Source organism: Rhizobium sp. P32RR-XVIII (genome assembly GCF_012641395.1).
Taxonomy (GTDB): Bacteria; Pseudomonadota; Alphaproteobacteria; order Rhizobiales; family Rhizobiaceae; genus Rhizobium.
Window position 1 is genome coordinate 1 of sequence record NZ_JABAIH010000005.1, and the last position, 56919, is coordinate 56919.

50 protein-coding genes, 7 pseudogenes and 1 other annotated feature (1 of these 58 only partly in view) are annotated in these 56919 nt (G+C 60.0%); of the genes and pseudogenes, 21 read left to right on the plus strand and 36 right to left on the minus strand.

The window, feature by feature from the left end:
• Window positions 1-881 precede the first annotated feature (881 nt).
• The 7 genes and pseudogenes from HGP14_RS15925 to HGP14_RS36220 all read right to left on the minus strand — a co-directional run bounded on the left by HGP14_RS15925 (window position 882) and on the right by HGP14_RS36220 (window position 6562).
• The gene (locus tag HGP14_RS15925; RefSeq protein ID WP_281408097.1) at window positions 882-1991 is read right to left on the minus strand and encodes a sulfite oxidase; all 1110 of its coding nucleotides are present in this window, start codon (window positions 1989-1991) and stop codon (window positions 882-884) included.
• Window positions 1992-2244: 253 nt separating this feature from the next.
• Complete coding sequence (locus HGP14_RS15930) at window positions 2245-3693, minus strand: DUF1254 domain-containing protein (protein ID WP_168831272.1); 1449 nt, start codon at window positions 3691-3693, stop codon at window positions 2245-2247.
• 256 nt (window positions 3694-3949) lie between these two features.
• Window positions 3950-4285 (minus strand): hypothetical protein, encoded by a 336-nt coding sequence (locus HGP14_RS15935; protein WP_205927200.1) that lies wholly within the window; start codon window positions 4283-4285, stop codon window positions 3950-3952.
• Between the two features lie 408 nt (window positions 4286-4693).
• Window positions 4694-4930 (minus strand): annotated as a pseudogene (locus HGP14_RS15940) (transposase); the annotation flags it as partial.
• Between the two features lie 169 nt (window positions 4931-5099).
• Complete coding sequence (locus tag HGP14_RS15945; protein WP_312862138.1) at window positions 5100-5537, minus strand: DUF1003 domain-containing protein; 438 nt, start codon at window positions 5535-5537, stop codon at window positions 5100-5102.
• Window positions 5538-5608: 71 nt separating this feature from the next.
• Window positions 5609-6208, minus strand: coding sequence for an NAD(P)H:quinone oxidoreductase (gene wrbA, locus HGP14_RS15950; RefSeq protein WP_168830858.1), 600 nt, complete (start codon window positions 6206-6208; stop codon window positions 5609-5611).
• 222 nt (window positions 6209-6430) lie between these two features.
• On the minus strand, window positions 6431-6562 hold the full coding sequence (locus tag HGP14_RS36220) for a hypothetical protein (protein ID WP_281408098.1): 132 nt from the start codon (window positions 6560-6562) through the stop codon (window positions 6431-6433).
• On the opposite strand from HGP14_RS36220, the pseudogene HGP14_RS15955 reads away from it, so the two are divergent.
• The 3 pseudogenes from HGP14_RS15955 to HGP14_RS15970 form a co-directional block, all read left to right on the plus strand.
• Window positions 6552-7540 (plus strand): annotated as a pseudogene (locus HGP14_RS15955) (IS5 family transposase). The gene HGP14_RS36220 and the pseudogene HGP14_RS15955 sit on opposite strands and share 11 nt — an antisense overlap.
• A 12-nt stretch (window positions 7541-7552) precedes the next feature.
• A pseudogene (locus tag HGP14_RS15960) lies at window positions 7553-7969 on the plus strand (HNH endonuclease); the annotation flags it as partial.
• 257 nt (window positions 7970-8226) lie between these two features.
• A pseudogene (locus HGP14_RS15970) lies at window positions 8227-9579 on the plus strand (ISKra4 family transposase); the annotation flags it as partial.
• A gap of 87 nt (window positions 9580-9666) precedes the next feature.
• On the opposite strand, the pseudogene HGP14_RS15975 reads toward HGP14_RS15970, so the two are convergent.
• A pseudogene (locus HGP14_RS15975) lies at window positions 9667-10137 on the minus strand (transposase); the annotation flags it as partial.
• Window positions 9703-9817 (minus strand) — a sequence feature (AL1L pseudoknot). (Overlaps the previous pseudogene by 115 nt.)
• 326 nt (window positions 10138-10463) lie before the next feature.
• Here HGP14_RS15975 and HGP14_RS15980 point away from each other — a divergent pair.
• The 4 genes and pseudogenes from HGP14_RS15980 (at window position 10464) to HGP14_RS15995 (ending at window position 14083) form a co-directional block, all read left to right on the plus strand.
• A pseudogene (locus HGP14_RS15980) lies at window positions 10464-10921 on the plus strand (IS6 family transposase).
• Between the two features lie 766 nt (window positions 10922-11687).
• The gene (locus tag HGP14_RS15985) at window positions 11688-12194 is read left to right on the plus strand and encodes a Dps family protein (protein WP_168830859.1); all 507 of its coding nucleotides are present in this window, start codon (window positions 11688-11690) and stop codon (window positions 12192-12194) included.
• A gap of 132 nt (window positions 12195-12326) precedes the next feature.
• The gene (locus HGP14_RS15990; protein ID WP_205927201.1) at window positions 12327-13280 is read left to right on the plus strand and encodes a VPGUxxT family thioredoxin-like (seleno)protein, type 2; all 954 of its coding nucleotides are present in this window, start codon (window positions 12327-12329) and stop codon (window positions 13278-13280) included.
• Window positions 13271-14083 (plus strand): transglutaminase-like domain-containing protein, encoded by an 813-nt coding sequence (locus HGP14_RS15995; RefSeq protein WP_168830860.1) that lies wholly within the window; start codon window positions 13271-13273, stop codon window positions 14081-14083. Before HGP14_RS15990 ends, HGP14_RS15995 begins: the two co-directional genes overlap by 10 nt.
• A gap of 235 nt (window positions 14084-14318) precedes the next feature.
• On the opposite strand, the pseudogene HGP14_RS16000 reads toward HGP14_RS15995, so the two are convergent.
• Window positions 14319-14617: pseudogene (locus HGP14_RS16000) on the minus strand (ATP-dependent DNA ligase); the annotation flags it as partial.
• Window positions 14618-14752: 135 nt separating this feature from the next.
• Here HGP14_RS16000 and HGP14_RS16005 point away from each other — a divergent pair.
• On the plus strand, window positions 14753-15415 hold the full coding sequence (locus HGP14_RS16005; protein WP_168830861.1) for a DUF1684 domain-containing protein: 663 nt from the start codon (window positions 14753-14755) through the stop codon (window positions 15413-15415).
• 737 nt (window positions 15416-16152) lie between these two features.
• Here the strand turns inward: HGP14_RS16005 and HGP14_RS16010 are convergent.
• Window positions 16153-16314 (minus strand): hypothetical protein, encoded by a 162-nt coding sequence (locus HGP14_RS16010; protein ID WP_168830854.1) that lies wholly within the window; start codon window positions 16312-16314, stop codon window positions 16153-16155.
• A 491-nt stretch (window positions 16315-16805) separates the two neighbouring features.
• Window positions 16806-17261, minus strand: coding sequence for a hypothetical protein (locus HGP14_RS16015; RefSeq protein ID WP_168830862.1), 456 nt, complete (start codon window positions 17259-17261; stop codon window positions 16806-16808).
• Window positions 17262-17796: 535 nt separating this feature from the next.
• Here HGP14_RS16015 and HGP14_RS35525 point away from each other — a divergent pair.
• Window positions 17797-18069 carry a hypothetical protein gene (locus HGP14_RS35525; RefSeq protein ID WP_246704483.1) on the plus strand — a complete coding sequence of 91 codons (273 nt, stop codon included), beginning with the start codon at window positions 17797-17799 and terminating at the stop codon, window positions 18067-18069.
• Window positions 18070-18141: 72 nt separating this feature from the next.
• Here HGP14_RS35525 and HGP14_RS16025 read toward each other — a convergent pair whose 3' ends face one another.
• The 3 genes from HGP14_RS16025 to HGP14_RS16035 all read right to left on the minus strand — a co-directional run bounded on the left by HGP14_RS16025 (window position 18142) and on the right by HGP14_RS16035 (window position 21305).
• Window positions 18142-18990 carry a tetratricopeptide repeat protein gene (locus HGP14_RS16025; RefSeq protein ID WP_246704484.1) on the minus strand — a complete coding sequence of 283 codons (849 nt, stop codon included), beginning with the start codon at window positions 18988-18990 and terminating at the stop codon, window positions 18142-18144.
• A 167-nt stretch (window positions 18991-19157) separates the two neighbouring features.
• Complete coding sequence (locus HGP14_RS16030; protein WP_168830863.1) at window positions 19158-19892, minus strand: DUF4102 domain-containing protein; 735 nt, start codon at window positions 19890-19892, stop codon at window positions 19158-19160.
• A 507-nt stretch (window positions 19893-20399) separates the two neighbouring features.
• Window positions 20400-21305 (minus strand): LysR family transcriptional regulator, encoded by a 906-nt coding sequence (locus HGP14_RS16035; protein ID WP_168830864.1) that lies wholly within the window; start codon window positions 21303-21305, stop codon window positions 20400-20402.
• Window positions 21306-21434: 129 nt separating this feature from the next.
• Here HGP14_RS16035 and HGP14_RS16040 point away from each other — a divergent pair, with 129 nt between their 5' ends.
• From HGP14_RS16040 to HGP14_RS16060, 5 genes are all read left to right on the plus strand, one after another.
• Complete coding sequence (locus HGP14_RS16040; protein ID WP_168830865.1) at window positions 21435-21914, plus strand: carboxymuconolactone decarboxylase family protein; 480 nt, start codon at window positions 21435-21437, stop codon at window positions 21912-21914.
• Window positions 21915-21989: 75 nt separating this feature from the next.
• Window positions 21990-22958 (plus strand): MBL fold metallo-hydrolase, encoded by a 969-nt coding sequence (locus HGP14_RS16045; protein WP_168831276.1) that lies wholly within the window; start codon window positions 21990-21992, stop codon window positions 22956-22958.
• Between the two features lie 138 nt (window positions 22959-23096).
• Window positions 23097-23849, plus strand: coding sequence for an SDR family oxidoreductase (locus HGP14_RS16050; protein ID WP_168830866.1), 753 nt, complete (start codon window positions 23097-23099; stop codon window positions 23847-23849).
• Window positions 23850-23920: 71 nt separating this feature from the next.
• Complete coding sequence (locus HGP14_RS16055; protein WP_168830867.1) at window positions 23921-24343, plus strand: cupin domain-containing protein; 423 nt, start codon at window positions 23921-23923, stop codon at window positions 24341-24343.
• Window positions 24344-24412: 69 nt separating this feature from the next.
• A complete protein-coding gene (locus HGP14_RS16060) occupies window positions 24413-25441 on the plus strand; it encodes a mechanosensitive ion channel family protein (protein WP_168830868.1) in 1029 nt (342 codons plus the stop codon).
• On the opposite strand, the gene HGP14_RS16065 is transcribed toward HGP14_RS16060, so the two are convergent.
• Window positions 25424-25912: an RrF2 family transcriptional regulator gene (locus tag HGP14_RS16065; protein ID WP_168830869.1), complete on the minus strand. Its 489-nt coding sequence runs from the start codon at window positions 25910-25912 to the stop codon at window positions 25424-25426. The two genes, HGP14_RS16060 and HGP14_RS16065, sit on opposite strands and share 18 nt — an antisense overlap.
• A 371-nt stretch (window positions 25913-26283) precedes the next feature.
• On the opposite strand from HGP14_RS16065, the gene HGP14_RS16070 reads away from it, so the two are divergent.
• The gene (locus HGP14_RS16070) at window positions 26284-26613 is read left to right on the plus strand and encodes a hypothetical protein (RefSeq protein ID WP_168830870.1); all 330 of its coding nucleotides are present in this window, start codon (window positions 26284-26286) and stop codon (window positions 26611-26613) included.
• A 128-nt stretch (window positions 26614-26741) separates the two neighbouring features.
• On the opposite strand, the gene HGP14_RS16075 is transcribed toward HGP14_RS16070, so the two are convergent.
• A complete protein-coding gene (locus tag HGP14_RS16075; RefSeq protein ID WP_168830871.1) occupies window positions 26742-27179 on the minus strand; it encodes a CBS domain-containing protein in 438 nt (145 codons plus the stop codon).
• A 226-nt stretch (window positions 27180-27405) separates the two neighbouring features.
• Here HGP14_RS16075 and HGP14_RS16080 point away from each other — a divergent pair, with 226 nt between their 5' ends.
• A complete protein-coding gene (locus HGP14_RS16080; RefSeq protein ID WP_168830872.1) occupies window positions 27406-27804 on the plus strand; it encodes a cupin domain-containing protein in 399 nt (132 codons plus the stop codon).
• Window positions 27805-27818: 14 nt separating this feature from the next.
• Here HGP14_RS16080 and HGP14_RS16085 read toward each other — a convergent pair whose 3' ends face one another.
• The 6 genes from HGP14_RS16085 to HGP14_RS16110 form a co-directional block, all read right to left on the minus strand.
• Window positions 27819-28634: an IclR family transcriptional regulator gene (locus HGP14_RS16085; RefSeq protein WP_168830873.1), complete on the minus strand. Its 816-nt coding sequence runs from the start codon at window positions 28632-28634 to the stop codon at window positions 27819-27821.
• A 53-nt stretch (window positions 28635-28687) separates the two neighbouring features.
• A complete protein-coding gene (locus HGP14_RS16090; RefSeq protein ID WP_168830874.1) occupies window positions 28688-29077 on the minus strand; it encodes a RidA family protein in 390 nt (129 codons plus the stop codon).
• Window positions 29078-29152: 75 nt separating this feature from the next.
• Window positions 29153-29923 (minus strand): amino acid ABC transporter ATP-binding protein, encoded by a 771-nt coding sequence (locus HGP14_RS16095; RefSeq protein WP_168830875.1) that lies wholly within the window; start codon window positions 29921-29923, stop codon window positions 29153-29155.
• Window positions 29924-29936: 13 nt separating this feature from the next.
• The gene (locus HGP14_RS16100; protein ID WP_168830876.1) at window positions 29937-30602 is read right to left on the minus strand and encodes an amino acid ABC transporter permease; all 666 of its coding nucleotides are present in this window, start codon (window positions 30600-30602) and stop codon (window positions 29937-29939) included.
• A gap of 4 nt (window positions 30603-30606) precedes the next feature.
• Window positions 30607-31269 (minus strand): amino acid ABC transporter permease, encoded by a 663-nt coding sequence (locus tag HGP14_RS16105; RefSeq protein ID WP_168830877.1) that lies wholly within the window; start codon window positions 31267-31269, stop codon window positions 30607-30609.
• A 76-nt stretch (window positions 31270-31345) separates the two neighbouring features.
• Window positions 31346-32194, minus strand: a complete 849-nt coding sequence (locus HGP14_RS16110) for a transporter substrate-binding domain-containing protein (protein WP_168830878.1) — start codon at window positions 32192-32194, stop codon at window positions 31346-31348.
• Between the two features lie 178 nt (window positions 32195-32372).
• Between HGP14_RS16110 and HGP14_RS16115 the strand changes: the two genes are divergently transcribed.
• Together HGP14_RS16115 and HGP14_RS16120 are read left to right on the plus strand one after the other, a co-directional pair.
• A complete protein-coding gene (locus HGP14_RS16115; RefSeq protein WP_205927202.1) occupies window positions 32373-33449 on the plus strand; it encodes a D-TA family PLP-dependent enzyme in 1077 nt (358 codons plus the stop codon).
• 893 nt (window positions 33450-34342) lie between these two features.
• The gene (locus HGP14_RS16120) at window positions 34343-36604 is read left to right on the plus strand and encodes a glycosyltransferase (protein ID WP_168830879.1); all 2262 of its coding nucleotides are present in this window, start codon (window positions 34343-34345) and stop codon (window positions 36602-36604) included.
• Here HGP14_RS16120 and HGP14_RS16125 read toward each other — a convergent pair.
• Window positions 36491-37078: a hypothetical protein gene (locus tag HGP14_RS16125; RefSeq protein ID WP_246704485.1), complete on the minus strand. Its 588-nt coding sequence runs from the start codon at window positions 37076-37078 to the stop codon at window positions 36491-36493. The genes HGP14_RS16120 and HGP14_RS16125 overlap by 114 nt on opposite strands.
• A 40-nt stretch (window positions 37079-37118) precedes the next feature.
• On the minus strand, window positions 37119-39263 hold the full coding sequence (locus HGP14_RS16130) for a caspase family protein (RefSeq protein ID WP_168830880.1): 2145 nt from the start codon (window positions 39261-39263) through the stop codon (window positions 37119-37121).
• 314 nt (window positions 39264-39577) lie between these two features.
• Here HGP14_RS16130 and HGP14_RS16135 point away from each other — a divergent pair, with 314 nt between their 5' ends.
• Genes HGP14_RS16135 through HGP14_RS16145 form a run of 3 tightly spaced genes read left to right on the plus strand, consistent with a single transcriptional unit; the run spans window position 39578 to window position 42707 of the window.
• Entirely contained in the window at window positions 39578-41884 is a 2307-nt protein-coding gene (locus HGP14_RS16135) for a type VI secretion system Vgr family protein (RefSeq protein WP_168830881.1), read from the plus strand.
• Between the two features lie 11 nt (window positions 41885-41895).
• Entirely contained in the window at window positions 41896-42321 is a 426-nt protein-coding gene (locus HGP14_RS16140; RefSeq protein ID WP_168830882.1) for a DUF6484 domain-containing protein, read from the plus strand.
• Window positions 42321-42707, plus strand: a complete 387-nt coding sequence (locus tag HGP14_RS16145; protein ID WP_168830883.1) for a hypothetical protein — start codon at window positions 42321-42323, stop codon at window positions 42705-42707. The genes HGP14_RS16140 and HGP14_RS16145 overlap by 1 nt, the downstream gene beginning before the upstream one ends.
• On the opposite strand, the gene HGP14_RS16150 is transcribed toward HGP14_RS16145, so the two are convergent.
• The 12 genes in view from HGP14_RS16150 to tssF are tightly spaced (at most 44 nt apart) and all read right to left on the minus strand, a layout consistent with a single transcriptional unit that may run on beyond the window.
• Window positions 42700-43632, minus strand: a complete 933-nt coding sequence (locus tag HGP14_RS16150; protein WP_168830884.1) for a hypothetical protein — start codon at window positions 43630-43632, stop codon at window positions 42700-42702. The genes HGP14_RS16145 and HGP14_RS16150 overlap by 8 nt on opposite strands.
• On the minus strand, window positions 43632-44543 hold the full coding sequence (locus tag HGP14_RS16155) for a DUF4150 domain-containing protein (protein ID WP_312862139.1): 912 nt from the start codon (window positions 44541-44543) through the stop codon (window positions 43632-43634). Before HGP14_RS16155 ends, HGP14_RS16150 begins: the two co-directional genes overlap by 1 nt.
• Before the next feature lie 44 nt (window positions 44544-44587).
• Entirely contained in the window at window positions 44588-45610 is a 1023-nt protein-coding gene (locus tag HGP14_RS16160; RefSeq protein WP_168830886.1) for a 3-oxoacyl-ACP synthase, read from the minus strand.
• Window positions 45607-46707 carry a DUF2169 domain-containing protein gene (locus HGP14_RS16165; RefSeq protein WP_168830887.1) on the minus strand — a complete coding sequence of 367 codons (1101 nt, stop codon included), beginning with the start codon at window positions 46705-46707 and terminating at the stop codon, window positions 45607-45609. The genes HGP14_RS16160 and HGP14_RS16165 overlap by 4 nt, the downstream gene beginning before the upstream one ends.
• Window positions 46707-47252, minus strand: a complete 546-nt coding sequence (gene tagF / locus HGP14_RS16170) for a type VI secretion system-associated protein TagF (RefSeq protein ID WP_168830888.1) — start codon at window positions 47250-47252, stop codon at window positions 46707-46709. The genes HGP14_RS16165 and tagF overlap by 1 nt, the downstream gene beginning before the upstream one ends.
• Window positions 47234-50761, minus strand: a complete 3528-nt coding sequence (tssM, locus tag HGP14_RS16175; RefSeq protein WP_168830889.1) for a type VI secretion system membrane subunit TssM — start codon at window positions 50759-50761, stop codon at window positions 47234-47236. The genes tagF and tssM overlap by 19 nt, the downstream gene beginning before the upstream one ends.
• Window position 50762: 1 nt before the next feature.
• Window positions 50763-52085: a type IVB secretion system protein IcmH/DotU gene (icmH, locus tag HGP14_RS16180; protein ID WP_168830890.1), complete on the minus strand. Its 1323-nt coding sequence runs from the start codon at window positions 52083-52085 to the stop codon at window positions 50763-50765.
• Window positions 52086-52089: 4 nt separating this feature from the next.
• Window positions 52090-53424 carry a type VI secretion system baseplate subunit TssK gene (tssK, locus tag HGP14_RS16185; RefSeq protein WP_168830891.1) on the minus strand — a complete coding sequence of 445 codons (1335 nt, stop codon included), beginning with the start codon at window positions 53422-53424 and terminating at the stop codon, window positions 52090-52092.
• A gap of 17 nt (window positions 53425-53441) precedes the next feature.
• Window positions 53442-53903, minus strand: a complete 462-nt coding sequence (gene tssJ, locus HGP14_RS16190) for a type VI secretion system lipoprotein TssJ (RefSeq protein WP_168830892.1) — start codon at window positions 53901-53903, stop codon at window positions 53442-53444.
• On the minus strand, window positions 53903-55189 hold the full coding sequence (tagH, locus tag HGP14_RS16195; protein ID WP_168830893.1) for a type VI secretion system-associated FHA domain protein TagH: 1287 nt from the start codon (window positions 55187-55189) through the stop codon (window positions 53903-53905). Before tagH ends, tssJ begins: the two co-directional genes overlap by 1 nt.
• On the minus strand, window positions 55186-56250 hold the full coding sequence (gene tssG / locus HGP14_RS16200; protein WP_168830894.1) for a type VI secretion system baseplate subunit TssG: 1065 nt from the start codon (window positions 56248-56250) through the stop codon (window positions 55186-55188). The genes tagH and tssG overlap by 4 nt, the downstream gene beginning before the upstream one ends.
• Window positions 56214-56919, minus strand: partial view of a type VI secretion system baseplate subunit TssF gene (gene tssF, locus HGP14_RS16205; RefSeq protein ID WP_168830895.1) — the end only. Its footprint extends 1169 nt past the window's final position; only the last 706 of its 1875 coding nucleotides appear in the window; the start codon falls outside the window, past its right edge; it ends in the stop codon at window positions 56214-56216. Before tssF ends, tssG begins: the two co-directional genes overlap by 37 nt.

Genomic DNA, 56919 nt, shown 5'->3' on the forward strand with positions numbered 1-56919 from the left:
GCTCCTCAGCAGACCCCATACAGCAGCGACCCCGCGTCGACTGCGGACAGAAGCAAGCACTCGGCGAGGGATTGAGCTCATAAGGGATTGACTCGGGAAAGCCCGTTACAGAAGCGACCTCACTCTGACACGGTGCAGGCCGCTATCCACCCCTGATGGGATCTCAAGACACCCGATACGCTGGCGACGGGCGACGAAGGGTTCGACCAGATCAGGACACGCTGCCTGCAGGATGACGGGTTACGCGTACCGGCGCGGGTGTTTGATGGCGACCGCAAGGACATAGAAGACATCGCTGCAATCTGACCCCCTCTCGTCCCGCATTCGACATAGATGACGCGCCCCGGTGCAAGGCCGGCTTGAGCCAAGGCGGGAGCAAAGAGCTTGGCTGTCGTCACACACCACAGCACCTTGCCCATTGGCGCGCACCAGCTCCGTCGATCAGGAGGAAGTCCAAATCCTCGAGCCGCCGGGTGTTGCGTGCCATTCGGACGTTCAACCTGACGCACATGAACCGGGGGCGGAACGCCTACCAGGCGAGCCATTGCAACAGCGTGGCTGATTACATGCAGGCAGATTGAGGAGGTTCCCTAATGCATGCCATCCTGGCGAACTCACCGTCGCCGATGCAGCCCCATTTCGCAATGTCGAGAACGGCAGTGCCAACCTCGGCCGTTGCGCGCCCCATGCCGACCATTATGCGGAGCCGATCTGAAGCTCCCGAAAGCCGTCCTTCCGCTTCGCTCGGTGGCAAGGTCCGGAACGCGCCCGCAGAATGGTCATCGAGCCACAGGTCGCTGTTGCTGCAAAGCGGACATGACGCAGTCACAACGCGGGTCGCTGTTGCGCCAGAATGCCGCCATTCCGCCCTATGCGGGTGATTAGATCACGAATTCCTCCTCGTACGTCTGTGGCTCGGGAACGACCGTAACCTCCACCGGAACGATCCAATTGGCCGCGTAGCTCTCGCAGTCGGAACGCGGGAGGTCGGGCTGCACGCACCCCGCCCCATCGATCGCGCGACATCGCAGTATATATCGCCCCACTTCTTCAGGGGTCCACATGTACTCCCACAAGCGCCATGCAAAGGGACATTCTGTTTCGAGGAGCCTTCCCTCGCGCCAGCCCCTGCCATCTCCGGTGCAGACCTGCACCTGCCGGATAACAGCCTCTCCGCTCCAGGCGGCTCCGAAAATCCGATACGGTTGGCCGGCGATGAGATGCGCCCCCTGCACGGGACGCGCGATCTGCGCTTTGACCTCCATCTCCGCAAGGGGGACCAGCCTGGGTTCCCCGAGGCTGCGCTCCCAACGGAAATAGTCGCGCGCCTGCCAGTAGCCAAGGAACGGTTGCTCCACAACCGTGATATGCGTGATCCACTTGACCCAAGCCATGCCAAACCAGCCACCCACGACCGCGCGTAGCGGGTAGCCGTGATCGCGCGTCAACGGCTCCTCGTTCATCGAACAGGCAAGGATCGTGCTGTGAGCGATGGCCTTCTCAAGCGGTAAACTGCGCGCAAAAGCGATGGGGCCGGGAGAAGCCGTTTTCTTGTTCGTGTCGACGACGCCGCTGTCGGCGCCTACGAGCAGAACCTCACGTGCGGTTCGCTTAACGCCCGCCATTTCCAAAATCTCGCGCAGAAGAACACCTGTCCACGCGGCATTGCCGACGGCTCCGTTCTGCCACTGCAACCCCTCCTTCGGCGGCACATAGTAGACGCGCCCGTTTCCTGCGCACTCGACGACGGCGGTGAAAGTCGTGCTCCGCATCGCCTTGATGCTGTCGAGGTCAAGTTCGATCGGCCGCTCCACCGCCCCGCCAACGCGCAATCTCCAGTCTCGCGCATCGAGGTCCGGCGACGGGAAATGGTTTCGCACGAAGAACAGCTCGGTTGGGATCAGCCAATCGGAGAGCGACGCAAACGGAAACTCGATGTTCGGTGGGGATTTCTGTCGAACTATTAGACTGGGTTGCTCTGCTGTCGGCATCGTCCTCGTCTCCCCTTCCAAGAGCACAACATCGGCTCTCGGTCGCGCGAATTCCGGTTCGATCACACCGCCCCTCGCAGTGCGTCTGTCGCGTTCCGCCTTCAGCCGCATTCTAGCACATACCGCCCGTTCCTCGGATCGACCTCGAACTGCAGCAAAGGGCCGATAGCGGTCATCTGTCGATGTCGCCTTTGCGCCACAACCGGTCATCCGTGGAGCAAGCACCCTCGGAAGAGTACTGGCAACTTTGGGATCACTTTAGCTTGACTACGTCATCCGGTTTCCACGTCTGGTCGAAGAACTCGACGCCGGTCCCATAGAGGCGCAACGCGGCCAGGAAATTGCGGCCGCTGACCGTTTGTATCCAGTTGGTGTCCGGAGCCTCCGCTGGCTTGCTCGGCCCGAAGTATAAGTCGACCGATCCGTCGCCGTTGGTCTTCACTTTACTGAAGGCGTTGACCGACGGCATGAGCTGTTCCGCTGCCGTCATGGTGCCGTCGGTAATGTTGTAGGCAGTCACCGCCCAGAACAGTGCGGCTGGGGGATGCGGCGGCAGGTGTAGCTTGTAGGATTTTGAGCCATCGAGGAAATCGCGGTCTGCATCGCGGGTCGCGAAGGGATACTTCGATCCGGCGTCAAGCGTGCGCATGACCATGGCCGGGGCTGAAGAATAGGCGATCTGGAAGTAGGAGGCGCGCTGGATGATATCGAGATAGCTGTCCTGCATCCACCCGGCGGTCGCACCTGCCCAAGTGTTCTGGTATCGGCGATCCTTGTAGTACAGGTCGCGTTTGTCCGGACGACCGAGCTGGCGGCCCGCAAGGATCATCTTCGGCGCTTTCTCGACAGCCTTTTGCAAGGCTGCCGTCTGCTTATCCGTTGGTTCGAAAGGAATGCCCTTGATGATGCCAATCGAGGCGAGCACGCCCCGCGTCACCGGATCGATCGAGGCAACCGGTTCGTAGTCGACGTATTCCTTGAGCTTTGTCCAGTAGGTGCTGCCGGTCGGATACATCATGTTGACCTGCTTGCCGCTTCCGTTGGGGAACTCCATCGGCTTGACGTCCTTCTCGACGGCCCACAGCGGGTAGATACGTGTCCGCTCCGCGTTCGCCACCGCTGGTGCTGGGTCCGGCCCGTTCTCGCCCTTCGGCATGATGGTGCGGAAGAAAAGGAATACGTTGTAGGTCGGAGACTTGAAGGCGAAATAGCCCTTCGGCACCTCACCCTCGTAGTCCGGCGGCAACAGAAGGTAGAGACCGCCTCGCGCACCGTCCGGACCGACCGCGCCGACATCGGTTAGCGTTCGCTGATAGAAGTCGGTGAACATGCCAATCACGTTGGGCGGGGCGGCGACGACGAGGGGCCCATCCTTCTTCAGGTCGAGGTAGCTCATGGAATAGATGACGTCGGCATTGGGTGTCGGAACCCACGCCCGGCTATCCATGCGATCCTTCCAGATCGGCAGCACATTATAGCCCCCGCCGAAGGTTGCTTCCGAACCGTCCCGCATACCGATAGTGTTGAGAATGGGCAGTGTCAGGACATAGGCTTGTATGGCGTTCTGATAGTAGAACTCGTCGCGAAGCGTTTCCGCTTCCTGCTGCGGCAGCCAGTTTCCTTTGTTGATTTGCTCCATCAGCGGCGGGATTTTGCCGGTTGCCTCCTGCGCCATGAGATGGGAGACATCGACCGCGAACATCGTGCCGTTGCGAGACACTTGACACGTTTCCCGGCGCGAGGGCGACCTTCTCTTCTACGGAGCGGCGCGCGAGATCGGCGGTATCGTGCCCTACACCTTCCGCTTCGAGGCGATAGTATGCCTCTACGACTGTGGAGGCCGAGACACCCATCGTTTCGGCGAACCGATGGCAAACGATCATCCCGGCGCGAGCACCTGTTTGCGATTTTCGTACGATCGGCTTTCATCAACGCCTGTGTCCGCGTAGGCGGCATGCTTATCCACGGGTGTATCGACCGTCGAACGTCGCCCCTCGTTTCGGGTCGGCGAACCTGATCCCGACAGCCTCTCCGTCCGAGCCGGCGATCCAGGTTATGTCGTAAGTGGTGTATTCCGATGGTGGCCAGAACGACTGGAACCGCCCGTCGTCGTCCACTTTCCACTCTCCGGATGAGGGGTTCCCCTTCTCCGTGTAGACGGTGCTCCCATCGGCGGTGAACACCTGCGTTGCGCCGTCAGCGTAAGTGAATGGTGCTCGCGTCAGCGCACTGGGGATGTCCGCCGGGTCGATGCGGTCGCCATCCTTAACCGTGGATCCTTTAGATGTAGACATGTCCTGCTCCGTTCGAATGGTGTGTCTCTCAAGCGCTTGTGCCGCCACGTTCACGAATCCATGCCGCGGTGGCTTGGGGCTGCGTGCTCTAGCGAACTCGTCTCGGCGCGGGTGGCCGGGCGTCACCTAACGGTGGTTGTCGACCGTCACCACACCATTCTAAACTAGACTAGATCGCCCGCTGAGACATAAGTGCCAGTTTGCCATGATGTCGAGGCCAGTAGTGGTAATCGTTTCGATGCCCATCCGGCATCCTACGCTTGAAGAGCATCGTTTCATTAGAGAATGACGGTGACTGCTTTGTCGCACAGGTCCACCACTGTCAATCGGCGTCCAAAGTTCACCCCCTATCGGCCTGCAAATTTGGCTCTGACGCAGATTTGGTGCATCACTTTCATGTCGCACCGATCAGCGGGCTTGAAGAAGATCGAGCTTTCCGCGTCCGTACATTTGGCGCTTTACCAGCTTGAGCTTGGTGATCTGCCCTTCGGTCTGCCCATTGGACCATGATGAGATGATCGCCGCCCGAACCGCCTGAATGTCTTTAACTACGCCGTTGCCAAAGGAGGCGACCAGACTGTCTCGGGCGCGGTCGATCCACGGCATGAGCTGGCTTTCCATTTTTCGCCGAACCATCAGATGAAAGGGATGTGTTGCAAATTTTTTGGGCATAGAATGGTATTCTTATGCTCGAGGTGTATGAACCGCTGGAACCTATTTTTCGGGAGCTTCATCCCGGTTTGTGATCATGATTCTGGCTACTGCCGGGCTCTGGAACATCGCCGTGAGAATGATTTTCTCCGATTGAGCGCCATCAGGAAAGTTTGCAACAGAGCCGTTCAATCTCCAGTTCAGCCTCTACGTTGATTCTGTAGTCGTTCTCGGCAACCCGGCGGTCTATATCCTGCTGCCGGTTCTGACTCATCATGATCACTGGCGCCGCGTAGGCAGCCTGGAACGAAAGAGCAAGGTTCAGGAGGATGAAGGAGTAGGGGTCCCAGCCCTTCATCGCACCCAGTTGATTGGCCGCAATCCAAGCGATCAGGATCGCACTCCGGACTATGATGAATTTCCACGATCCCATGACACTAGCCACCGCATCGGCGATCCTCTGCCCCAAAGTCAGGCGCTCCGTCGTCAACGGCTCGTCCACGGCCTGGAGGCGGAGCAAGCGGCGCCGACGCCTCAGCGCAGCGAGCATCTCGTGCTCTTCTTGCTCGAGACCGTCTGATTCTCCGCTTGTCTCGTTCACGCTATCAGCACCCGTTTTTCCGAGCGCTGGGCCGGCACACCGCCGACCCCGCCGTTTTTCGCATCACGCCTTCAACCGTGGAGTTTTGCGGCGGTCTCAGCGATGGCTCTGCCCTGATACCGGGCGCCCGAGAGTTCGTTATCACTCGGCTGGCGTTCCGCATTAAGCCCAGCAATGGTGGTGGCGCCGTAGGGCGCGCCGCCGGTGATCTCGTCCAACGTCATCTGGCCCGCGAAGCCGTAGTTCAGTCCCACGACCGTCATGCCGAAGTGCAGGAGGTTGGTGATAATGGTGAACAGGGTCGTCTCCTGGCCGCCGTGCTGCGTCGCCGACGACGCAAAAGCGCCACCCACTTTCCCCTGAAGGGCTCCCTTCGCCCAAAGCCCACCTGCCTGGTCGAGGAAGCTCGCCATTTGCGACGACATCCGGCCGAAGCGTGTGCCGGTGCCTATGACGATGGCGTCGTATTCGGCGAGATCATCAATAATCGCGACCGGAGCGCTTTGATCTTGCTTGTAGTTCGCTGCCTTGGCCGCCTCTGGCGATAGAAGTTCGGGCACACGCTTGACGTCGGCGGTCGCACCCGCTTCCCTTGCGCCGGCCGCAATCTCGTGAGCGAGTTTCTCGATATGTCCGTAGGAGGAGTGGTAGAGCACAAGTATTTTGGCCATTGGGGTCTTCCATTTTGCTCGGGCGTGGACTGGTTTGTATCGGCGAGCGTCTGCTACTCACCACACGCCGGCGGCGCTTAGACACGCCAGATAATCTGGCGTGAGATCGACCGTAAACGTGTGGAGAATCGTTAGGTTTTAGCGGGAGCCGGGTAAAGCTATCGTATCGATAACCTCGGGGAATGCGGTCGAAGTAGGAACCCGCAACAAAGGTTCGACGTGTCAGCTTCGCAGTTCGCCGACGAGGAAGTCGGCGAAGGCCCGGGCCGAGACCTTGGTGCGCGGATCGTTAATCGCGTTGGCATAGGTGATCGGCAAGTGCAATAACTGGTTTTTTGCAACGATGCCTTTCAAACACAATGCCGCTCGCCGCCATCGTATTGGCAAGATGGAGTTCAAGGTGACGAACTGGGCAGAGTACGAGGCAGGCCTTCGCCGGCGTGGCAGCCTGACGCTGTGGATAACCGCGGAAGCTTTGTCGTCGTGGGGGGCGCCGAAGCGGACGACGCGCGGCGGTCAACCGCGCTATTCCGATCTTGCGATCGAGACCGCTCTGACGCTGGGCCTGGTGTTCGGCTTGCGGCTGCGCCGGACGGAGGGTTTGCTGGCATCGGTGCTGAAACTGATGGGACTGGATCTCGCCGTCCCCGATCACACGACGCTGAGCCGACGGGCACGGAGGGGTCGATCATTTGACAGACGGCGAGGCCGCTCCGTTTCAGCAGAAGGGCCCTGTGCACGTCCTCATCGACAGCACCGGGCTTGCAGTCTACGGCGCGGCCAGTGGTTGGAGGAGAAGCACGGTGCCAGATCTCGTCGCAGTTGGCGGAAGTTGCATCTGGCGCTGGATGCCGACAGCGGCGAGATCATCGCCCATGTCATGACCGACCAAGACGCTGGTGATGCCTCGCAGGTGGAGCCGCTACTCGACCAGATCGACGCTCAGATCGGTCAGTTCACGGCCGAGGGAGCCTATGACGGTAACCCGACTTACGACGCCGTCGTCAAGCACAGCGCCGATGCTGCCGTTGTCATTCCGCCCCGCGCCAACGCGGTGGAAAGGCCGGACACCGAGCCGCCTACTCAACGAGACCAACATATCGCGGCGATCACCACGGACGGACGAATGAAGTGGCAGACCGCGACTGGCTACGGCAAGCGTTCGCGGTCGAGGCCGCGATCGGTCGCTACAAGTCGATCATCGGTGGCCGATTGCGCGCACGAACCTTCAGAGCGCAACAGACCGAGGTTGCCATCGGCTGCGCCGTTCTCAATCGGATGCTTGCATGCGCACACCCGAAATCCATCCGTCGCATTGGAACCACCTCGTAAACGACGGCATCAAAGATCAGAGTCCGAAAACTCTCCGATCCCCGCACCAACGCTGTTCGAGACCGGTTGTTTCGTCGCCTGGTGCTGCAGGCCTATGACAAGGGATGCGCGATCACGAGATTGAAGTTGATCAATGGTGGCGGCCGCGCCGAGGTCGATGCGGCTCATATCCGTCCGGTAGACGCAAGCGGTTCTGATATTCTCTCAAATGGCATCGCGCTGTCCGGGACTGCCCATTGGATGTTTGACCGCGGGCTCATCGGCTTGTCGGATGATCTCGGCATCCTGATCTCGCGTCACGCGAACGATCCTGACAGCATTCAAGGCCTTCTTAACAAGACCGGCAAAGCGATTGTGCCGAGCGGAATTTCCGAGCGGCCGCATCCCCAGTTCCTCAAGTGGCATCGGGAGAACTGCTTCAAGCACTGAAGGCGAGGACTGCTGTCAACTTGACCGGATCGTCCGGATCAGTTCAGCGAGGCGATGTTCTGGCGGAGCACCTTTGAAAATTTCTTCAGTCCGGCTTGCTGAAGCGTGTCTACGAATCCTTCAACATATGGCGTCGTCTTGCGCAGATTAAGCCGCGCATGTTTGACACTCGAAATGAGCGCCTCCGGAAAGGGAGCGGGAAAAACGTGGGGGTAAGATTCTTTGGGTAGTCGGGTGCTTTTCTGAAAGGGCAGTCGTTGACAGCGCAATTGAAGATGAGCGTTTGGGTCGAACTTGTAGGGATGGATGGCGTTCCACGGCGTCGAGAAATTACTAACGTTGCACGGATCGTCGATGGGGCCCGTTTCGATAATTTCGGCCTCTCCCTGCAAGAAGGCAAGGAAATACAGCTGCGTCTGCAGCGGGAATTGACGCAGTTTCAGACCGACCAAGCCGGCCAGCAGGATCGGAAATGCCAAGAATGTAATCATCTTCGCGGGGTCCATGATTATAGATCTCGTACGATCCATTCGCTCTTTGGATCTTGTCGCGTGCGCGTGCCGCGGTGGGGAAGCTGCAATTGCGGGAAGGCGCAAGATTCGGGCACATCCCTCCCTACATTGCTGAATGGACGAGCAACGCCCGAATTGGAGCGAATCCAAGCTGAACTGGGCTCCCGGCTATCCTTTCGAGAAGCAGCCCGTGTGCTTGATATCTTTGTGCCGGCCTCGCGACCCCATAATCACCGGTCCCTGAGTAACCGGCTGGCCAAGGTTGCCGATCAGATCGAAAGGTGGGACATCGCGAGCCCCTATCGTATCAGCCGGGCCCGAGAATCCCCCGTTTCCGTTTTCATTGATGGCGCCTACATTCGTGCAGTTCCCGGATATCAACGCTGGCATTTCGAGATCGCCATGGGACGCGTTGTTTCGCAGGGCCGGCCACCACGTCAGTTCGCAGGTGCCCCGAATGTGGTCACTAGTAAACACGATGTCGTTCGAGCTGCGATGCGGGCGCAAGGATGGCTGCCAGGCAGAAATGTTACTGTTTTCAGTGACGGCGAAGTCGGACTGCAAAGCATCGTGCTCAGCGCAACGCGCGAGCCTGTGACGCATATTCTTGACTGGTTCCATCTGTCGATGCGCCTTCGGCACATTGAGCCGGCCTGGGAGGGTATAAGACATGTGCAAGATCTGAACGTCTATCTTCGCGACGTGGCAGTTCATGTGCCGAGGCTTCGGCATCTCCTTTGGAGTGGATATGTTAAGGAAGCAATCAGAGCCGCAAAGCATATGCTCTTTCAATTGGACCAGCATGCCAGGTTGCGCGCCACCACCAGCGAGCTCGGGGGTCTGTATGAACTGGTCAGCAATCTTCGCAGCTATCTGGTCCAGAACAAGCCTTCGATTGTCAACTACTGCCAGCGATATTGATCAGGTCAGCCGATATCGAGTTCTCCAGCTGAGAGTGCCGCCAACAGTCTCGTTAATGCCCGCATGAACAAAAAGCGTCAGATGCGCTGGTCTCCGCTTGGCGCTCATCGAGTCCTGCAGGTCCGAGCAGCCGTTGCAGACGGCCGTCTCAAGCACACACAGCTCACCCTCGCAGCGTGCCCCCAGCTTTTTCCCGCTCTCCTTATGGAAAATGTTGTGGGCAGAATCTTACGTTTAAATGCAAAACGACAACAGGCGATCTCCGTCCAGTCGATTGGCGACGTTCTCGTAGTAGGTTGACGGGGCAATCGGCAGCAGCCTGCAGATCGGCTCGACCCCGAATACGCTACGATGTTCGTCGATGAACGAGATCATCGCTTGAAGGGGCGGTCGAGCTCCCCTTGCCCGACAAGCGAATGCTTGCATTCGCTGAAAGGGACCATGGCGAAATAGGCCGAGGCTTTGCGCAGAATCTCGTTGGCCTGGCGAAGTTCGCGGTTCTCCCGCTCAAGAGCCTTCATCTTCTCGGCCACATCGCTCGGCAGGCCTGCCCGTGCCGCTGTCGACCTCGGTCTTCTTCACCCATTCGTGGAGGGTGGCTGGCGAGCAGCCGATCTTGGCCGCGATAGATGAAACGGCAGCCCACCGCGACGGATGCTCTGCTTCGTGATCCAGAACCATGCGGATCGCACGCTCACCGACTTCAGGTGAAAACTTGTTCGTTGTCTTGCTCATAGTGGCTCCACTTTCTCAGAAGTTGGAGCCTCCGGCAAACCCGGCGCGGTTCAGACCTCATGTCCTCGAGCGACGAATAACCGACCAAGGTGGTGAGCGCCGCAATACACGTTGGCATCTTGCCGACAAACTCAATGGCGTCTGCCGCCGCATCGTTCGGCGGACAATCACCGCGCCTTTGTCGTCAACGCCGACAACGCTGCAGCTATTCTTTCCTATATCGATGCCCAGTATAGAAATCGTCATGGATCGGCTCCTCTTTCTTCAATGACGGGACATCATACTCGATGTCCTCCGAAGGGCGGGCCATCCCATAATCAACAGTGGTGGTTTCCATCGGCGGCCGAAAGCATTGGCTGCGGCGCGCCGTCGATCAGAGCGGCTACGTTCTCGATGAAATCCTCCAGACCCGCCGCGACACCAAGGCCGCCAAGCGATTGCTGATCAGGCTGCTAAAGAAGCAACGTCTGAGACCAAACACATCATCACCGACAAACTGCGATCGTATGGCGCGGCGAAACGGAAAGTCATGCCAGATGTCGAACATCGATCTCGCGAAGGTCTCAACAACCGGGCCGAGAACTCTCACTTACCGCTGCGAAAACCAGAACGAATGATGCTGAGATTTCGATCAGCCGGCGGTTTGCAACGCTTTGTATCTATCTTTTCGGCAGTCAGAAATCTCTTCGTCGCAGACCATCAAAAGCGGTCAGCTCTCGTCACCCACATACATCGAATCCGCGCCATGGCGCACTGGAAGGCCGTGACCGCCGCGCGACCCTGATTTCGCAGATCCACACCCTCATGATCAGCAGTGATGAAACAACGTGACATCGCCCCTGTCGTTATGACGGCATGGCTCGCGGTGGGCATCATTCCCATTGTCCGGCTGCCGGGCGGTTTACGATCCAATGTGGCCCGTTGCGAGTGTTCGTCCAATATACGCCGGGGGCATGCTATTCATAACTATCGGTCATCACCGGACAGCCATTTCCTCCTGTACATTGGGTCGTAGCGCAATCGTCCAAAGCTCTCGCACTTGCATTGCCGTATTGGCCAAGACCTGGCGACCAACTCGACAAAAGAGGGACAACAATGGGGATAATTCATTGCTGTCCCAGAAGCACTCATCGATATTCTCGCGGAAGTCGGTGTGAAGAAGACCTCCGGACTGATCGGGGGCTCCTTAAGCCCATTGGGCGGTGCTCTCCGGAAGACCGACATGGACTGGGTTCGCAACCCGGCACGAAGAGGGTGCGACGCTTGCAGTGGCAACGCAGGCCAAGCTGACTGGCCGGTTTGCCGTTCGCGGTGGAGCACTGGGCCCAACACGGATCTTGCCGCCGGCCTCATGGAGGATGGCGGGGACCATACTCCCGTCCTGCCGGTATCGGGTGAGATGCATCCGGTCTCGGCGGCGAGTGGCGCTGCGCTTCCGACAGTGACGGGCCGATCGCCGTGAGCAACTGCAAATACTACTGGAGTGAACTCAGCCTTTAAGTTGTCGCTCAGAACGACAATGCAATGCACAAACTGAAAGGACTGCCAACATGACGACAAACGTGAAAGAACTTCCGAACGGAGAGCAAGACGCGCCGCCGGTGCGGAATTCGGCCCTAACCCACGCCGGGAAAATCAACCAAGTCCTTGCCGACACTCTGTCGCTTTACCTGAAGACCAAGAACTTCCACTGGCATGTTAGCGGTCCGCACTTCAGAGATTACCATCTCATGCTGGACGAGCAGGCGGGCGATATTCTCGATATAATAGACCCCCTTGCAGAGCGCGTCCGTGCGACCGGAGGCACTACGATCCGTTCGCTCGGGCAAGCCGCGCGGTTGAGCACGATCGCGGACAACGAAGCCGAGGACGTGGCGGCGGAGGCAATGCTCGCCGAGCTCATGGAAGACAACACCGCGCTGGCGACCTCGATGCGGCAGGCCCGCAAGCTCTGCGACGAGCTGGAAGATATTGCCACGGTAAGTCTCCTGGACGGATACATTGACGCTGCCGAGAAGAGATCGTGGTTCCTGCGAGAAACCGCACGGCCGCGCTGACCGTCAACGAAAGCGTTGTGTCGTAAGTCCGAAGCAGGAGGCCGCTGAGGTCAAATCCTGCATTCCGGAAGCAAACATCATGGGGCGGCGAAGAGCTACGTTCATTGTACTGTGGACCGAAGGAGCCATACTATGGGCATGAAAAAAAATGGAATCTCGTTTCTCGAGCATCGTGAGCTCGGCGATGTCATGTGGCTGCGCGATCACGATCGCGCCTTGGCACTCGCGGCCGAGCAAAGCAAACCGGTTCTGCTGTTGTTTCAGGAAGTGCCCGGGTGTTCGACGTGCGTGCGCTTTGGGCAGGATGTCCTGACGCATCCGCTGATGGTGGAATTGATCGCCGATCGGTTTGTGCCGGTGGCGATCTTCAACAACCACCCCGGCTCAGATGCCGAAATCCTGCGCCGTTACGACGAGCCATCCTGGAACAATCCAGTGGTGCGGTTTCTGGGGCCTGATGGAAAAGAGGTCCTACCGAAGCTGGCGGATCGCTACGATGCGTTGGGGCTCCACCAAAAGATCACCGCCGTTCTGGAGATGCGCAGCGAGGATGTTCCTGGCTATTTCCGCCTGCTCGGGCGCGACCTGCTGGTCGCGCATGGGCTCAGTAAATGTGTCACGTACACAACACCGTGCTTCTGGTCTGGCGAAACGAGTCTCGCCCAACATCCAGCGGCGATCACGACCGATGCCGGATGGGTCGATGGCGAGGAGGTGGTGCAGGTGCATTTCGATCCCCGGGAGGGCTCGAGCCCCGATCTGGATGCCTATGCCCGGGCGGAGGGATTCGCTCCGATCGACGGCGGCAGTTTCGAACTTGACCGTGAGCCGCAGTTCTACCTGCGCAAGAATTCGGCCCGCCATTTGCCTCTAACGCCGGCTCAGCGTTCACGGCTCAATCTAGCCGTGCCTTATCGTATTCCGTTTGCCGAGCTGCTCAGCCCGCAGCAATCCGCATGGCTTGCCGATCCGCAATTGCAGCAGTCTAGCGGGGATGAAACCTATCGCCAGGACATTCGGGTGAGTTGGCCGTCTCTGGTGGCGCAGCTTGGTTCTATCGGGAAAGGAATGCGATCATGGATGTAACCTCCATCGGCCTCATCGAGGACGAGGATATCCTGCTCGACCTAGCGTCGCTGGCGCTGAGCAATTTGGATCACGAGAATACGGATATTGCGCCCTATCTCGAAAGGCTCGAAGAGATCGAGGACCGGGTGTGCGACGAAGGGCGGATCGCGGTTCTTTCGAGAGAACGCGCCGCCGTGCTTTCACGCGTGCTCCATGGGGAGTTCGGGTTTGTCGGCGATACCGAAGCCTATGATGCGTCGGTCAACGCCGATTTTAGCCAGGTGCTCGACCGTAAGCGCGGCCTGCCGATTGCGCTGTCGATCCTCTATGTCGCAATGGCTCGCCGGGTAGGATGGAGCGCCTACGTGCTCAATCTGCCGGGCCACGTGCTGGTCCAGATCGGCGAAAGGAGCCCTGTGGTGATCGATCCCTTCGCGGGCGGCAGCTTGGTATCAGAAGGGAAGGTTGCGGCAATACGCCGGGCGTATCTCGGCGAGGAAGGTGGGGGTTCCGCACTTAGCGTCTTGCGGATGAGCAATCGTGACGTGCTGGCTCGGTTGTTGAACAACCAGGCCGTTCGAGCTGCGAGCGAAAACGACCCTCATCGGGCGCTGGACGTGTATCGGCGGATCACGCAAGTCGCGCCGGGTGTGCTTGATGCCTGGCAAAAGCTTGCGCGCCTGCAATTGGGGTTCAACGATGTTGCAGGTGCCAGGGAAAGCCTGTTCGCCATGTCGGAAGTCGCGCCCGATAAGAAAACGCGCGATCGAATCATGGATGCGTTTGAAGCGCTCAGTTCGACCGGACGTGTTGCGCCCTAGCCGGGGTCGCCGTATGTGACGCCAAGGGGCGAGGACGAGGGCCATGCGTCAGTGGAAAAATCTTCTGGGTGGCTTTCGCTACGAATATTCCCACTGATGACGGTAATAGCAAGGGCCCCGAAGGACCCCATGCTTTGGCGACTCATCCCAAGCCGAAAAGGCGCAGCACAATCTGCGCCTTTTCCAATAGCGCAGCGCCCGCAGTTGCGGCTGCGATAGTTTTCTCGGCACGGGTGAGTGTTTCCGATAGCCGAATGGCGCCGTCTTTGCCGTTCAGCGTGTCTTCGAGGAGATGTCGGCGCGATCCGTATTCGACATTGCGCAGATCGTGTCCGTCCAGATAGATGAGATCGAATGCGTATAGGATCGCGTCGGAGGCACGGTTACCCGCATTTTTGCCGGATGCGCCAAGCGATGGTTGCATCGGCCCGAAATCCGGCCGCCCCTCTTCGTCGAGTACAACGGCCTCGCCGTCGATGATCATCGTCGCCGGCCGAGCGCGCGGGCTGCCTGTTAGATGGCCGGAAACCGATGCGGCTTGCCGAAGCTTTTTAGCTGTGGTCATGTCCTCGTTGACATGGCACCCAAATGTGCGTCGCACATGGTGACGTATGCAGAGCAAATCCGGCAAGTATATAGTTGTGCCGCGATGATTGGGCGAGCGTTTCGATGAACGAAAGCCGCGTAATTTCTAACATGGGAGGAAATGATTTGAACGAGACTCAACAACTGTGGGAATGGCGCGAGAAGATCGCAAATCTCTACTACGAGGTACGTTCTAGTCCGGACGCGGTTGCTGCCTGGAGGCTTTGGTGCGACACCCGTTCGACCCTGTTTCGCGACCATCCTCAGTCGCCAATTGATTCGGCGGACCGCAAGACGTTCGAAGGGCCGACGACATTTTCTTATGATCCCTCGTTGCGCCTGACGGTACAGCTTGTCCCGGTAACGCCGGAACGGACAACCGTCGCAACAGGGGTGGATGGCGACCTGTCGATGCATGCATTCTCCCGTACAACGGGGCTGGAGACCAGATTGGGTGGCGAATTGACCCTTTACTGGATTGAGGGGTACGGCGGTGGCGTGTTCCTGCCGTTTGTCGACGCGACCTCAGGGACCGAGACGTATGGCGGTGGCCGATATCTCCTCGACACCATCAAGGGAGCGGATCTCGGAGTTGTCCGTCCAGACGGCACACTAGTGCTCGATTTCAACTTCTCCTATTTTCCTTCGTGCGCCTATTCTTCCCGCTATGTCTGTCCATTAGCGCCATCGGGCAATCGACTGAAAGGCGCGGTGAGAGCCGGAGAACGGCTACCTATCTCGAAATGAGCCGCGGTGAATCGGAGATGCAGTGATTGTGATGAAAGCACATCCCTTGCAAATAGGATTCTACTTCCTGCCATTCACTGTCGGTGCGGTAAACCTTTACTGCATCCAGTCGCCTGATAGCTATTTTGATTGGGCTCGAGGCTGATAGTTGAGTTGACATCAGAATTGCTTTGTCAAGAAAGAACGACAGGTCATGGCTTGTCGCCCACCCGGGGTTCAGTCCCCTCAATTCTTGCGCCCAACATTTATCGGAGCTAAGACCAGTTTTCAACCGAGTTAAATTTCGATCTAAAAGACCTTTTTAAATAGATCGGAAGCTGTGGTTCCATAATTGTTACTATGCCGTAAGATGTATCGTAAGATATTACAATAGTTAATAAAGGCTAAGTGTCCTCTGTTTGCAAAGTAAGAATGTCAGTCTCTCCCCGTTTTTGAAAACGGCTGAGATTGCGGATGGGATTGCTCGCGATGAGCGAGCGCGATCTACAGCGGGTCGAGATTTTCTCGAAGGTAATCGCCGGCCGCATGACGTTGCTATCGGAGGCGTCGGCTTCCAGCCGCGGGAAAGCGAACCTCAGTTGGACTCCGTGGAAGCGCGTTGCTGGTTCAAACGAAAAAGCCGCATCAGTATCTCATCCTCGGTCAGCAGCTCCGAGCGCCAGTCATCGCCCCAGCCATAGGCTTCTGCAGGCCACGAACACGCCCTGCAGCGGCCGGAAGGGCGGCATCACAGGTTGTCAGGGCGAGACCTTCATCTGCAACGACGGGTCCGTTTCGGCGAGCAAGAAATCCTGCTCGTCATACATGGGCGGCGCCGTCGGGCTGCTCGGCGGCGGGGCATCGGAAATGGAGCCCATGGTGAGCGGAGAGTGTTCCTGCCGATCCGGAGCGTATTGCACCGGTCCTCGCGGAGGGCGTTACTGCACGACAGATAGTGGTCGAAAGAGCTATTTGCGTAAATGAGGAGTGGGCGCGGTCAGCAACGGACCCGGCATAAGATCGGTCTCACAACCTGGAGAAGCCAAAGCGCGAGTGTCCCGGAAGCTGGCTTCGACTCGGCAAAGGTAGGGAAAAAGGTCGTGTCCCCGGGAAAATGAAGAGAGAAGCTGAAGAAGTGGGCTCCCAAGGCCCCAGACTAATCGGAGACTTCCCACTTCATAGCGCAACGTGGGCGATCAACGTTGCTTCTGCCATCGAGGCAATGTCAAGAACACAGCCAGGCGAACCTCCGTCATGGACGCATGTATACCTTAGTTTCCATGGGCAGTGTAGCCGAAGCCTATCGAACACGACGGCGCCTTCGGCCGATCGTCTCGTTTGCCGCGCTCTCGTTTTGTGGCTGAAGGGAAAAAAGTGCGTCGGCGACGTCGCGCCGACGCACTCACCTCCGTTACTCAGCTCGATAGTGGGCGTAAATGTCGACTCCCTGGGAGCCACCTTCGGCACGGTGGCAATAGCCGCCGCCGACCTTCACGTTAAACACCCTTGGCGCATCGATCCACGTGCCAGCACCATTTGCGAAGAGCTGATAGGAAATGGTGCCATCCGCGTTCCAGGTGAAGTTGCGAAATACGTGGCCGTTGTTGCCGGCGGTCTCCACCACCTCGATGCCGTCGAGAACGCGATAGGAAGGATCAAGGCGGTCACTGAATGGAACCTTCGTCACGAACTGCTGAGTGGTCTCGTGGCAGCCATTGGCCTGAACGAAGTTCGACGCGATCTTCACGCGACCGATAGGAGCGGAGGAGGGCTCCTCTGCCGCAGTGGGGGGTGCCCGCGGTGAGCGATACGAGTAGGGCGGTGGTTGCCGAAGAAGCGTGAGAGAAGATGAGGGCTTGGATTTCATTTGGCCTCTCCGTCTGGAGTTGGTTTCTATTCACCTCCCCAGAAGACAACCAAGTGCGTGGGTGGCTGTTTCGGAAGCTGAGTCCCGAAACAGCCGCACCCTTATTTTGCGTAGACGCCGATATGGACGGGGCGGTTTACGCGGGTTTTCAGAGCCTTTGACATATTACTTTCCTCTCTTCTTGATGATCTCTATCGCGTCGGCGAGTTCGATAGACGACGACACGGGTTCAAACAGCCACGCAGGGTCCCAGTTTTCAATGGGGCCCAGACGGCTGTCCAGTTTTGCGGCATGATGTAGCTGACGCATGTTATGATGTCTGTCGGTCGATAGACTGACCGGCTAGAACGGGGCATGAGCACAAGACTGGCCCACACCGACACCTTCGAGCATACGATCTCAGGACTTCTGAAAAAGCGGGCCGACCTGTTCGGCGAGGCGGAGCGGCTCCGCGACCGGCGGAGATCAAGAACGATATTCACGCGATAGACAGGGGCGCTGCAGTCCCTGGGCTACAGGTGACCTCGACGCTGCCATGCCTCGGCAGAAGCGGAACGTCATCTTCGGACGCGGCGAGCTGACGCGCGCCATCCTGTCAGAGCTTCGGGACAGCGATCGTCCTCTGTCCAGCAGGGACATAGCGCAGAGCATCGTGGCGCTGCGCGGCGACGATGCCCGAGATCGGAAGTACGTGTCCGACCTGGTGAAGCGGGTGTCGAAGGCGCTCCGGCAGCAGCGCGAGGAGGGCCATGTCCGATCCGCGAAGGATGACAGAGGCAATCAGGTCTGGACAAGAAGGACGCGGTAAGCAGTGACAGGATGGCAGCCGCGGTCATCGAGTCGTTTTCGATAGCGACGTATCTCCGAGTTGACCACCGATCTACTCCGGTAAGCCTGCCAGCCGCAATCCCTCGACATATTTGTCGAGGAGCGCCTTGTCACGATAAGGCGCGCGGGAAGTGTATCGCTCAATCGAGAAGTCCGGATTGATTTTCAGCAGTTCGCTCGCTGCGCGGCGTGCGTCCTCCGGTCGTCCCAGTTGAGCGTATGTTGCGGCCAGCAATCGGTAGGCAGGTCCCGGCTCCGCCATTTTTTCCAAAAGATGCAACGCACCCAGATAGTCTCCGGAAAGATACTTGCTGGCGGCAATGTCCCAGAGATACCAGTCGGGTCTGGTTGGATTAAGCCGGACGGCCAATTCGCCGATCCTGATAGCGTCTTCGAGATGCCCGAGATAGCCCAAGGCGTCGCAGTAGTCAGCGAGGAGATCACAGTTATAAGGCGCCAACTCGCGGGCGCGTTCGTAGCAGCCTATGGCGCGCTCAGCCTCACCCCTCCATAGGTGGACGAGGCCAAGCGCCCAGTGCGCGTCGGCTTCGTTGGGATTGAGCTGCAGGGCCTTGCTCGCCCATGCAAACCCCGTAGACAGCGCAGTATCAAAGTCGACGCTTTGATTCCATTTCAATTTCCGTAGCTCGATCCAGGCGAGTCCGAGATATGGACGCGTGTAGCTCGGATCGTCGTCAATCGCTGCGATGAACATCTCCTTCGCAAGTGCGACATCCACCGGATTCCAGCTTCGTTCAACATGCCTCCCCCGCAGATAAAACTCATAGGCCTTTAGTGCCGTTGCCGGTTTGGCGAGAACGCGTTGACGTTCAGGCGCAGAGCTAGATGCGGCGAGGGGAGGCAGCGGAAGCTTGCGCCAGTGATGGCTCTTGTCTTCCATAGACCAGACGCAGTCGTACGGGCCATCGGTTTGGATCGCCGACTTCTTCGCGGAGGTCGGCGTGAAACGACGCTGGCCAGTCAGGAGCTAAAGCTGCAGGATCAGTCGTACAGTTTCGTTCCGGCAGGATAGAAGAGCATACCACAAGGCGCCGATCTCGAGCTGCGTCAGCGCACGCTTATCTTCCTTCCTTCGACCACCTTGGCGCGCTCCAAGGCCTTCGATAGGTCACGAGCGGGATTCGAGGAGACACCCAGATCCGGATTGTTGATGATGTAAGTGAAGCACGCTTTGATAGCCGCAACGGTGAGATTGGCCTGACGGATACCTTGACCCTTGGCTTCTCCATTCCGTCCGCGCTGGATGATGTTGTTGCGTATACGGGCGAGATCGGCCGTCGTGATGGAAGCAACAGGCTTTCCATGGATTGGCACGAAGTCCGCATGTAACCCCTCAGTGACACCGAGGGCCGAACGGTAGCCGCGAACGGTATCCTTGTTCTTATTGAACGCCGCCCATTCGAGGTAATAGTCCCGCGCGACTTCCCACGTGACGCCATCACCATGCTCGACGGCATGGAGCTGTTTCGCATCGGTGATAGTGCGGCCGGCTGCGAACGATTTGATGAGAACGGACAGGTCTCGGCCCTTCGCAGCCTCCTTGCGAAGCTCGAGAACGAGCTCCCGGAGGATAAGAAGGTCATCGAGGCCAAAGGCGTTGAAGGGCGCGATCTGGAGATTGGAATCTCGAGTTGAGTAGTACCAGTTCGTGCCAGTCTTGCTGTTCTTAACAGCGAGACCCTTCGTATCTGCATCCCTGTAGATGACCGGGGAACTGGGTGCTTTCTTGATCAGGTTCTTGATCTTGGTGAACGTGTGGCCTGTGAAGATTTCGGAGGGCATTGGGGATCGCTTTCTCTTGTTTGAGAAAATGGTCGCCCGGATAGAAGCACTTGGCAAGACCTAGACCCGAAAACACATCAGTGTCAGCGATTGAAACACGCGTGATTTAGAAACGCGCCGCTAAGTCACATCCAAAAATATTGACGCAAATAGGTGGCCTTATGTGTGGTCAACAAATTTGCCCTTGTTTCTAAGGCCTTGATCCGTCAACTTTGTTGACAAGCGTAGAAATTGCGAGCAGTCAGAAATGGAAGACCCTCTGTCTCTTAATCAGCGGGTCGTAGGTTCGAGCCCTACATCACCCACCATTTTCCAAAAGAACTCAATGCGTTGGTTGCGTTCGTCGGGCGTGGAGACACGGGTACGACGCTTGGGAAACAAATGAGAGCATTTCGCCTCTAGCCTAAGTGTCTCCCTCAACACGATCGCTTGAACCAAGGGTAGCCTTGTGTGGCGCTCGACCCCGGGGCAGGTACGGCGAAGGTGCTACTGGGACGGGCAGGATCGCTACTGCGACGAGGCCATCAGAGGGTCCTCACCGATTGCTTCTACCAGGAAGTCGATGGCTGTCCTGACGCGGAGCGGCATGCTTCGGCGGGATGGATAGACCAGGTTGATCGGCAGGCGCGTCGGTGGAAAATCCGGCATTACGTTTATCAGCCTGCCGGCTTCGATATCGGGGCCGGCAAGGTGGTGGGACAGGATCGCAAGGCCAGCTCCGGAAAGAGCGGCGCGATGGACCGCAACGGAGTTATTGGCGATCAAGCGCGGTGCGATCCGCACGGAAATCTCGTCGGCTCCGTTGGAAAACGACCATGAGCGGCCATCGCCGCCACGGCTGTAGCAAATGCAGGCGTGGCCAGCGACATCTTCCGGGGTCTTCGGCGTCAACCTTGTCTGCAGGTAGCCGGGCGCGGCAACGAGAAAGGCCGTCGTCCAGCCGATCCGGCGGCAGATCAGGCTGCTGTCCGCGACGGTGCCGAGGCGGACCTCCAGATCGATTCCCTCTCCGACGAGATCCGACGGCTCCTCCCGAAAGAGCAGTTCGACGGCCAGTCCCGGGTGGCTTTCGAGCAGGCTTTGCAGGCGGTCGCTCACGTAAAGCCCGAGCGGTGAGGGCAGGCTGAGCCTGACCTTTCCCGATACCATGGCGCCTTCGGCGCCGCTGTTTTCGCCAAGAGCATCGACCGCTTCGATGACCTTGAGCGCCAGCGGGATCATGTGCTCGCCTTCAGCCGTCAGCGCCAGCGCGCTTGTCGTGCGATGCAGAAGCCGCGTGTTCAGATAGGCCTCCAGGGCGGAAACCTGCCGCGACACGGCGGGCTGCGTCAGATTGAGATCAACGGCCGCAGCCGAAAAGGAGCCGGTCTCCGCGACCCGCAGGAACGTCCGCAACGCGCAAACAATGTCCATTTGGTCCCCATACTTCTGAACATAAGCCTTATGTCCGCAGCTTATGCAGGAATGGCTTGCCTGTCCAGAGATTGCGGATATCTTGTATCCATAAGGATATCAAATGTCCTTAATTAAGGAGAGAGACCGATGACCCAGCGCCTGAACTACGCCCAGCAGTCCCCCGAATTCTTCAAAAAGCTTTCCGACCTCAGCATGGCGATGAAGGACAGCGTTATCGATCAGAAGATCCGCGATCTGGTGAATATCCGCGCGTCACAGATCAATGGTTGCGCCTTCTGCCTGGATATGCATGTGAAGGAAGCCAAGATTCACGGCGAGAGCGAATTGCGCCTCTACCATGTCGCCATCTGGCGGGAATCGAACCTCTTTGTCCCGCGCGAACGCGCAGCCCTTGCCTGGACCGAAGCCGTCACCGAGCTTCCCGAAGGCGGCATTCCGGATGAGCTTTATGAGCGGGTACGCGGCCAGCTCTCCGAGAAGGAAATCGCCGATCTCACCTTCTCTATCATGACGATCAATGCCTGGAACCGTGCCAGCATCGCCTTCAAGGCCGTGCCAGGCTCGGCCGACAAGCTCTACGGCCTCGAAAAGGCCGGGCTGAACTAAGCACAAGCAGTAAAATATCAAGGCGCGTAGCGACAGCTGCGCGTGACCGGCACGATTGCAAAACGGGAGCGCATCATGTCGCAGCCAAAGACAAAACCCGGTACGATTGGACAGCAGGAGACTAACATGAGCTTGGACAACACCTCACACGCCGGTAGAACGAGACCCGAAGAGTTGGTTCCGTCGCGTTACGCGGTGCGGATTGGAGAACTTGAAGTTCTGGTGGTCAGCGACGGCGTGCTACCACTCCCAACCGAAATGCTGGGACACAACGCTGATCCAGCCGCCCGGGCGACCTGGCTGGGCGACATGTTCTTGCCAGCGGATGCTTTCGACTGGTCGCTCAATGTGGCCCTGGTACGTAGCGGTGATCGGACCATCCTGATCGACGCCGGGCTGGGACTGGACCCGAATTTGAACTTGCCGCGGGCTGGCCAGTTGGTCAGGCGGCTGGACTCCGCCGGCATTGATCTTGGGTCTGTGACCGATATTGTGCTTACCCATTTGCACATGGATCATATCGGCGGTCTCCTTGTCGAAGGTGTGAAAGACCGGCTGCGGCCAGATCTGCAGATTCACGTGGCAGCTGCCGAGGTCAAGTTTTGGGAGTCGCCCGATTTCACCCACGTCCACATGCCGCCGGGATTCCCGGACGCGCTTAAGGCAACCGCCAAGCGTTTCATGGAGGAATACCGGAGCCATCTGCGGCAGTTCGCGGAGCAATATGAGGTGGCACCAGGCGTGGTCGTCCAGCGCACCGGCGGCCATACGCCCGGGCACAGCGTAGTCCGTTTGGCATCTGGCAGTGACCGTCTGACATTTGCTGGCGATGCCATTTTCGCGGTCGGCTTCGATCACCCTGACTGGTTCAACGGTTTCGAGCACGATCCCGAAGAGGCAGCTCGGGTTCGCATCCGTCTTCTGACGGAGTTGGCACAGACTGGCGAACAGCTCGTCGCCACTCACCTGCCGTTCCCGTCCGTAGGTCGGGTGGCGATCGATGGCGATGCCTTTCGCTGGGTTCCGGTTTTCTGGGACTACTGACCGCTTATTGGTTTAGGGCGCGCCCGGCTAGGCCGAACAAGCTCTACGGCCCGAAGAAGGTCGGCCTGAACTAAGCCTCACTCCCATAGTAAAATATCAAGGCGCGCAGCGCAGCTGCCGCGAATGGAGGATTTTATCATGAAAATCGTAATCATCGGCGGAACCGGCCTCATCGGTTCCAAGACCGCTGAACGCCTGCGCAACAAGGGTCATGAGGTTATCGCAGCCTCGCCCAATACCGGCGTCAACACGATCACTGGCGAGGGCCTTGCCCAAGCGCTCGCTGGCGCCGAGGTCGTGCTCGACCTTGCAAACTCGCCGTCGTGGGAAGACAATGCCGTGCTCGAATTCTTCCAGACCTCGGGCCGCAACCTGACGGCGGCGGAAAAGGCAGCCGGGGTGAAGCATCATGTCGCGCTTTCTATCGTCGGCACGGATCGCCTGCCGGAAAGCGGATACCTGCGCGCCAAGGTCGCCCAAGAAAAGATCATCCGGGAATCCGGCGTTCCCTACACGATCGTACGTTCCACGCAGTTCATGGAATTCCTCGGCGGCATCGCTCAAGGGGGCACGACCGGCGACACTACCCGCCTGTCGACGGGCAATCTGCAGCCGATCGCCTCCGATGACGTCGCAGACTTCATGACAGACGCGGCCCTTGCCGCGCCGGTCAACGGCATCATCGAGATTTCCGGCCCTGAGCGCGAGCGCCTCTGCGATTTCGTCGCTCGTTACCTCAAGGCGATCGGTGATACCCGCAAGGTCGTTCCCGATCCGGAAGCCCACTATTTCGGCACCAAGCTGGAAGACGGTTCGCTCGTCTCCGACAACAATCCCCGCCTCGGCCGGATCAATTTCGACCAGTGGTTCGCAACCGCTCCGCGCCGATAACGGGCGCGGACCGCACCGGATGCGCCTTGCCCCTGAGGCGCATCCATTCAACCCCCAAAAGGAATGGAAAGATGAAAAAGTTGCTCTTCGCGGCGCTCGCAATCACAGCGCTTTCTTTCGGCCCCGCCTCCGCCGATTACACGGGCGGCGGTAAGGACGCCAAGGTTACCCTGGTCTATGAACATGAATTGCCGAACGTGCCGGGCAAGAGCATCAAGGGCATTCTCGTTGAATACGGTCCCGGCGGTTTCTCCGAGGGCCATACGCATCCGACTTCGGCCTTCATCTATGCGACGGTTCTCGAAGGCTCGATCCGCAGCCAGGTCAATCACGGCCCGGTGAAGGTTTATAAAGCGGGCGACAGCTTCTCCGAAATGCCGGGCGACCGCCATGGCGTCAGCGCAAATGGCAGCAAGATCAAACCCGCCAAGCTGCTGGCTGTCTTCGTGGTCGATACCAACCAGAAGGAATTGACCTTCCCGCTGAAGAAGTAATACCTGAGGGCTGGATGCCAGTTATCCGGCCCTCTGACAAACGCCCAACCCTTGCCCGCGAGCCGTGCCATGTTGAGTGATCCTCTTCTGCTGCCGTTCCTGCTGATCGATTTTCTGGGGATCGTCGGCATCGTCGTCTGGCTTCTCCAGGGTCGCAAACGCCCGACCGAGCGACTTGTCGTTCAGATCCTCTTCTTCGCCGGGATGACGGCCGTGCTTGGCTTCAGCGGCATCCTGCCGCATCGGGTGAGCGACACCGATCCGAAGGGCGTCGTCGCGCCGCTGGCCACGCTGGCGCGCGTTCTCTGGTGGACCCATCTGGCATGGGCGACCATCGGCTTCGTGCGCATCTATATCGTTCTCGACCGCAGGCCGAGAGAAGCGCGGCTGATCCAGGATCTGATCGTCGCCGCCGTCTATCTCGGGGTGACGCTGTCGATCATGGGTTTTGTCTTTGGCGCACCGATCGGAACGCTGGTGGCAACGTCCGGCGTGGTTGCCATCATCTTCGGTCTTGCGCTTCAGAATACTCTGGGCGACGTCTTCTCCGGCATTGCAATTACCCTCGGCAAGCCATTCGTCATCGGCGACTGGATTCAACTGGCCGACGGCACTGAAGGACGCGTCGTCGAAAACGACTGGCGTTCGACACATCTGCTCACCGGCGCTCACAACGTCGTCGTTCTGCCCAACAGCGTTCTCGCGAAGGTCGCTCTGACCAATCTCAGCCGTCCGGACGAAACGCATCAGATCGCGCTGACCGTCCGCATTGCCGCGGCGCACACACCCCAGCGCGTCGAGGAGGTCATGCTGGCTGCCCTGAAGGAGAGCGTCAGAATCGTTCAGGAACCGCCGCCGATCGTCGTTCTGAAGGCAATCGACGCTGTCGCCATCGAAACGGAATTGCAGTTTCGCGTCACCAGCCCGGCCAACCGGCCGCCGGCCCGCAACGAGGTGATCGATCTTGTCCACCGCCACTGCGAGGCAAATGGTGTTCGCCTTGCAATGCCACCACAGAGCTACCTTTTACCGCTGCCTGCCACAGGCGAGGATGCCGCCGGCGCGACCGTCAAAACACGCTCAGCCGGCGCGCTCTAGCACCCATTCGAAGGTGTTCTTCCAAAGCTCCGGCGGAACATCCTGCGACAATTTCTGACCGAGCTCCGCCACGGTGACGCTGCGAAGCTTGGCGCGCCAGGCTTCGTCTGCTTCCCACATGATGCGCGCCACCGCGCATGGGCTGCTTTCGCAGTAGCCTTGGGGACGGCAGGGATTGTTGGCGCGGATATTGTTGCAGACAAAGGTGCGGGCCTCGCCCTCGACAGCTTCGACGATATCGAGGAAGGTCAGCTCGGCAGGCGGTTTCGCCAATCGGTATCCGCCGGACGGACCGAGGGTCGTATGCACAAGACCCGCCTGCGACAGGCTCTGCAGCGCCTTCGACAGATATTCCTTCGGCAAGCCATGCAACTCGGCCAGCGCTTTGGTGGAAAGATACCTGCCGGCAGGCAGTCCGGAGAGGATGGCGCAGCAATGAAGCGCCCATTCGACTTGGCTTTTGAGGATCATCAGTTCGTTCCGAGGCCGATGGTGATTGGCCATTAAGGATACATGGTATCCATATTTCTCTGTTATGTAAATCTGAGCGCTAAATAGAATGTTGATCGACTGGCACGGGGGCGGGGATGAGAAATCGGCTTTCGGCTGAAAGGTCGCTGAACTGGCAGACAGCGCCCCGTCTTTGAGCTTTGCGTGGATCAAATCCATTTTTGCGGAGTTAGGCTTTAGCGCGAGCAAGGACTGGCACTTTTCGGAACGGGCGCAGGTCTCCGCCCGTAACGCAAGGGCGTTTCACGAGCCTTTGTTCTGCTGTGCATGCAGCGGGCATTCAAATCGTTGCGATGCCTTCCTACTTTTAAGGGAGACGAGGTAACTGTGTAGTGCGTGTGATCAAATCCAATGGCCGCGAATGGAAGATCGTCCTGCTTCAGGGCGCGTACCATTTGCAGGACGACACCGGAGCGTTAACTGGCCCGTTCTTCTCGGTAGGACAAGCGACGGAGTGGGTTAAAGGATACGTCTCCCATGACGCCGACCTGATGGCGGAAATCTGTGCCCATGCTGATAAAGTGGAGGAAGGAACTGCTCAATCCCGAGCGGGATCATCATTGGCAACTGATCTTGCTGCGAGGTTCTCGCATCGAACGGCGAGCGAGATAGAAGACAAGCTCAAGGAAGTCTGGCGTGCTCGACGCCTTCGCTGGGATTGAATGGCCGAAGCGCGGGTTTGAGGCGTGTCGCCGCCGAAAAGTCCTCGCGCCAAAGGCAACGGCGCGAGGCCCCGATCTGAGCGTCACTGGCTAGCGGGCGCGCTTTCGCTACGAGTCTACGCCGACCGTCAGTGCGCTGTCTGTGAATGTTGGCCGCCATGTTGCGAGATGCCGCTCAGTGCCTTACCCGTTTCCATGGCCTCGCCCTTCATAGCGAGATCACCAAGCGAGATAATGCCGACGAGCCGCTTGCTCCGGCTCAGGACTGGCAGGCGCCGTACTTGAAGATCGCCCATGTTATGAAGGACGTCTTCCACATCTTCGTCTTCGAAGCAGTATTTAACGTCGGTACTCATCACGTCGCGAACCTTTGCGTCCGGGCCCATGCCTTCTGCCACGCCACGAATGGCGATGTCGCGATCGGTAATCATGCCGACTAAGCGATCATTCTCACCCACCGGGAGAACGCCGGCATCGAGACGTCCCATCATCAGGGCGACATCGCGTAATGTCTGTTCCGGATCGGTGATCTGGACGTCCGTGGTCATGCAATTGCTGACTTTCATGATAACCTCCCTGACGTTCCCGCGCCGAGTAGCTCGGGATGAAAAGAGTCAACGCGCACCGGTCGGAAACGTTCCTGGAAAGTGGACAGTTGGCCGCGGCAGCCGCAGTGGACGCAATTCGTTACAAAATTCCGGTTCCGTAGACACATCCCCGGTACAATTTCACGCTGAAATCCTGACGGCGGCCTTGAAGGCAGCGATCGAACACCGTGAGGAAAGGATAAAGATGAAGACGACCCGGATAGTGACACTCGCCATGCTATTGATCGGTAGCGCCATGGCGTTCTCGCCGGCACAGGCGGAGCAGCCGCTGCAGCGCACCGATCTGCTGAAGAACGATATCGATGTGCCCGGCCACGAGGTCGTGCAGGTGCGGGTCGATATCGCGCCCGGCGTGCTCGCCGCCAAACACTCCCATCCGGGCGAAGAAGTCGCCTATGTTCTTGAAGGAAAGCTGGAATACCGCCTCGAAGGCAGGCAGCCCGTGACGCTCAACGCCGGCCAGTCCCTATTCATTCCCTCTGGCGTTGTTCACTCTGCCAAGAACGTCGGCAGCGGCAAGGCGTCGGAACTCGCAACCTACATTGTCAAGAGAGGCGAGGTGCTGGTCGTGCCCGCAAAATAAGCGCTATTCCGTGACTAACGTTCACCATGACGGTGCGCGGCTCGCGCGGGTCCGGAGCTATAGCCAAGTCGCTCCGAAAGCTCGTTTGCGGCGCGCAGCAGGCTTTCCAGATAGGATTGCCGGTTGCGCAGCCCGTCTTCCTTCGGAGCGACGAGACAAAGGGTTGCAACCGCTTGCCCGTCAGCCTGTTGCACTGGCACGGCAAAACAATGTGTGAAGTTTTCCACCTCGCTGTTGAAGGTGAAAAAGCCGTCGATCGAGGCCTGGCGGACCTCGGCGATAAAGCGTGCCGGCTCAAGCCGCTTGCCATTCGGCAGCACAAAATCCTCCTGCGGGATAAAATCCGAGATCTCGCTGTCGCTTAGATGAGAGACGAGAAAACGGCCGGAGGCCGTCCACGGGATGGGCACCAGTTCGCCGATGTTCGAGGATATGCGGAAGGGCCTTAGGCCTTCGCGCATCATGGCGACGGTGTACTTGTTGCCTTCCAGCACGCACATTTGCGCCGTCTCGCGGGTTTCTTCCGCAAGGCGCGCAAGCATGTCTTCGGATTCCCGCATCAGGTCGAACTGATCTGCGTAGGCGGTCCCGAAAAAGTAGAGTTTACGGCCGAGGAAGACGCGACCGTCACCGCCCTGATAATCCAGCATGCCGTGACGCAGAAGAAGATTGATCAGTTCATAAACCGATGAACGCGGAGCGCCGATCTCGACGGCTATCTCGTTCGGCCGCATTGGCTGGCGTTTCGTGCGCAGAAATTCGAGAATTTCAAAGGCGCGATCAAGGCCGCGTGTGCGCCGCGCTACCATGTCTTCTGCGCCGTCAGCCATACTCAACTACCTCCTGGAGAAGGCGCAGCCTTTAAGGGCTGCGCCTGATAGACTCAAGCCCTGTCGGCGCGATAGGCGACACAATCGACTTCTACCTTGCAATCGACCATCATCCGGGACTGAACGCAAGCGCGAGCCGGCGGGTTCTTGCCGAAGTACTCGGCATAGACGCCGTTGAAGCTCCAGAAGTCGCGCGGATCGTCGAGCCAGACACCGACACGGACGACGTCTTCAATGCCGTAGCCGGCCTCATGCAGAATAGCGATCAGGTTCTCAATCGCCTTGCGGGTCTGAGCAACAATGCCGCCACCGACGATCTCGCCTTTTTCCATCGGCACCTGGCCCGACACGTGCAGCCAGCCGTTGGCCTCCACGGCACGGGCGAATGGCAGCGGCTGTCCGCCAGCACCGGTCTCGCCGGCGCCGTAACGCTTGATAGTCATGTAACCTCTCTTTTCTTTCTTCTATTGCGACTGCCGGATCGGGGCGGATTGCCACTCGCACCAGCCGTCTTCCGCTCAGTTGAAACTGGACGTCTTCAGGAACTCCGCGAGCCGCTCCGTCTTGGGTCTCACGAACATTTCCTTCGGGTCTCCCTCCTCGCCAATCACACCGTGGTTCATAAAGATCACGCGCGAGGAGACTTCATAGGCAAAGCGCATCTCATGGGTGACGAGCAGCATGCTCATCCCGTCGGCGGCGAGTCCCTTGATGACCTGCAGCACTTCACCAACGAGTTCCGGATCGAGGGCCGAAGTCACTTCATCGAACAGCATCAGGCGTGGGTTCATGGCAATGGCGCGGGCGATTGCCACGCGCTGCTGCTGACCGCCTGACAGCTGGCCGGGGTAATGATCGGCGCGGGTGGCAAGGCCGACGCGGTCGAGCCATTTTTCAGCGACGGCTCGTGCTTCGTCGCGGGGCATCTTCTTCACCTTGACGAGACCGAGCATGACATTTTTCGCGGCCGTCAAGTGGGGAAAGAGATTGAACTGCTGGAAAGCCATGCCAGTCAGCGCACGCTGACGGGCGATCTCTTTTTCGCTCTTTCGCTTGCGCGTGGTTCCGGTCTGGTCATAGCCGATTTCCTCACCTTCGATCAGAATGCGGCCGCCCTGGAACTCCTCCAGCATGTTGATGCAGCGAAGCATCGTCGTCTTGCCGGAACCGGAGGAGCCGATGATCGAGATGACCTCGCCCTCGTTCATGGTGCAGTCGATGCCCTTCAGCACCTCGGTGGTGCCGTACTGCTTTCGAAGACCCTGGATTTCGAGAAGTACTTTGCTCATGACGATGGAGGCCTCAGGAGGGAACGGCCGTCTTGCGCTCGACATATTTGCCGAAACGCTCGATGCCGTAGTTGATGACGAAGTAAAGAAGCCCGACGAAGAAATAGAACTGCAGGCTCATGAAATTGCGCGAGATGATTTCCTGGGTGCGCAGCAAGAGCTCGGCGACGCCGATGACGGAAAGCAGCGTCGAGGCCTTGACCATCTCGGCCGCCGTGTTGACCCATGCCGGCAGGAACTGGCGCAATGCCTGCGGCCAGAGCACATAGGCGAAGGTCTGGTTAAACGTGAGCCCGATCGCCTTTGCGGCTTCGGTCTGGCCCTTCGGGATCGCCTGCAACCCGCCGCGCACGATTTCCCCGACATGGGAGGAGCAGAAGATTGCCAGGGCCAGTACGCCGGCCTGAAATGGTCCGAGCTCAATGCCGATGGTCGAAAGTACATAATAACTGGCGAGGACCAGCACCAGCACCGGCGTGCCGCGGATGAAGTCGGTATAGGCGCGCATCACCAGCCGCAGGAGCCAGTTGCCGTAGACCAGGGACAGTCCGACGAGGACACCGAGCAGCGATCCGGCAATGATGGCGAGAAGCGAGATCGAGACGGTGACGCCGAGCCCTTTCAGAATGACGAAGCGGGCGATCCACATCTGATCGAGGAAAGCGGGAAAGTTTGTCATATCGTCACCTCGGAATGGCAAGCCGGCGCTCGACAACCCGCATCAGTGCGGCGAGCACGGAACAGGTGGCGACATAGAGACCCGACGCAACGATCCACGTCTCGATGACCCGGAAGGTCTCGACATTGATCTTGCGCGCTTCGAAGGTGAGTTCGGGAACCGCTATGGCCGCCGCAAGCGAGGTGTCCTTGAAGAGTGAAATCACCGTCGAGGACAGCGAGGGCAGCACATTGCGCAGCATCAACGGCGCGATGATCGACACGCGGATCTGCAGCGGCGTCAGTCCGATTGCGAGTCCGGCCTCCGTCAATCCCCGTGGAATGGATAGGAGCCCGGCACGGAACACTTCCGCCAGATAAGCACCGGAATAGATCGACAGCACGACAATGAAACTCTGAATTTTGCCGAGGCGCACACCCATCTGCGGCAGCGCGAAATAGGCGAAAAGCACGAGAACGAGGATCGGCAGGTTGCGAATGATCGTCACGTAGGCCGCCGCCGGCCGCTTGAACCAGTCACTCTTGGCAATCAGCGCGAAGGCGACGAGCAGGCCGATGGCCGCGCCGATCAGAATGGAAATGAAAGCCAGCCCGAGGCTGAGCAGCAGACCTTCGAGAAGCTGGTCAAAGCTACGCCAAACGGCGGCGAAGTTGAGCGTATAACCCATGGCGGCGTCCTGCCGTAGAGGGGAGGAGGAAGGACGAAGGGCAAGACCCTTCGTCCCAACGGTTTGTTATCCGGCCTTACTTGTACTCGATCGGGAAACCGATCTGCGGCGGCGTCAGGTCCTTGCCGAACCACTTCTTGTAGGACTTCGCATAGAAGTCGAACTCGACGCCGGTCATCGCCTCGTGCAGGGCGGTGTTGACGAAATTCAGCCAATCCTGATCGCCGCGCTTGACGCCGCAGGCATAGGTTTGCGGATTCCAGCCATACCCGGCATCCTTGTAGCGGCCAGGGTTCTGCGTCATGTACCAGGCGAGCGACGACTGGTCGGTCGCCACCGCGTCGGCACGGCCGGATTCAAGCGCCTGATAGATCAGGTCGACAGATTCGTATTGGTCGACGGTGGCCTCCGGCAGGGCGGCATGGACCATGTCCTCGGCATAGACGTTCTGCAGCACCGAGATCGTGACCGATGAACCTGCAGCCTTCAGCGCGGCATAGTCTGCATACTTGCCGTCGGCCTTCAGCATCAGGCCCACGCCTTCCCGGTAGTAAGGGATCGTGAACGCGATCTGCTGCGCGCGCTCGCCGGTCACCGTCATGAACTGGCAGGTGAGGTCCACCTTGTCCGTGGTGATGTTCGGGATGCGGGCATCGGACGACTGGTTCACGAACTCGATCTTGTCTGGATCGCCAAACAGCGCCTTGGCGACGATGTGGCCCATGTCGATGTCAAAGCCCTGCAGCTGGTCGTCGGCGCTCTTGAAGTGCCACGGCGCGTTGGTGCTGCCGGTGCCCATGATGAGGTGGCCGCGGGCCAGCACTTCGTCAAGCTTGCTTTTTGCTTCCTGCGCTGCGGCGGGAATTGCGGAAAGGAGGATTACGGCCGCCAGCGAAAGCGCGCTGGCTCGAAGCGAGGTCATCATGATGTTCCCCTGATGATGAGCGGTTGCTTTATGTCCAATATACCGGACATGTGTCTGGTTTAATGGATTGACGTATTCAGCGGCACAATGCATAAATTGTCAAGCGTCGGGGGCAGGAATTGCAGAAGCACGTACAACATGCCTGTTGAAGGCCATCAGATCTTTTTAGGAACTCAAAATGAGTAAGGCAGCGTCAATATTCGATACTATTAATACTCCGGCTGTTTTGGTCGACCTCGACATCGCGTGGCGCAACATCGAGCGCTTCCAGGCATACGCAGATGCCCACGGCCTGCGCGTGCGGCCACATATCAAGACGCACAAGCTGCCGGCGGTGGCGGAGATGCAGCTGAAAGCCGGCGCAATCGGCATTACCTGCCAGAAAGTCTCGGAAGCCGAGGCCATGATTGCCGGCAGCCCCGAGATCCGGGATGTTCTGATCACCTACAACATCCTGGGCCGCGAGAAATTGGAGCATCTGACAGCGTTGGCGCGCCGGGTGGCGCTGAGTGTCGTTGCAGACAACGAGACCGTCATCGATGGCCTGTCTGCTGCTTTCGCAGCCGAGCCGGCGCCGCTGCGCGTGCTTGTCGAGTGCGACACCGGGGCGAACCGCTGCGGTGTACTGACGCCGGAAGCCGCCGCAAGCCTCGCTCAGCGGATTGCGAAATCCAAGGGACTGGTCTTCGGCGGGCTCATGACCTATCCGCCCGCGGGCGCGACGGCGGCCGTGGAAGCCTTTATGACAAAGGCCAAGGCTCTTATCGAAGCCGCCGGGATCGCTGTCCCTGTGATCACGTCCGGTGGAACTCCGTCGATGATGGAGGCCGCGAGCGCGCCGGTGACGACCGAATATCGCCCCGGTACTTACGTTTATAACGACAGATCGCTCGTCGCGCGCGGCGTCTCTGCCTGGGAAGATTGCGCGCTGACCGTTCTTGCCACTGTTGTCTCTGTGCCAGCCGCCGATCGTGCCATTATCGATGCGGGTAGCAAAGTCCTGACATCAGACCTTCTTGGACTGACCGGGTATGGCCACGTCCTCGGACGCCCCGATATCACCATCGATCAGCTTTCCGAGGAACACGGCCGGCTGGTCAGCGCTGGGCCGATTGGTCTTTCCGTCGGAGAGAAGATCCGTATCGTGCCCAATCACGCCTGCGTGGTGACCAACATGGTCGATTCAATCTACGCCATCGAAGCGGATAAGCCTCCTGCCGTGTGGCCCGTTGCCGCGCGCGGCCGCGTCGTCTGACACAGATTTGGGGCAGGGATGAAGCTCGGGCCGCAGCGTCCACCACTGCGGCTCGAGTGGTACGCGCTAATTGCGTGGGCACCGCGAGCCCCGCCTCCGGGCGTCATGGCGGCATCCGCATCGGCGCGCGTTCTAGATGTTGGCGCCGCTGATGGATCGCGTTTGAATTAAATCTTTTTGTTCATCGTTTGCAGATGAACTCTCGGAATCTTCTTCGTTCTGCAAATTGCTTCGCTGATGCACTCTGCTTAGCCAAATCATAGGCAAGATATACCCGTTACATAAGAGCGGAGCTTGTTATTTGACGATAGTTATTCTACTCTTTCTTGTAGGTTTTTAGCCTAATCCCCGGATTGGAGCGTTCAATGTTGAAACGTGTTTCCGTCCTCTTCTCGGTCTTTCTGACGGCATGTGTGCCGTCCTGGCCGTACCTGACATATGCGCCACCCAATGCTAGCAACTGTCAAAGTATGCCTCCCAGCGCGGCTGAATCTGCTGCCTGGCGCCGGGCGCAACGGCTGAATACACGTCAATCCTACCAGGCTTTCCTCGCCAGATATCCTCGCAGCTGCTACGGGACTTTGGCGGTCGAGAGGATGAAGACAACGGTGCAAAGGCAGCCTGTCACAACGCGGAAGTTGGCAACCGAGCCTCGGCGAGACTTCTGGGGGCGGCGAGTCTACTAGGCTGCCGTCTGCGCGATTGTTGACGGGCACTGATTAGCCGCATTTGGAAATCAAGGGACGCCCTTCAATCTCATCAAGGATAGGCCGCAGGCGGGCCTCGGGTGCTCCGGTTGTGTCAGAATATCGTGCAGTTGCAGTTCATTCAGTTCAGCAACATGAGGCATGAATTGAGAAGCTCAGCGTCTCATACAATCTTCGGGTTAGCTGATGCATTTTGACGTTGTTCATGCTGCCGACCCTCGATTTCATGGAGGTACCTCGAGCGCACTGAGGGCTGAGCTGAAGGCGGCGAGTCGGTGGGGGATGAGCTGTGGGCTGCTGCCTTTCTTGGGGCAGCGCACGCGTGATCTGGGCATCTTCGACAGCCGGACAGCCGCGGTGATCGAGCAATCAAATACGGTCTGGCTGACCGGTTCTGAAGAGGCGACGTGCGACGTTCTCCTGGCTCACCATCCTGCGGTGTTCGAGCGAATGCCGCATTCGCCGGTGCGTTTGCAGCCTCGCCGCGTCGTCTGCGTGGTTCACCATCCTCTGTTCGACGGCAATCGCGTTCCTCAATACGATCTCGCCGTCGTTGAGCGTGTGTTGGATAGGCTCTTTGGTATTCCGGTCGCGTTTGCTCCTGTCGGCCCGAAAGTTCGAGCCCAGTTCGACAGTATCGGCACCGAAAGTCCCGCGCTTCTCCGGCACGATTTGTGGAACATGGTCGATGTCGCTGAATGGACATCTCACCAGCGAACAGCGCCAACGGGCACCGTCAATTTGGGGCGCCACACGAGAGGGGACCCGGCGAAGTGGCCCAGTTCCGCAGGTGACCTGCGGGCAGCCTATCCCGACATACCCGATTTCGCCATCAAGGTGTTGGGCGGTGTCCCGGAGTCGATCCAACCCTGGATAGGCTCGAACTGGCAGATCAGCCCATTCTCGCAAAACAGCGTATCTGACTTTCTCAAGCGGCTAGATTTTTATGTCTATTTTCACGGCCGGCAATGGGTGGAAGCCTTCGGCGTCTGCATCGCGGAAGCAATGGCGAGCGGTTTGGTGACGGTGCTCGATCCTTCATTTGAAAGCCTCTTCGAAGATGGCGCCGTCTATTGCAACATTGCTGAAACGAGGAACGTCATCGAGCGATTGATCGCTTCGCCTTCGACCTATCTCCAACAATCAAATGCCGCGAGAGAGCTTGTCCGACGAAAATTTTCGATCGATCAATATCCGCAACGCATGGCACGCCTCTATGATGATCTTGAACTGTGTAGGGCTTCTTCACTGAAAAGCAGTCGAACCACGGGCAGGGGGCATTCATCTGGCAGAACGGCCGAAGACAAAATGCCGGCATCAATGCCGCGGCGTATCGCCAAAAAGCGGCGGATACTTATGGTCGCGACCAACGGTATCGGGCTCGGACACATCACCCGCCTGATGGCTATCGCCGAGCGTCTGCCTGATGACGCGGATCCTATGTTCTTTACCAGATCGGCCGGCTCTGCGTTGGCTTATGCGCGAGGGCACGCTGTGGACTATACGCCTTCCGGCTTGGCGATCGGAGTGACGGACGACAGTTGGAACAGGGCTTATGCACAAGAGCTGCTGACGGCAGTGGAGGCGTTTGATCTGTCGGCGGTGGTGTTCGATGGAAACAGGCCGTTTCCAGGGTTGATTGCCGTTGCCGAATGCCGACGCGACCTGGCCTGGATTTGGGTCCGGCGTGCCTTGTGGCGCCTTGACCACAATTTCGATCCGGGCGCCCAGGATATATTCGACATGGTGATCGAGCCGGGCGAACTTGCTCATGACGAAGATCATGGTCCGACCCGCGATATGCCGGGAACCGTTGCCGTCCCCCCTCTGCTTCTGTTGGACCCCGGCACGGGCCTATCAAGGAGTGAAGCTGCCGCCAAGCTGGGCGTAGACAAGGACCGCTTCACCGTCGCGGTACAATTGGGCTCGCAACGCAACTTCGATTTTGAAGATCTGCCGGGCTTAATTTTCAAGGAACTGGCTAGGCGGAATATACAAACGGTCCAGATTCTCAATCCGCTCGCGAAACCTTCCAAACAGGAATGGCCGAGCGTTTTGCGCACAAGCGTTTACCCCTTGGCTGAGTATGTCGGCGCGATCGATCTTCTTGTCACCACCGCCGGGTATAACAGCTTCCATGAAAGCATCTTGGGGGGAATTCCTTCGATCTTCGTGCCCAATGAAGCGCCGGAAATGGATGACCAGCATCTTCGCGCTGTTTATGCCCAAACAGCAGGCTTGGGCCTCTGCCTGCGGTACTCGGAGTTGGATCGTGTGGAGACGACGCTCGATCTGGCCCTATCTGAGGATTTCCGCACCGAGGTTCGCCGGCGATTAGCGCGCCTGAGTTACGTCAATGGCGCCGCCATGGCCGCGAAGGCGGTCGAGCAGCTTGTCTTCAGTGTCCGGGCTGACCGTCCGTTGCATGCCTCGATTGCTCGCATCTGAACGAATGGACGCATCGGCGCCCAGCTGATCGGCAAGAAACTCGTCGATGGTCGAGGAAAGTGCGATTTCGCTGGAGATGTCCCATTTCGCGATGATCAATGACCAGCGCCGGCGAACATACCTGCCATAGCTCTCCGAGGAGAGTGAGGGCAGGTGGCTCCGGGTAGGGACAAATTCCAAAGGAGCAGAACTTGCAGCGATCAGATCCGGACGCAGTTCTGACAGAACGACAACGGGAAATTCGCCATTAGCCCTGCAAGCCTCCACGGCCGTGTCGAGAATCTCGGCAAGACTGGCGGGCATCGCACCGAGGACAGAAATAAGACTTCTGGGTCTGGCCTCGTCCACTGGCTCGTGCAGGACATAATGAAGACTGTCCTCGTCAGCGGCCGGATCGACGATCCTGACAGCTCTCTTTGGCCTGCCGAAGCGCGAAAGCCGGCCAACTCGTTCGACAATCCAGCGCACTGCCATCCCTGCCTTCCGCGTTACCTATGTCCCTATCACCCTATTTTCAGAGTCCATTCTGCTGAACAAAGAGTTCGACCTGTCCTTCGATTTCCTGTCGCGCGTCAGCGTTCAGCTTTTCACCCACCGAAGTCTTGGTCTGCTCTGCCTCTTCGACCTTGAAACGAGTGGCGAGCGTTGCGTTGAAATATGCCTTCCGCAAATCCGGCTTTCCGCGGCTGAAGCTGCCCTCCGCGTAACCCTTGGCGAGTTCGAGATAGGCGTCCTCGAAGCCTCGGCGTGCTGACAGTTCCAACAGGGCAAGGGCGCGATTGGCATCGCGCGGAACGTTGCCTTCGCCCTTCACGAGAAGGCGCGCGGCGTAGAGGGGGGCATACTGGTTGCCCATGTCCGTCGCGCGGATCATCAGATCAAAGCCCCGCTTGACGTCTTTCTTGATACCCAGGCCGCTGACATAGGCGCGGCCGAGATTGGTCATGGCATCGATCTGACCGGCATCGGCCGCCGCAGCATAGAGCCTCGTTGCCTCCACATCATCCTTCTTCACACCCGTACCGCGGCGGAAGCTGTCGCCGAGCGCGGTGATCGCATTCGACCAGCCGCTCGATGCTGCAAGTCTGTACCACAGGATACCTTCTTCGGGGTTCTTCGGCACGCCTTGACCGCGTATGTAGGCGGTTCCGACATTCGTCCTTGCTCTGAGATTTCCAAGCGGTGCCGCCTGCATGTAAAAATCGAAGGCGCGCTTGTAATCGACCTCGCGGCCGATGCCAGCGCGGGCCATGTAACCGAGATTGACGAGGGCGGCGCTGTATTGCTGCTTGGCGGCAAGCTCGTAGAAATGCTCCGCCCAGTCATAGCGCTTGGCGATTTCGAGGACGCGGGCCAGCTGGAACTGCAGGCGGGGATTGCCTGGGTCTGCAGCCAGCGCGTAGCCGCAGGAGCGCAGCCCGTCGCGGACGTTCACTAGCCCGTTCGTAACGCCAGGTACGACGCGTTGAGGATCGTTGGGATCGGCTGTGTATAGATCGCAATCCGTCATGAGCGTCTTCATGCCGCTTTGTGTGTCGGGCATTTGGCGCGGCCAGATGCGAAAAGTCTCGCTCACGGCGCGCTCTCCGGCCTGCTCAAAAATAAATTCCGCTCCAGCCGTTGCCGTAGCCTCATTGGAAGGCGGGGGCTCGGTGGAAATCGGGGTGGCGGCAAGTGCGCCGCTGACAAACAGCCCACGCTGCTGCAATGCAGCAACCTGGAGACTGCTGCGTTTGAGCGCTTCCGCGGCAAGCTGGCTCTTCGGAAACACTTTGGCGAAGCGTTCGAAATCCGTTGGATCCGCGCTGTCTTGGATGAAATACCAGAGGACCTGATCAATCGTCAGCTCCCCGTCGCTTGCCGAGACCGCAGGTGCCGGCTTCTCGGTGCCGCCCGGCTTCAGGACGAATTTGGTTTCGATCGAACCCGTGATCCAGGGTATCTGCGACCCGTTGGTCGCGAGGCGCACGTCTCCGCGCACGGTCCTGAACGTGTCATAGATATCGAGGCCCGGCTGCTGAAGCGCATTGGCCAGCGCCAAGGAATAGGGGCTGTTCACGCCCGTGCCGTCATAGGCCACTTCGCCGGCGCCTGTGGCGAAGGCGATGAGAACCTGACCGGCACCGGCCTCCATATTTGCCAGGCCCTGCTGCAGTCCTTTTTCGGAGGTGAGCGGGTTGTTGCGGCAGGCGTCCAGAATGACCAGTTTGACGCCGATGGGGTCATCCTTGACGATGTCGATGAGATCATTGAGGACGATGGCGTCATCGATGACTTCTTTAGCCGATCCGGTGCGTACATCGACAGGTAGCAGCAGGCTCCGCCCTTCGTGCTGTAGCGCGTGCCCGGCATAATAGAGGATAGCCAGGTCGGCACCGAGAAGATGGCTGCGGATGGCATTTTCGAGGTCGCCGACCGCGGCTTTCCTGACGTCGTAGAATAGCAGGACATCGAAACCAAGCTCAGTGAGCGTCGCGGCAATCAGCTTGGAATCGTTTTTTGGGTTCGCCAGAGGCGCAAATTCGTATTCGCCGTTCCCCACCACGATAGCGGCTCTCCGCTCCGCATGGGCCATCTGCGAGAACGCCATCAAGAACAGCGCCAGCAGCGGGATCACGAACGTCCATTTCAGTCGGAAGTAAGAACTTCTTTGCGTCATGACAGGTAAGCCTGGTTGGTGACTTCGATGTCTGATGAGCGGAAGAACTAGTGCCTCTATAGTAATGCAATTTTTGCGGCTTCGCATGCGGGAAAAGATCAAGCTAGCAGCGACACGCGAAGGGCGTAGGGCGTAGGGCGTAGGGCGGGCCGGCATCGGCATCCCTTCGTGGCGGTGTAAAATCATCCGCGTCAATACTTCGCCCGGAGAGTATAGACCTGGTGCAATGGCGATGCGTCTTTCGAGGTGGCAGGTCTTTATGGTAAGTTCATGATCCAGGACTGCCGGCGTCACGAGACAGGGGCACTCTCCGAATGGCTGAAGAACGCAAGACAATCGTCCAGACGCCGCTTGAGCCCGCGACGCTGACCTTCACGCACCTCGTCGGCCATGACGAGATCAGCAGGTGTTTTGCTTTCACCGTCGGGTTCATCAGCTCCGACGCAAACGCCGACGCGCTGAAGCTCCTTGGAAAACCAATTTCGGTTGAGGGCGAGGCCGGAGACCCGAAGCGGTGGTTCAGCGGGCTCGTTTCAGACTTTCGCCTGACCCGTATCGAAGAAGGGTTTGCCTATTACGAAGCGGAGCTGCGGCCCTGGCTTTGGCTGCTGGGTAATACCACCGACTGCCGCATCTTCCAGAACATGAGTGTCGTGGAAATTGTCGAGCAGGTTTTCTCGAAATACAAGTCGGCCAAGTTCGAGAAGCGGCTGCAGGGTTCCTATGAGGCGCGGGAATACTGTGTCCAGTATGACGAAACCGACCTGGACTTCGTGCAGCGGCTGCTTGAGCACGAAGGTATCATGTATTTCTTCGAATATGGCGACGGGGAGCACACCCTCATTCTCGCCGACGCCATGAACAAGCTGAAGCCTGCGCCGGGTTATGCGACGGTCAAGTTCCGCGCCGAGGGCGAACCAGTGCGCCGGGACCAGGAGTATATCACGGAATGGGTGGCAACCAGCTCCGTCCACCCGGGCACTTATGCTCATACGGACTATGACTTTACGAAGCCGGGCGCTGACCTGATGGCGCAATCGGCGCAGCCCTTCGCTCACTCCGAAGCTCAAGGAGAGCATTATCGTCATCCCGGAGCGCATCTGACCGTGGGCCGCGGCGACGCTATTGCCGTGCTGCGGCGCGAGGAAATTCAGGCAGCGCATCAGCGTATCGCCGCAGCCGGCACTGTGCGGGGACCGGCCTCGGGCTGCACCTTCAAACTGGAGAATTTCCCGCGCAAGGATCAGAACACGGACTATGTCGTTCTGCGCGCCGACTACCGCCTCTTCGACCCGGGCTACCGCCCGGCCGCTTATGCTGGAGAGGAAACCTTCCACGCGGCGCTCCAGGTCGCTCCGACCTCCGTCACTTACCGGCCGCCGCGGGCCACGCCCCGGCCGATCATGCGGGGTCCGCAGACCGCGACCGTGGTCGGTCCTTCGGGTGAGGAAATCTTCACGGACAAGTATGCGCGGGTGAAGGTGCAGTTTCACTGGGACCGCCTCGGCAAGAAGGACCAGAACAGTTCCTGCTTCGTCCGGGTCTCGCAAACCTGGGGCGGAGGGAGCTGGGGCTTCATTCAGATCCCCCGCATCGGCCAGGAGGTGATCGTCGATTTCCTCGAGGGGGATCCCGACCGGCCGATCATTACCGGCAGGGTTTATAACGGCAAGGAGATGCCTCCCTATGATCTGCCGGGAAATGCCACCCAATCCGGGTTGAAGACGAATTCCTCGCCTGGCGGCGGTGGTTGGAACGAGCTGCGTTTCGAGGACAAGGCAGGATCGGAAGAGGTCTATTTCCAGGCGCAGAAGGACCACAACCTGCTGATCAAGAACGACCGCGGCAAGCTGGTCCAGCACGACCAGTCGGACCGCATCGACAACAACGCCAAGCACTCCGTCGGCGTGAACCTCGACGAGGACGTCGGCAACAACAAGACGACAAAGGTCGGCGTCGACCGCACCGTCAATATTGGGTCCAACGACACCGAGACGGTGGGCATCAACCGCTCTCTGACTGTCGGCGCGGACGAGACGATCGGCATCGGCGCAAATTCCAGCGAGACGATCGGTTCCAACCACACGCAGACGGTCGGCATCGTCCAGACGGTCACCGTCGGTGCGGCCCGGATCGATACGGTCGGGGCCGCCGAGACCAGAACGGTTGGGGCGGCACAGATGAACACCATCGGCGCGACTCGGTCGGTCAGCGTCGGCATCAGCCAGAGTCATGACATCGGAACGTCCGACAGCTGGGATATCGGCACTGACCAGAGCATCGAGATTGGTAGCGGACAGACAAGCACGATCGGCAAAAGCCGGAGCGCGAAGATCGGCGAAGACGACACGACCGAGATCAGCGGGGCTCGGGTGGTGAAGGTCACCAAGGGAAGTGCCGTCGAGGTCGGTGAGGACGGGCTGATCAAGATCGGAAAGGATCTGCTGATCGACGCCGGCGACTCGGTTGTCATCAAGTGCGGCTCGGCGGCCATTTCAATGAAAAAGGACGGTACGATCTCGATCAGCGGCAAGGATATTTCGGTCAACGCCAAGGGCAAGTTCAACGGAAAGGCTTCGGGCGAGGTCGTTTGGAAGGGCAGCAAGATCAGTCATAATTGAGGGGCATTCAGATGTCCGAAACACGGGAACGTATCGAAGGAGTGGTGATCGGCGTGTTGCTGGGTTTCGACGCCGGCGTGCCGCTGGTGGTCTTTCCCGGCAATCCCCAGGAGACTGCATTGCCGGCGCGGAGCCTGGCCGACCTTACGTCAGCAATGATCGGTGCCGAGGTCGCGCTGCTTTTCGAAGGCGGAGACGCGACGCGGCCGCTGATCGTCGGCCGGATCGTGGAGCCGGCGCGGCGGTCTTCGACGCCAAATGTCATTCGTGATGGCGAGCGCGTGCGGATCATCGGCGAGGAGCGCATCGAGCTTCGTTGCGGCAAGGCCACGATCATCATGGAAAAGGACGGCCATATCACCATCCGCGGCACTTATGTGACCAGCCACGCCAGTGCCGCAAACCGCATTCGTGGCGGATCGGTGAACCTCAACTGATGCCTGCTGTACCTGTTCTTCGCGAAATCGTCCGCCAGCATGCTGAGATGGCGGCATTCCTGTGGACGGTCTACGACCACCACCTGCTCCATCCGGACGAGAACCCCGACATGGACGAGGAGCGACTTGCCCGGCTGGTCGAGCGGCTGGAGGCGCATCTGGACGGGCTGCGGGTGGCGGGAGAGGCGGGGCTGGAGATCGCGAAGGAGCGGTACGCGGAGTTTCCCGAGGCTGGGGAGTTGTTCGTGGTGCGGATGCTGTCTGGCCCACCGGACATGCGGATTCGCGAACTCGATCTCGACAAGGTCAGACATTACTTGAGAGTGACTCTGGAGACGCCGGGGATAGGCGGGCGCCGAACGCCGTCCGATCCGCAGATCACATGAACTCACGGGTCATATCGATCCGGCGAACGAATAGATTTCCGTCATAGCCAAACTCGACCCCTGACCACTCCTTTCCGTTGAACGTGAAGACTTCTTTCCAGCCCACGGCGACGAGATAGGCCTCGGTCGCTTCCATTGCATAAACGAAGCCGAGTGATCTGAACGGCACGAGTTCCATCCCTTTCTGGATGTAAAGGCCGTACTCGTCATCTCCCCAGTACCGATTGCCGGCGAACTCGCATATCGAGTATATCTGTGTACCCGGTCCGGCGATCTCGGTGAGTTCCTCATTCGCGTAGCGGGCACAGAATCCGTTCTCGCAGCCGAGATACACGTCAGCATTACGCGCGACCTGCAAGGCCGAGATGCTGTGGTTGAAGCCGAGAGGGATCGGACGCCAGCGAGTGCCATCGAGGCGCAGCAGTGTCCCGTGATCGCCAGCTACGTGGATCAGGTTCAATGTCGGACCGTGCATGGCGCGCAGGAAAGCCGAGGTCCCTGTATCGATCGGTACCCATTCGGTGCCCTGTGCGACGCATACAGTTCCTTCGTCGCCGTATAGATAGGTGGTCTTTTCGTCGAGATGCCAGAGTTTGTTGGTGAACGCCTCCGGACCTTCGCCGATCGCAACGGTGCCGTTGCGAATGTGATGGGTGGTTCCACCGACCTGCAAGGCGATATGCTCGCGCTCGGACAGGCTGACATGCGAGAGAATGAGGTCGTCGATGTCCAGCAGCACCTCCTGACGAATCTGGTCGTCAAGCGACATCCGCAGCAGGAACGACCGTCCCGCCTCGTCGTTCTTGTCGCTGAGCTGAACAGATGCCGAGAAGAGATTTCTCCCCAGGTGGAAGGCGTTAATTGCCTCGATATCAATCTCGTCAAGCGGATAGTCGTCGAGACGCGGCTCTGGATCGTCCGTCATCACCTACCTACCGTCATAGCATTCAGTTCGGTCTGCGTCTTCTTCGGTCGGACCACGTCCTGGAGATAGTTTATCATCACGAGCCGCAAGCATTCAATCATGTCGTCGGCATCCTTCTTCGGCGCGTTCTTGATCGCGGGTTCGTTCTTCCGTACTGCGTCAAGGGACTTTTCCATCGCATTCTTGAGCGAAGGCTTCCTGCGTCTCTTCTTTTCCTTTCGGAAGAATGCGGCTTCTTGATTGGTCTTCAAGTTGTGGGGCGTTCCTTTCTTGCTGCCGTCGCCGCGCTGGAAGCCACCACCTTTCTTGTGCTTTCGAGAGCGCATGCAGATGCACGGGGCGGTCTGGTTGTCGTACTCCTTCCATCGCGTAAAGGATTTGTTCTGCTTACGGCTGCTCTGGAAGCACCCAACGCGAACAAAGTGTTCGGATTCTTGTCCCGCAGGGCAGTCGGCCTTCGAATGCTGATGGAGCCGGATCTGGTATTTGTTGAGCAGGGTTTCGCAGTCCTGTCCCCCGGCGGTCAGTCCGGCCATATGAGGCCATGTGACCGTGTTGGGGCCTGGGGAGGAATGATTGTTGGTGGCGAGATCGGTGAAGCGGATGACCGGTTCGCCATCAAACTTCACATCGTTCGACCAGCTGTTGAAATATTCCTTGCCGGTGTTGTTCGATGTGATGATGCCCTTCTTGGCGGCGCAGCCTGCCTCGGTGCCGGACGTTCTCGACAGGTCGGACTTGTTCTTGATGTTGACGGTCTGGCCGCCGATCTTGACCGTACCTGTGCCCTTTTCGGTGTCGCTGGCAAATCCGAAGCTTGGGTAGGGGATCGGCACCCCGGGTGGCGTTGCCGGGTTCTCGGGCGGGGTGAAGCAGGTATCCGGGAAAACCGCGATGGTTCTGGCGTTCACGGCCCTTCCAGAAATTTCAAGCCCGTTGGCGAAAACGTTCGACATTACGCGGCCCTCGCCGCCAGGATCGCGGCGCCGCAGGCGCCGGAATCGCTAGAAGCTTCGATCAGAACCGGATTGCCGGCGGCATAGCCCTTGCGGGCGGCGGTGAAAGCCATGCCGATCATCATGGGCACGGCGGCCGCGCCGACATTGCCGAGGCTTTCTCCGGGCGACCAGATGTCCTGGAATTCATGCCGGCCGCGCAGCAGGCGCAGGCTCGCCAAGGCGGATTGCTTGAACCAATACTGCTCGCCGACGAGATCGGCGATGCGGTAGCCTACCCGGTTCATCTCCATGCCGGCGTCCTGAAGTGCGGCGCGGTAGGCCGAGGTCATGCCGTCGCCCCGCAACGGCAGATCCTCCGCATTGTAGATGAATGCCTGCTCGCGGGTGAGGCCGAGCCCAGACAGACCAAGGCCGCTGTTTTGCGAACGGGTGCAAAGCACGGCTGCCGCGGCTTCCCCGGGGATGAAGCCATTCGGATTGTCCGCAGTCAGCAGGCGTTTGTCGGCAAGATAATAAGAGACAGCCTCTGCCGTCAGATAACTGTCGACGCCAGCGATCATCACGTAGGGCGCTTCGCCCGCCGCCACTATGCGGCGTGCCTGTTCTAGGGCGACGTGCCCCGAGGGACGACCATGGGGCACAATCCTCGAGCGGCCATGCGGCGGACTTTCCACGATCTCCGCTATGCGCTGGAGCAGGCGTGCACCCTCGGGGGCGGGGCGGCCAATTCGACCCTCCTCGGCAAGACAAAGGATGAGCGCGGTCTGACCGCGGGCTTCGGGTAAGGCCTCGAAAGCCTCGCAAATGGCGCCTGCAGCGAGATGGGCCATGCGCTTTTCGCCAACCCAGTTGCGCGGCAGCGGCACGGGCGCTCCAATCAGCCAATCTCCGCCCTGTCCCAGAAAACGCGTCTCCTGAAAGCCGTCGAGGCGCGCCCGCATCGCCGCGCAGGCAGAGGGCGCGTCAAGGCCGACCGCCGTCGCCATGCCGATCGAGACGATGTCGATCGGGGCGGTCATGCCTCTTCCTCCTCCGGCAGAGGCGCACTGCTCGCGCGCACGAAGGCGCGGCCCGTGGCACGCGCCCTCAGCATGGATTGGGTCGGCGGGCCGACCCAGCATTCGCTGAAGTCGAGGATTGTCCGGTGGATGCGCTGCGACACGCGCCAGACCAGCGAAAAGCGCCGGTTCTCCGGATCTAACAAAATAGTGTCGGGCGGTATCGCGCTCTCGAAGGCTTTGTCACGGCCCTTGAACAAAGCCATCGGAAGACTGGTGGCCGGCAGCCGGAAGCTCTCGCGCCCCGCTGGCGTCAGATTCACGAGCATCACCTCCTCGCCGCCCTTCGGATACTCTATCTGCTGGTCGGGCGGCGCCATCTGCAAGTAGCGCTCGTCGAAATCCGGCGGCAGAAACGGGAAGATGTTGTCGATCCAGTTCTGGTCGTAGGTGCCGCCATATTCGATGCGGCCCGGCCATCCCCGTCCGTACGGGCCGAAGCTCATCGGGCGATAGTCGCCGAACGGTGAACGGATGTCCTCGCCTATGGCCTGGGTGTTGGGAAGGGGGAGGCCGGGGATCAGATGCTGGTTCTTCGGCCGCGCCCACCCTCTGCCGATGGGGTTGAGCCGGTAGCTTGCCGGAAACCTGTCGTCCGGGTCGAGGCGGTCGGTGCCGCCCCAGGCAGTGTCGTAGGAGAAAGGTTGGCGCAGGAACGGTTGCGGGCTGGTGGCGACGAAGACCGGTCCACGGGCGCGCCATTCGCGATGCCCGACCACGTCGAAGACCTTTGACCAGGTGCCGACCTTGATTCCGACACTGACACGATCGGCCGGACGCCCCCCGGGAGCATAGGCACATCCGTTGGCGATGACGTCGCAGCGCGGCTTTCGGAAGGCGAAGTCGGTTTCCCAGAGGGTGGCCGAAAAACCCGGTTCACCGGTATGCGTGTCGGCCATCACCAGTGGCACCTGCGTCGGTGACTTTTGCACGGGGCCACCCGGCGTTTCGGGAAAGTCGAAGGTTCCCTTGACGACGACGACGATGTACTCGCGGCCTTCCTTGTCCATCCCCATCGTGAATTCGGTTGGAAAGCCGGTCTGGTTCCAGATCTGCATCAGCTCGCCTCCAGACCTTCGGGGAAGAGGTGGCGGAGCGCTGATTCTGGTGCGCCGGGGTCGATCTCGATTGGCTTGCACTGGCCCGTCCATAAGGCCATGCCACGGATCAGGTCGCCGGATGCCGCGATCGCGGGATAGGGCAGGGACGCAAGGCGGGCAGCCAGGCCATCGCCGTCCGTCTCGCCGTCGCGCGCAGACTTTCCTGCAGCTTCCAGTGCATCGAACCAGTCTGCGGTGAGCGTGGTGATTTCGGTGGTGGCGGTCGGGGGTGCGGCGGCGATGGTCAGCGGAAACCGGCGGCCCGCGGGATCGGCGCTTGCCATCACCACGCCGGTCATCGGTCCGAATCCTTCGGGTCCGAGAAGAAACCGCAAGACCGGATGGGAGGACATCGCACCTTGCGAAAATCGATGAACCAGATGCCGGGTGATCCAGCGGTCCCACGGGCCGACGAAGGATGCCGGCAGACCGCGCGTAACGAAATCTCCCATCGCGGGCAGTTTTCCGAAGAAACCTGGCAGGATCAAAGCCGCGTCGGGCATGAGAACCTCGCAAACATTTTCAAGTCGTAGGGATTGGCCACGCTGGCGGCCCGAAGCTCGAAATCGGCGTAGTGGCCCTGGGCGGCAAGCCGCAGCTTGTAAAGTTCTGGAAGCTCGGTCCCGCTCAGCCGGCCGGCGCGCAGCATCCGTAGGAAAGCCCAGCTCCCGCTCTCGCTGACCATCACTTCCGGCGAGCCGTCGAGCGGCTGGAAGGCGAGGGTAATCACCCCGGTCCCGTCCTTGCCCGGCCACGTCATTGGCTGTGGGCGCGTTGGGTTGTTGAAATAGGTGAGGCTCTGGCCGTCGACGTTCAGCGTCACGCGGCCGACTGTCGGCGAAAGATCCTTGGGCTCCAGCGTAAAGGTCAGGATCGGTCCGGCCCCGCCAGGAAAAAGGCTATCGCGGATCAGCCGGGCCTGCTCTAGCGCCGCTAGAGCCGATGAATCGAGCCGGATGTCGGCGCGCCATTTCCAGGGATGACGGGTCATGTCGACGTAGGTGACGAGCTGATTGTTTATGAAGCTGTCAATCAGCCCGCCCGGGCCAAAGACGCGCGCAAAGTCGACGACATTGACATCAATTGCGCTGTCGGGAACGAACGGATAGCGGTTCGCCAGCGCCGCCTGACAGAAAGGCAACACATCGGCGCGCCAGATGGCGTTGAGTTCCGAGGTGACCGCTTTCGTTGTAATGCCACTCGTATCGCCGGCGATGCCGGCCAGCCAGTCGTCCAGCGGGTCGGGGAGGGTGATGGACTGTTTTGCGACAGCCCCTGTCAGTTCGGCCAGACCGCCTTGCCGCTTTATGGCATCCTGGGCATCGGGGCTTGCCGATACCGTCTGCAGCATGTTCGAGAGTGCGGTCAGCGCCGCGACGGCGTCATTGAGTGCTGGAGGCTGGCCGTCGACCTCGGCGATTGCGCCCTTGATGGGCTTGAAATGCTCGGCAACCGGCGCGCCGGAGAGATCCACGTCGGCCTTGGAGCCGGCGGGCATCAGTTTCACGCCCGTCTTGGCAAGCTTGCCGATCTTGCCGAGCTTGGACAGGAGCTTGGAAGTTGCCGCCGGAGGCACTTTGCCGGTGGCATCATCTTCGGAACGGGTGAGTTCCGTTTCCTGCACGATGGCGTTCAGCAGCCGCTTCATCGAGGAGTCTGCGCTGGAGAGATCCTTGAGATTTTCGCTTGCCGTCTGCAGGTCCACCAGCGGTGCGAGCCTGACGTCGCGCAGGAAGCCGTCCCACTTGGCGATGTAGTCGTCGTAGTAGAGCTTCAGGATGTCCTGCGAAAGCGCGGCGACCGACGGGCTGGCGCTTTCCGAGCAGCCGCCGGCGAAGACGGAGCGATCGAGCGCAGCCTGGGTGGCGACGTCCTCCAGCCGCGCAAGGATCACGTTGTGGAAGCCGTCATAGGTGAAGGCGCCGCTGATTCCTACCCGAAGCGTCTTGTCCGAGCGCCGGGCAAGAACCTTCAGGCCGTTCGGGCCGACATGGTCCGCCGGAATCCAATCCTTAAGCGCTCTGACATCCGGGTCCGAGAGCAGTGCATTATAGGCGCGCACCGGAAGCGGGATCGAGCAGATGCTGCGCAATGCTTCGCTCACGAGCGCCTCATCGGGCTGGATAAGAGCTTGATCCGCCGCCATGTTGTCGATCGCGGCGAGTTGGTGGTCGGCGGCCATATCGGTCCGGAAGGGGGGCACGGGCGCGAATTCCGGCAGCCGCTCCGTCCACCATTGCTTGGCGAAATCGGGGTCCATCGGCGACAAGCCGGTCATCATACGGTACGTCTTCAATGCGCCGAGCAGGAATTCCGGGTCGCGGATCTGACGCCACATCGTCGCCTCGAGCAGGGCGACCATGCGTGGTTCCAGGATGTTGCGCAGCGATCGATCGTAGGCGTCGGTCTGCGCCTGCCTGATTTCGGTTGCGGCTGAAGGGCCGATCAAGGCAGCTATCCCGCCTGGCGGCTCGGTACGGGCATTCGCTACTTCGGTCGAGGCTTCGAGCGCCACATCCAGATCGAGTGGTTCCAGCGGCGCCTGACGTGCAGCAACCGGAGTGAGCGGAAGCTGCAGGGCCTCGAGCTGTTCGGCCTGCGCCGCTAGAGCGGCGTTATTTTTCCGATAGGAAACCGTAAACAACAGACCGGCGACGACAACCAATGCTGCGGCAGCCACGGCAGCGCCGCGCCATATCCAGATGCGCCGTTCCTCTGCCGCAGGATCGAATGTGCCGAGGCCGGCCTCCTTGAAGATCACTTTCGTGAGCAGGTCCTTCAGGAAGAAACTGCGCTTCTCAACCCGCAGCATCGGCGCGGCAGGCTGTGCCGGGAGGCCGAAGGAGGAAGCGAGTGCCGCCGTCAGCCGGTCGATTGCGGTGCCTTCCTGTGTAGCGGAGGTCAGATAGATACCGCGCAACCAGGCGCTTTCGGCATAGCGGCTTTCACCGAATACGGTTTCGACCAGCACGCGAATAGGCTCGGAAAGACTCTCGACCTGTGCCGGGAAGCGGAAGATCTCCGCACGGGCGGTAAGGTTTTCTTCGCCTTCGAGACGGGGAACGAGGCGACGTTCGAGCACGCCAGCCAAAGCTGCGAGTTCCCGTGTGACCTCGCTGCCGTCGATGCGTGCGCCGGGCGGGAAGGTCGCTCCCCAAACCTGCTCGCGATCGGCCGTCGAGAGACCGCCGAAGAACGTCTCGAAGCCCTTTATCAGATCGGCCTTGGTCAGCATCAGATAGACGGGCAGGCGGATCTCAAGCCGCTCCTGAAGTTCGGTCAACCGTTTGCGGATCTGGCGGCCATGTGCCCGAATGGCCGCGTCGCCTTCCGAAAGCGTGTCGATGGCGAGTGCCACGATGACCCCGTTCAGGGCTCGCCGGCCGCGGTGCTTTTTCAGAAGATCGAGGAAGCCCAGCCATTCCGCTGCATCGACGTCGGGCTGGCTTTCCTGTTGAACGTAGCGGCCCGCGGTGTCGATCAGCACCGCCTCTTCGGTAAAGAACCAGTCGCAGTTGCGCGTCCCGCCCACGCCATGCAAATCGTCGGAGAGATCGATGGGAAAGCTCAGTCCAGACTGCCGCAGCGCCGTTGTCTTGCCGGTCGCCGGTGGGCCGATGATCACGTACCAGGGCATCTCCCGAAGAAACTTTCGGCCGCCGATTTTCTGGCGCTTCAGCTCCGCCATCACCTCCCGGAACTTTGCGCCCACGGTGGCGACGCCTTCTTCAGCCGGGCTTGGTGGCGCTGCCGGTGGAGCGGCGATTTCGGAAACGAAAATGCGATTGGCCTTGATCGCCCGGCGTTGTGCCGTGATCCACCATATGAGAAACAGGAGGAAGAGAAGGCCGATAATGACCAGTCGCACCGTCTCTGACTCTAAAGGCGCGCTCTCTCCGACGCTGACGATCGGGCCGAAGATCCAGATAATCAGCGACAGCAGCACGAGCCCGATGAAGGTCCAGAGCCAGCGGGAGGTCAGGATTGCCCAGAGGAAGCGGAAGATCGCCATCTCAAAGCCCCTTCTCGATCAGGAGCTCGATGCGGCGGTTGGCAGCCCGGCCTTCACGAGTGTCGTTTCCGGCAATAGGCTGCGTTGCCGCACGTCCTTCCGACTTCAAGCGCTCAGGCGGAAGGCCGCTGGCGCGCAGTAAGGCGGCAATCGTTGCAGCGCGCGCCTCGGAGAGGCGCTGGTTGTTGGACAGGGGATTGGCGGGCTGGAGCGGAACATTGTCGGTGTGCCCGATGATCCTGACGCTTCTGATCAGGTCAGCATTGTCCTTTAGAACGGCGGCGATGGAGGCGACGAGCGGTTCGAAGCCTTTCGTCAATTCGGCCCGGGCAGACGGGAAAAGCTCCGGAGTGCTCGACTGAAGCAGGAGTGTGACTGCAGAGGCGGTTTCATTGCCTTTAAGGGCCGGCAGAAGCGCAGGAGGTGCGGCGGCGCGGAATTCCGGCAGCAACTGGAGGACGACAGGTTCGACCCGCGGCGCATCGGGTGCCGGCGTGCGTTTCTCCGGGCGGTAGATTTCGGCGCGCTCCGGCGGCGGTAGCGCCCGAACGAGCGTGGCAAGCTCTTCCGCCCTGGAGCCCAGCCGCATCGACAGCAGCATGTAAATCGCGGTCGCGAGCGCCACGGCCACGACTGCGAGCACCCAGATCGGAACGGCAAAGCGGGAAGGCTCGTCCGCTGCCGTGACACCCTCCCATCTGGGCGAGAGCGGCGCACCTTCGGCATCCGCGTCCCGCAAGAAGCGAGCGGCGGCAGCGCGGACGGCGCTGATGGAGCGATCGCCTGCACGCCCCGGCACCCTATACTTGCCGCGGAAACCCAGCGCCAGGCAGAAGTACTGCAGCTCCAGCAATTCGCGGTCGCGGCCCGGATAACGCTCCAGCTCCTCCAGCCTGGCGAAGAACTGCGCTCCGGCATCCACGTCGCCGCGGAGCATGACGACCAGCGGCTGGCGCGGCCAGGCGCTGGAGCCGCCCCAAGGCGTGTTGAGCGCCAGGTCGTCGAGCAGGGAGGCGACAGCCCAGGCGGCCGCATCTGCCTGCGCCAGGCTTGCGCCGGAGGCAACGGCTGCATCGCGCGCCGAAACAAGCTCCTCCATCAGTCTGGTTCGCAGCGCTTCCGGATTGCCGGGTGGCAATGCATTTTCGAGTTCCGGTGCAAATTCCAGCAGCGTTGCGAAAGCGTTGATCAGCGTGTTGGGATGGGATCGCGCACGCCTCGCCACGGTGCCGGTGGGAACAACCGGCACTGCGCCCGGTGGGGCGGGACGGATGCGCGTGCGGCCCTGATCTTCCGACAGGCCGAATGGATCCTCACTTGCCATGGCACTACCTGTTTACCGAATAGCAGTCCACCTGTGGTTCGCTGGGCAAAACGCCGGAAACTCCAATCACGAAACCCGGCGAGCGCAGAAGCGATTCCCAGTGCTCGCTGCGTTGATCGAGTTCGAGGCAGAGACGGTCTCCGTCGTAGGGGATTTCGCGTGGTTGCGAGTGAAGGGGCTTGAGTCGGATGCCGGGCAACCGGGACTTCCACAGCGCCTCGAATTCATCCGCAGCACCGACTGTCACCTGATTGACGAAGATTTTGCGCAATGCCTCGTCGGACATGTCGCATCCGACCCGCACAACGATGCGGCTGGCGGTCAGCAGTTCGGGATTGTCGACGCGGACCTTCCAGACGTTGGTCGCGTGCTTCAGAACCGGCAGCGCCCGCGACTTCGGCTCGACATAGCGGAGGCTCAGTATAAGTGATCGCAATGTGTCGGCGAGTGCGGCGAAGGCCGGCCCGGGCGCCATATGCTCATAGGTGGGCAGTTCGCTCAGCCGCCGGGAGCCTGAACCGTAGGTCGCCATCCTGCCAGCCAGTCCGCTGAGTTCCAGAAAGAGTTCGGCCGGATGAAAAACCTCCTGGGGAAGCATGTGGGCCAATCGCGGGCGGGCGCTGTTGGCGAGGTCGAGCACCAGCAGGTTTTCGACGCTGCGGCCGGGGCCGCCGAGCACCATCTTGCCGTGCGCCTCGGCTATGCGGTCGAGCCCGGTGATCACCTCCTGCAGGAGCTGACCGTAGAAGGGCACCGCGCCGGTCGCGAGCGCCGGCGGCAGGAAGTTTTCGGCGATCGCCACACTGCCATCGGACAGCAGTCCGGTAACGCTCGTCACCGGCATCGCCGTGTAGCCACCGGTCGCCTGCGCGGGCGAGAGGAGCAGCGCTTGCGGCCGGGCGATCTCGATCTCTTCCGGATCGGCGCCGCCATGAACCGCATCGCGTATCCACTCGATCCGGCCTCTATACCGCGCTCCGGTCGGTTCGCTGTGAGCGGGGTCGAAGCTGGCGCCGCCGGGTGGTTCCGAGGGCAAGGCGAGCTGCGCCGCGCCTGCGCCCATGTCGCGCGTGATTGTCAAAGGTGTGGGAGCGTCCATCGTTTCGGGTATTGCAAACGGGGTACCATCCGGAAAAATGCCGCGCGCCGACGTTACGGCCACCCGCCCGGCTTCCAGCTGTGCGGCGTCGAGCGTGAGGGACCTGAAACCGAAAGTCTGTAAGCGTCCAGCCTGCAGCGCGCCCCGCATCAGGGCCTCGGTATAACGGTCCTGTTGCTGGAAATGCTGCGTCCGGAGGAACAGTCCCTCGGACCAAAGCACCTTGTTGGTATCCGTCATGCTGAACGCCCCTCCATTCAGGCGAGCGCGAGCGTCATACCGCCGCGGCTTAGTACGACATTCGCTGTCACCGTCGATTCCGGCCTGATCGGAACGCTCCTTCGCCAGGTGCGGCTGCCAGGTTCACGGAACAGCGCGACAACGCCCAGGAAAGTGGCTTCCGGCGGGAACGCCAGCGTCTTTGAGGCGCTTGCGCCGGGAGCGACCGTCAGTTGGTCGGAGCCGACGAGGTCTGCTCCAAGCGCACCGGCCGGATTGGACTGAAGGGCGAAGATATCAGCAGAGTTGAATTTTCCGGCATCCTTCAGCCGGAGAATAAGGAGGGTCACCGGACGCTCCCCTCCGCCTGCGGCAGCATTCATCCCCGCTTGCCCCGTTGCCGTGACCGTCACGGTCGAAGATTTCGGTGGGCCGCCCATGCAGGCGGAAAGCAAGCCTGTCGCGCCGATCACCATGAGAAAGCCGCGTCGGTGAAGCATCAGTTGTTCTCCCTCTCTTCATAGCCATCCCGAAAGTCGCTGCCGATCTCGCCCAGGAAGCGCGTCGACGCACTCTTGGAGATTTCGCGATAGCGGTTCTCATAGAGTTCCCAGAGTTTCGCCCGCCGCCCACCGGCGAGCAGGGCATCCAACGCCGAGTGCGACTTCAGTTCGCTTTCCAGCGTCGCGGGGTCGAAGCGGTCAATCATCCTGGCAAGCGCCGCTTGGACGCCGCGCCACGTTCTCACATGGTGGTGTGCGAGATCGCGGATGGAATTGCCGATGGCGGCCTGCGGAGGAAGAAAGCCGGCGTGGCGTTGAGCCAGGAAGGTCGCGATGACATCGTCCACCGTGGGCAGGAATTTGAGAGGGTTGACCTCGGATGCTCCAATCACGGTCTGGGCGATCCTCGCTTCACCCTTTTCTTCGGCTCGTTTGCGCAGGAGATGCATCAGCCCGTCCAGCATCATGCGGTATTCCCGGCCGAAACTCTCCATCTGGGCGACCGGATCTGAAGTCGCGAACTCGCCAGCATCGAGTCCCAGTCCGCGCAGGAAGGCGTCACGCAAGGCGGTTTCGGTTTCTGCCGCCTTTTCCGGCGTCGGCCTCGCCTGTGGTGCCGGAGCAGGACGCGGTGCGGCCGGGAGTTCTGGAACGGGTTGGGCGTCTGGAATAGGGTGCTCAGGCGGCGTGCTGGGTAAAGAAAAATCCCAGGCCCCTTTGTCCTGGCCGCCCGATGCTGGCAGAGGATCAAGGCTGAAGGGATCGTCGAGCATCGGCGCCCCTTTTTCTGTCTTGCCCCTGTCTGCTGCGGCGAATGCCCCTGCAGCTGGTTGTTCGAAAGGGTCGGGCAATCCGGCCGGCCGCGGGGTGGGCGCCGCCGGCTCCCTGCGCTCGAAGAAGAAATTGTCCTGCTCGAGGCCAGTCGGTGGTGGCGAGGCCAGCTGTTCAGACACCCGCTCTGTCGGCGTGGCCTGGAAGTCGACGCGGACGACATAATTGCCGAGCTGCAGTCGCGCTCCGTCATGCAGCGGGGAGGAATTCCCGAGCCCAAGCGGCGTGCGCGACCCGTCGATAAAGAGCCCGCCGCTGGAGGTGTCCGTCACCACGTACTGACCGCGAACGCAGCCGATCGTGCAATGAGCGCGTGAGATGTACATGTCGGGATCGTCGATCCGCCAGTCGGCGTCGGCGCTGCGACCGATGACGAGCTCGCCGTCAACGAGCCGCATCTGGCGAACGGATTGCGGTCGGGGTGAGTGCTCGAGAGTAAGGATCAGGCTCATGCAGCAGCCTCCGGCATTTCGGGGCGCCAGCCAATGACGGTGCGCATGCAGAAATCATCTGCGTCACCGCGATCTTTCGGTCGAGCGAGCCATGCGATGTGCCCGATCCGCGCTGCTCCCATTTTGGCCGCAGGGACTTCGTCGCGCGTGAGCACGAGCCTTACATCCACATCGAGCCCATCTCCCACCAGATCGCGGATCGCGGTTTGCAAGGTTTCGCGCCGCTCGCTGCCAGGCAGGAAAGTCATATAGTCGGCGAGCGTCAAAGGTCCGATGGAGAGCTCTATCCTTTGCTGCCGCTGGAACGTCCTCGGACCGATCGTGGCGCTTCGTCCGAGTTGCACATGCGCGCCGCCAAGCCGGGACTGGAGCGTTTTCGGTATCGGCATCCAAGCGCCGACAAATTCGCGAAGCCGAACCGGGACCTTCAGGAGGTCTGCAAGAAACAGTGTGAGCCTCTCCGGCCCGTCTACCTGATGGGCGAGCGCCGGTGCGTGAGAGAGCTTCGTGGTATCGATCGTTCCGCGCTCACCATGCCCCCTTCCACACAAGCCGAGGCCTGCCAGGGCCGCCGACATCGCGCGAATGCGGCCGCCGTCATGGCGTCTCACCTGCACCGCCGGATGAGCGTCGGCCCACGCCCGGTAAAAGAGCGCGATCATGCGATGCTGAAGAATATTGACGAAATCGACGAAGGTCGTGTCGCTGACCTCCCGCATATCCGCCCTGGCGAACCAGCGCTGCGACAGGCGATCCAGCACCCAGCGCGTCAGATAGAGGGGCATTGGACCTTCTGGCCCGAGCAATCCGATATTTGCCACCGTGACGCGGATTGGCGTCGTTTCGGTGGCCGGCTCGACCTTCGCGACATCCTGCACCGCAAAACCCAGCCGCACATGCTGTCCGAGCCGGGCGGGCTCCCGGTCCGGGCGGCCCGCCTGCCCGAACAGCCGTCCGTCGTCTTCGAGGCGCCGCAGGAGCTCGAAAAAGTCGAACTCCTCAAGGGATGGAGAGACCTCCTTCTTCAGATCAGGAAGCGATTGCCCGGCGTTATCGGCCATAGCACATCCTCCTGCTTCTGTATGATCCGCGCGCGGGTGCGCACGAATGCGTTGATCGCGGCATAGCGGGCAAAAAGCCTTGCCAGTAGCGCTGACGGCAACAGCGTGCTGTGCCCGGCAAGCACAGTTTGGTCGATATGAAGCGTAACCTCGGTGCCACGCGCGAAGCACATTGGTCCGGCGATCGCCAAGCGCTCGATCAAAGGTCGAGCCTCGACACGGGCGATCGAGCGCACATGCCGGCTCAGGCTTGGATCTCCCCGCTGCGCGTAAAGCTCTAGCAGGGCGTGAAGCGGATCCACCCCGCGGCCTTCCTCCGCCAGGCTGAGGAAATTCAGCGAGAGTTGAGCGACGAGCCGCCAGGCAAGTTCATCGGCTCTCGAGCCTTCCACGGCTCCAGCAGGGAGCGTCGCTGGTATAGAGGGCCACGGCGGTCGCACGGCCCCGAGGAGCTGGACGGCCTCGACCGGATCGCCACTTTCGAGCGTAAGCGACGGCGTGTCATCCAATATCGGCAGATCGCGATTGGTGCAGAGCGCCGTCACCTCAATCCGCTTCAGTGGCCGGGCCGTTTTCGACTGGACGGGGCGCGAAAGCGTGATGAAGACATCGTCACCCGCGTAGGATGTGCGAGTTTGTCCCTGACGAAGTTCGTCCTCGCCCGGCCGC

Bases quoted from the DNA above. Each gene is read 5' to 3' on its own strand.
- HGP14_RS15925 (WP_281408097.1), bottom strand. From the start codon at position 1,991: ATGCCGACAGCAGAGCAACCCAGTCTAATAGTTCGACAGAAATCCCCA.
- HGP14_RS15930 (WP_168831272.1), bottom strand. From the start codon at position 3,693: ATGTTCGCGGTCGATGTCTCCCATCTCATGGCGCAGGAGGCAACCGGC.
- HGP14_RS15935 (WP_205927200.1), bottom strand. From the start codon at position 4,285: ATGTCTACATCTAAAGGATCCACGGTTAAGGATGGCGACCGCATCGAC.
- wrbA (WP_168830858.1), bottom strand. From the start codon at position 6,208: ATGGCCAAAATACTTGTGCTCTACCACTCCTCCTACGGACATATCGAG.
- HGP14_RS15985 (WP_168830859.1), top strand. From the start codon at position 11,688: ATGACGACAAACGTGAAAGAACTTCCGAACGGAGAGCAAGACGCGCCG.
- HGP14_RS15990 (WP_205927201.1), top strand. From the start codon at position 12,327: ATGGGCATGAAAAAAAATGGAATCTCGTTTCTCGAGCATCGTGAGCTC.
- HGP14_RS15995 (WP_168830860.1), top strand. From the start codon at position 13,271: ATGGATGTAACCTCCATCGGCCTCATCGAGGACGAGGATATCCTGCTC.
- HGP14_RS16005 (WP_168830861.1), top strand. From the start codon at position 14,753: ATGAACGAAAGCCGCGTAATTTCTAACATGGGAGGAAATGATTTGAAC.
- HGP14_RS16015 (WP_168830862.1), bottom strand. From the start codon at position 17,261: ATGAAATCCAAGCCCTCATCTTCTCTCACGCTTCTTCGGCAACCACCG.
- HGP14_RS35525 (WP_246704483.1), top strand. From the start codon at position 17,797: ATGCCTCGGCAGAAGCGGAACGTCATCTTCGGACGCGGCGAGCTGACG.
- HGP14_RS16025 (WP_246704484.1), bottom strand. From the start codon at position 18,990: ATGGAAGACAAGAGCCATCACTGGCGCAAGCTTCCGCTGCCTCCCCTC.
- HGP14_RS16030 (WP_168830863.1), bottom strand. From the start codon at position 19,892: ATGCCCTCCGAAATCTTCACAGGCCACACGTTCACCAAGATCAAGAAC.
- HGP14_RS16035 (WP_168830864.1), bottom strand. From the start codon at position 21,305: ATGGACATTGTTTGCGCGTTGCGGACGTTCCTGCGGGTCGCGGAGACC.
- HGP14_RS16040 (WP_168830865.1), top strand. From the start codon at position 21,435: ATGACCCAGCGCCTGAACTACGCCCAGCAGTCCCCCGAATTCTTCAAA.
- HGP14_RS16045 (WP_168831276.1), top strand. From the start codon at position 21,990: ATGTCGCAGCCAAAGACAAAACCCGGTACGATTGGACAGCAGGAGACT.
- HGP14_RS16050 (WP_168830866.1), top strand. From the start codon at position 23,097: ATGAAAATCGTAATCATCGGCGGAACCGGCCTCATCGGTTCCAAGACC.
- HGP14_RS16055 (WP_168830867.1), top strand. From the start codon at position 23,921: ATGAAAAAGTTGCTCTTCGCGGCGCTCGCAATCACAGCGCTTTCTTTC.
- HGP14_RS16060 (WP_168830868.1), top strand. From the start codon at position 24,413: ATGTTGAGTGATCCTCTTCTGCTGCCGTTCCTGCTGATCGATTTTCTG.
- HGP14_RS16065 (WP_168830869.1), bottom strand. From the start codon at position 25,912: ATGATCCTCAAAAGCCAAGTCGAATGGGCGCTTCATTGCTGCGCCATC.
- HGP14_RS16075 (WP_168830871.1), bottom strand. From the start codon at position 27,179: ATGAAAGTCAGCAATTGCATGACCACGGACGTCCAGATCACCGATCCG.
- HGP14_RS16080 (WP_168830872.1), top strand. From the start codon at position 27,406: ATGAAGACGACCCGGATAGTGACACTCGCCATGCTATTGATCGGTAGC.
- HGP14_RS16085 (WP_168830873.1), bottom strand. From the start codon at position 28,634: ATGGCTGACGGCGCAGAAGACATGGTAGCGCGGCGCACACGCGGCCTT.
- HGP14_RS16090 (WP_168830874.1), bottom strand. From the start codon at position 29,077: ATGACTATCAAGCGTTACGGCGCCGGCGAGACCGGTGCTGGCGGACAG.
- HGP14_RS16095 (WP_168830875.1), bottom strand. From the start codon at position 29,923: ATGAGCAAAGTACTTCTCGAAATCCAGGGTCTTCGAAAGCAGTACGGC.
- HGP14_RS16100 (WP_168830876.1), bottom strand. From the start codon at position 30,602: ATGACAAACTTTCCCGCTTTCCTCGATCAGATGTGGATCGCCCGCTTC.
- HGP14_RS16105 (WP_168830877.1), bottom strand. From the start codon at position 31,269: ATGGGTTATACGCTCAACTTCGCCGCCGTTTGGCGTAGCTTTGACCAG.
- HGP14_RS16110 (WP_168830878.1), bottom strand. From the start codon at position 32,194: ATGATGACCTCGCTTCGAGCCAGCGCGCTTTCGCTGGCGGCCGTAATC.
- HGP14_RS16115 (WP_205927202.1), top strand. From the start codon at position 32,373: ATGAGTAAGGCAGCGTCAATATTCGATACTATTAATACTCCGGCTGTT.
- HGP14_RS16120 (WP_168830879.1), top strand. From the start codon at position 34,343: ATGCATTTTGACGTTGTTCATGCTGCCGACCCTCGATTTCATGGAGGT.
- HGP14_RS16125 (WP_246704485.1), bottom strand. From the start codon at position 37,078: ATGGCAGTGCGCTGGATTGTCGAACGAGTTGGCCGGCTTTCGCGCTTC.
- HGP14_RS16130 (WP_168830880.1), bottom strand. From the start codon at position 39,263: ATGACGCAAAGAAGTTCTTACTTCCGACTGAAATGGACGTTCGTGATC.
- HGP14_RS16135 (WP_168830881.1), top strand. From the start codon at position 39,578: ATGGCTGAAGAACGCAAGACAATCGTCCAGACGCCGCTTGAGCCCGCG.
- HGP14_RS16140 (WP_168830882.1), top strand. From the start codon at position 41,896: ATGTCCGAAACACGGGAACGTATCGAAGGAGTGGTGATCGGCGTGTTG.
- HGP14_RS16145 (WP_168830883.1), top strand. From the start codon at position 42,321: ATGCCTGCTGTACCTGTTCTTCGCGAAATCGTCCGCCAGCATGCTGAG.
- HGP14_RS16150 (WP_168830884.1), bottom strand. From the start codon at position 43,632: ATGACGGACGATCCAGAGCCGCGTCTCGACGACTATCCGCTTGACGAG.
- HGP14_RS16160 (WP_168830886.1), bottom strand. From the start codon at position 45,610: ATGACCGCCCCGATCGACATCGTCTCGATCGGCATGGCGACGGCGGTC.
- HGP14_RS16165 (WP_168830887.1), bottom strand. From the start codon at position 46,707: ATGCAGATCTGGAACCAGACCGGCTTTCCAACCGAATTCACGATGGGG.
- tagF (WP_168830888.1), bottom strand. From the start codon at position 47,252: ATGCCCGACGCGGCTTTGATCCTGCCAGGTTTCTTCGGAAAACTGCCC.
- tssM (WP_168830889.1), bottom strand. From the start codon at position 50,761: ATGGCGATCTTCCGCTTCCTCTGGGCAATCCTGACCTCCCGCTGGCTC.
- icmH (WP_168830890.1), bottom strand. From the start codon at position 52,085: ATGGCAAGTGAGGATCCATTCGGCCTGTCGGAAGATCAGGGCCGCACG.
- tssK (WP_168830891.1), bottom strand. From the start codon at position 53,424: ATGACGGATACCAACAAGGTGCTTTGGTCCGAGGGACTGTTCCTCCGG.
- tssJ (WP_168830892.1), bottom strand. From the start codon at position 53,903: ATGCTTCACCGACGCGGCTTTCTCATGGTGATCGGCGCGACAGGCTTG.
- tagH (WP_168830893.1), bottom strand. From the start codon at position 55,189: ATGAGCCTGATCCTTACTCTCGAGCACTCACCCCGACCGCAATCCGTT.
- tssG (WP_168830894.1), bottom strand. From the start codon at position 56,250: ATGGCCGATAACGCCGGGCAATCGCTTCCTGATCTGAAGAAGGAGGTC.